This is a genomic window from Rhodanobacter thiooxydans (assembly GCF_021545845.1).
Lineage (GTDB): Bacteria > Pseudomonadota > Gammaproteobacteria > Xanthomonadales > Rhodanobacteraceae > Rhodanobacter.
The window spans coordinates 1,080,944-1,138,378 of the sequence record NZ_CP088923.1 but is presented as its reverse complement, the minus strand read 5'-3'; the positions used below and the strand labels follow the sequence as shown (position 1 = coordinate 1,138,378).

The 57,435-nt window shown below is 65.2% G+C and carries 49 protein-coding genes, 4 pseudogenes and 1 riboswitch (2 of these 54 only partly in view); of the genes and pseudogenes, 35 read left to right on the top strand and 18 right to left on the bottom strand.

Annotated elements, in window-relative coordinates; all coding sequences use genetic code 11:
• From LRK53_RS04900 to LRK53_RS04855, 10 genes are all read left to right on the top strand, one after another.
• A protein-coding gene (locus tag LRK53_RS04900) for a beta-galactosidase (RefSeq protein ID WP_027493303.1) crosses the window boundary here: on the top strand, nt 1-58 show its 3' portion. Its footprint begins 2,051 nt before the window's first position; the window shows 58 of its 2,109 coding nt (coding positions 2,052-2,109); the start codon falls outside the window, past its left edge; its stop codon occupies nt 56-58.
• Nucleotides 59-95: 37 nt separating this feature from the next.
• Nucleotides 96-1,040 carry a 2-dehydro-3-deoxygalactonokinase gene (locus LRK53_RS04895; protein WP_027493302.1) on the top strand — a complete coding sequence of 315 codons (945 nt, stop codon included), beginning with the start codon at nt 96-98 and terminating at the stop codon, nt 1,038-1,040.
• Entirely contained in the window at nt 1,034-1,678 is a 645-nt protein-coding gene (locus tag LRK53_RS04890) for a 2-dehydro-3-deoxy-6-phosphogalactonate aldolase (protein WP_027493301.1), read from the top strand. The genes LRK53_RS04895 and LRK53_RS04890 overlap by 7 nt, the downstream gene beginning before the upstream one ends.
• Entirely contained in the window at nt 1,675-2,823 is a 1,149-nt protein-coding gene (dgoD, locus tag LRK53_RS04885) for a galactonate dehydratase (RefSeq protein ID WP_027493300.1), read from the top strand. The genes LRK53_RS04890 and dgoD overlap by 4 nt, the downstream gene beginning before the upstream one ends.
• A 40-nt stretch (nt 2,824-2,863) precedes the next feature.
• A complete protein-coding gene (locus LRK53_RS04880) occupies nt 2,864-3,628 on the top strand; it encodes an SDR family NAD(P)-dependent oxidoreductase (protein ID WP_051257606.1) in 765 nt (254 codons plus the stop codon).
• 23 nt (nt 3,629-3,651) lie between these two features.
• Nucleotides 3,652-4,608 (top strand): SMP-30/gluconolactonase/LRE family protein, encoded by a 957-nt coding sequence (locus LRK53_RS04875; RefSeq protein ID WP_235642537.1) that lies wholly within the window; start codon nt 3,652-3,654, stop codon nt 4,606-4,608.
• On the top strand, nt 4,605-6,071 hold the full coding sequence (locus LRK53_RS04870) for a sugar porter family MFS transporter (RefSeq protein WP_081666643.1): 1,467 nt from the start codon (nt 4,605-4,607) through the stop codon (nt 6,069-6,071). The genes LRK53_RS04875 and LRK53_RS04870 overlap by 4 nt, the downstream gene beginning before the upstream one ends.
• Before the next feature lie 169 nt (nt 6,072-6,240).
• Entirely contained in the window at nt 6,241-7,746 is a 1,506-nt protein-coding gene (locus LRK53_RS04865; protein WP_027493298.1) for an APC family permease, read from the top strand.
• 16 nt (nt 7,747-7,762) lie between these two features.
• Entirely contained in the window at nt 7,763-8,230 is a 468-nt protein-coding gene (locus LRK53_RS04860; RefSeq protein ID WP_081666641.1) for a transposase, read from the top strand.
• Between the two features lie 310 nt (nt 8,231-8,540).
• Nucleotides 8,541-8,942 (top strand): hypothetical protein, encoded by a 402-nt coding sequence (locus LRK53_RS04855; RefSeq protein WP_235642536.1) that lies wholly within the window; start codon nt 8,541-8,543, stop codon nt 8,940-8,942.
• 87 nt (nt 8,943-9,029) lie between these two features.
• Here the strand turns inward: LRK53_RS04855 and LRK53_RS04850 are convergent.
• From LRK53_RS04850 to LRK53_RS04840, 3 genes and pseudogenes are all read right to left on the bottom strand, one after another.
• A pseudogene (locus LRK53_RS04850) lies at nt 9,030-9,137 on the bottom strand (integrase core domain-containing protein); the annotation flags it as partial.
• Between the two features lie 122 nt (nt 9,138-9,259).
• Nucleotides 9,260-9,778 carry a single-stranded DNA-binding protein gene (ssb, locus tag LRK53_RS04845; RefSeq protein WP_008434513.1) on the bottom strand — a complete coding sequence of 173 codons (519 nt, stop codon included), beginning with the start codon at nt 9,776-9,778 and terminating at the stop codon, nt 9,260-9,262.
• 149 nt (nt 9,779-9,927) lie between these two features.
• Nucleotides 9,928-10,908, bottom strand: coding sequence for a DedA family protein/thiosulfate sulfurtransferase GlpE (locus LRK53_RS04840; RefSeq protein WP_027493296.1), 981 nt, complete (start codon nt 10,906-10,908; stop codon nt 9,928-9,930).
• Between the two features lie 141 nt (nt 10,909-11,049).
• Here LRK53_RS04840 and LRK53_RS04835 point away from each other — a divergent pair.
• A pseudogene (locus tag LRK53_RS04835) lies at nt 11,050-12,375 on the top strand (IS1182 family transposase).
• A 361-nt stretch (nt 12,376-12,736) separates the two neighbouring features.
• Here LRK53_RS04835 and LRK53_RS04830 read toward each other — a convergent pair.
• From LRK53_RS04830 to LRK53_RS04800, 7 genes and pseudogenes are all read right to left on the bottom strand, one after another.
• On the bottom strand, nt 12,737-13,183 hold the full coding sequence (locus LRK53_RS04830) for a CopD family protein (RefSeq protein WP_037090060.1): 447 nt from the start codon (nt 13,181-13,183) through the stop codon (nt 12,737-12,739).
• Between the two features lie 29 nt (nt 13,184-13,212).
• Nucleotides 13,213-14,157, bottom strand: coding sequence for an IS1595 family transposase (locus LRK53_RS04825; protein WP_027493294.1), 945 nt, complete (start codon nt 14,155-14,157; stop codon nt 13,213-13,215).
• 295 nt (nt 14,158-14,452) lie between these two features.
• Nucleotides 14,453-14,785: a c-type cytochrome gene (locus tag LRK53_RS04820; protein ID WP_185754669.1), complete on the bottom strand. Its 333-nt coding sequence runs from the start codon at nt 14,783-14,785 to the stop codon at nt 14,453-14,455.
• Nucleotides 14,786-15,124: 339 nt separating this feature from the next.
• Nucleotides 15,125-16,193, bottom strand: a pseudogene (locus tag LRK53_RS04815) (IS5 family transposase).
• 68 nt (nt 16,194-16,261) lie between these two features.
• Nucleotides 16,262-16,684, bottom strand: a complete 423-nt coding sequence (locus LRK53_RS04810; protein WP_081666533.1) for a c-type cytochrome domain-containing protein — start codon at nt 16,682-16,684, stop codon at nt 16,262-16,264.
• A 200-nt stretch (nt 16,685-16,884) separates the two neighbouring features.
• Nucleotides 16,885-17,979, bottom strand: a complete 1,095-nt coding sequence (locus LRK53_RS04805) for a hypothetical protein (RefSeq protein WP_185754560.1) — start codon at nt 17,977-17,979, stop codon at nt 16,885-16,887.
• A 489-nt stretch (nt 17,980-18,468) separates the two neighbouring features.
• A complete protein-coding gene (locus LRK53_RS04800; protein ID WP_235642535.1) occupies nt 18,469-19,818 on the bottom strand; it encodes a cytochrome C in 1,350 nt (449 codons plus the stop codon).
• A 487-nt stretch (nt 19,819-20,305) separates the two neighbouring features.
• On the opposite strand from LRK53_RS04800, the pseudogene LRK53_RS04795 reads away from it, so the two are divergent.
• Nucleotides 20,306-21,383: pseudogene (locus LRK53_RS04795) on the top strand (IS5 family transposase).
• A 115-nt stretch (nt 21,384-21,498) separates the two neighbouring features.
• On the opposite strand, the gene LRK53_RS04790 reads toward LRK53_RS04795, so the two are convergent.
• The gene (locus LRK53_RS04790) at nt 21,499-22,704 is read right to left on the bottom strand and encodes an MFS transporter (RefSeq protein WP_027492859.1); all 1,206 of its coding nucleotides are present in this window, start codon (nt 22,702-22,704) and stop codon (nt 21,499-21,501) included.
• A 135-nt stretch (nt 22,705-22,839) separates the two neighbouring features.
• Here LRK53_RS04790 and LRK53_RS04785 point away from each other — a divergent pair, with 135 nt between their 5' ends.
• The 6 genes from LRK53_RS04785 (at nt 22,840) to LRK53_RS04760 (ending at nt 27,978) form a co-directional block, all read left to right on the top strand.
• Nucleotides 22,840-23,841 carry a polyprenyl synthetase family protein gene (locus LRK53_RS04785; RefSeq protein ID WP_027492858.1) on the top strand — a complete coding sequence of 334 codons (1,002 nt, stop codon included), beginning with the start codon at nt 22,840-22,842 and terminating at the stop codon, nt 23,839-23,841.
• A 349-nt stretch (nt 23,842-24,190) separates the two neighbouring features.
• A complete protein-coding gene (locus tag LRK53_RS04780) occupies nt 24,191-24,811 on the top strand; it encodes a YceI family protein (protein WP_027492857.1) in 621 nt (206 codons plus the stop codon).
• Nucleotides 24,808-25,389, top strand: coding sequence for a cytochrome b (locus LRK53_RS04775; RefSeq protein WP_027492856.1), 582 nt, complete (start codon nt 24,808-24,810; stop codon nt 25,387-25,389). Before LRK53_RS04780 ends, LRK53_RS04775 begins: the two co-directional genes overlap by 4 nt.
• Complete coding sequence (locus tag LRK53_RS04770; protein WP_027492855.1) at nt 25,386-25,934, top strand: YceI family protein; 549 nt, start codon at nt 25,386-25,388, stop codon at nt 25,932-25,934. Before LRK53_RS04775 ends, LRK53_RS04770 begins: the two co-directional genes overlap by 4 nt.
• Before the next feature lie 9 nt (nt 25,935-25,943).
• Entirely contained in the window at nt 25,944-27,308 is a 1,365-nt protein-coding gene (locus LRK53_RS04765) for a GTP-binding protein (RefSeq protein WP_027492854.1), read from the top strand.
• A 97-nt stretch (nt 27,309-27,405) separates the two neighbouring features.
• On the top strand, nt 27,406-27,978 hold the full coding sequence (locus tag LRK53_RS04760) for a DUF4337 domain-containing protein (protein WP_027492853.1): 573 nt from the start codon (nt 27,406-27,408) through the stop codon (nt 27,976-27,978).
• An 81-nt stretch (nt 27,979-28,059) separates the two neighbouring features.
• On the opposite strand, the gene LRK53_RS04755 is transcribed toward LRK53_RS04760, so the two are convergent.
• Nucleotides 28,060-28,296, bottom strand: coding sequence for a glutaredoxin family protein (locus tag LRK53_RS04755; RefSeq protein ID WP_027492852.1), 237 nt, complete (start codon nt 28,294-28,296; stop codon nt 28,060-28,062).
• Nucleotides 28,297-28,373: 77 nt separating this feature from the next.
• Between LRK53_RS04755 and LRK53_RS04750 the strand changes: the two genes are divergently transcribed.
• Nucleotides 28,374-29,756: an L-serine ammonia-lyase gene (locus tag LRK53_RS04750; protein WP_235642534.1), complete on the top strand. Its 1,383-nt coding sequence runs from the start codon at nt 28,374-28,376 to the stop codon at nt 29,754-29,756.
• Between the two features lie 105 nt (nt 29,757-29,861).
• Here LRK53_RS04750 and LRK53_RS04745 read toward each other — a convergent pair whose 3' ends face one another.
• Nucleotides 29,862-30,311 (bottom strand): hypothetical protein, encoded by a 450-nt coding sequence (locus tag LRK53_RS04745; RefSeq protein WP_027492850.1) that lies wholly within the window; start codon nt 30,309-30,311, stop codon nt 29,862-29,864.
• Nucleotides 30,312-30,402: 91 nt separating this feature from the next.
• Here LRK53_RS04745 and LRK53_RS04740 point away from each other — a divergent pair, with 91 nt between their 5' ends.
• The 3 genes from LRK53_RS04740 to LRK53_RS04730 all read left to right on the top strand — a co-directional run bounded on the left by LRK53_RS04740 (nt 30,403) and on the right by LRK53_RS04730 (nt 37,503).
• On the top strand, nt 30,403-32,550 hold the full coding sequence (locus LRK53_RS04740) for a site-specific DNA-methyltransferase (RefSeq protein ID WP_235642533.1): 2,148 nt from the start codon (nt 30,403-30,405) through the stop codon (nt 32,548-32,550).
• The gene (locus tag LRK53_RS04735) at nt 32,547-35,489 is read left to right on the top strand and encodes a DEAD/DEAH box helicase family protein (protein WP_027492849.1); all 2,943 of its coding nucleotides are present in this window, start codon (nt 32,547-32,549) and stop codon (nt 35,487-35,489) included. The genes LRK53_RS04740 and LRK53_RS04735 overlap by 4 nt, the downstream gene beginning before the upstream one ends.
• A 349-nt stretch (nt 35,490-35,838) precedes the next feature.
• Entirely contained in the window at nt 35,839-37,503 is a 1,665-nt protein-coding gene (locus LRK53_RS04730) for an APC family permease (RefSeq protein WP_235642532.1), read from the top strand.
• 54 nt (nt 37,504-37,557) lie between these two features.
• On the opposite strand, the gene LRK53_RS04725 is transcribed toward LRK53_RS04730, so the two are convergent.
• Nucleotides 37,558-39,147, bottom strand: a complete 1,590-nt coding sequence (locus tag LRK53_RS04725; RefSeq protein ID WP_027492848.1) for a hypothetical protein — start codon at nt 39,145-39,147, stop codon at nt 37,558-37,560.
• Between the two features lie 251 nt (nt 39,148-39,398).
• On the opposite strand from LRK53_RS04725, the gene LRK53_RS04720 reads away from it, so the two are divergent.
• The 3 genes from LRK53_RS04720 (at nt 39,399) to LRK53_RS04710 (ending at nt 41,732) form a co-directional block, all read left to right on the top strand.
• A complete protein-coding gene (locus LRK53_RS04720) occupies nt 39,399-39,998 on the top strand; it encodes a YceI family protein (RefSeq protein WP_037089734.1) in 600 nt (199 codons plus the stop codon).
• A 127-nt stretch (nt 39,999-40,125) separates the two neighbouring features.
• The gene (locus tag LRK53_RS04715; RefSeq protein WP_027492846.1) at nt 40,126-41,454 is read left to right on the top strand and encodes a type II toxin-antitoxin system HipA family toxin; all 1,329 of its coding nucleotides are present in this window, start codon (nt 40,126-40,128) and stop codon (nt 41,452-41,454) included.
• Entirely contained in the window at nt 41,451-41,732 is a 282-nt protein-coding gene (locus LRK53_RS04710; RefSeq protein WP_027492845.1) for a helix-turn-helix domain-containing protein, read from the top strand. Before LRK53_RS04715 ends, LRK53_RS04710 begins: the two co-directional genes overlap by 4 nt.
• 1 nt (nt 41,733) lies before the next feature.
• Here LRK53_RS04710 and LRK53_RS04705 read toward each other — a convergent pair whose 3' ends face one another.
• From LRK53_RS04705 to metX, 3 genes are all read right to left on the bottom strand, one after another.
• Nucleotides 41,734-42,816, bottom strand: a complete 1,083-nt coding sequence (locus LRK53_RS04705; protein WP_027492844.1) for a homoserine dehydrogenase family protein — start codon at nt 42,814-42,816, stop codon at nt 41,734-41,736.
• Nucleotides 42,813-44,000 (bottom strand): cystathionine gamma-synthase, encoded by a 1,188-nt coding sequence (gene metB / locus LRK53_RS04700; protein WP_027492843.1) that lies wholly within the window; start codon nt 43,998-44,000, stop codon nt 42,813-42,815. Before metB ends, LRK53_RS04705 begins: the two co-directional genes overlap by 4 nt.
• Before the next feature lie 89 nt (nt 44,001-44,089).
• Nucleotides 44,090-45,112, bottom strand: a complete 1,023-nt coding sequence (gene metX, locus LRK53_RS04695) for a homoserine O-succinyltransferase MetX (RefSeq protein ID WP_027492842.1) — start codon at nt 45,110-45,112, stop codon at nt 44,090-44,092.
• Nucleotides 45,113-45,199: 87 nt separating this feature from the next.
• Nucleotides 45,200-45,315: riboswitch (SAM riboswitch) on the bottom strand.
• 173 nt (nt 45,316-45,488) lie between these two features.
• Between metX and LRK53_RS04690 the strand changes: the two genes are divergently transcribed.
• From LRK53_RS04690 to LRK53_RS04660, 7 genes are all read left to right on the top strand, one after another.
• Nucleotides 45,489-46,502, top strand: a complete 1,014-nt coding sequence (locus LRK53_RS04690; protein ID WP_027492841.1) for a cysteine synthase A — start codon at nt 45,489-45,491, stop codon at nt 46,500-46,502.
• Nucleotides 46,503-46,641: 139 nt separating this feature from the next.
• Entirely contained in the window at nt 46,642-47,364 is a 723-nt protein-coding gene (locus LRK53_RS04685) for a 2OG-Fe dioxygenase family protein (RefSeq protein ID WP_027492840.1), read from the top strand.
• Nucleotides 47,365-47,458: 94 nt separating this feature from the next.
• Nucleotides 47,459-47,821 carry a DUF1304 domain-containing protein gene (locus tag LRK53_RS04680; protein ID WP_027492839.1) on the top strand — a complete coding sequence of 121 codons (363 nt, stop codon included), beginning with the start codon at nt 47,459-47,461 and terminating at the stop codon, nt 47,819-47,821.
• A gap of 13 nt (nt 47,822-47,834) precedes the next feature.
• Nucleotides 47,835-48,497 carry a M24 family metallopeptidase gene (locus tag LRK53_RS04675; RefSeq protein WP_027492838.1) on the top strand — a complete coding sequence of 221 codons (663 nt, stop codon included), beginning with the start codon at nt 47,835-47,837 and terminating at the stop codon, nt 48,495-48,497.
• Nucleotides 48,494-49,000 carry a P-loop NTPase family protein gene (locus LRK53_RS04670; RefSeq protein WP_027492837.1) on the top strand — a complete coding sequence of 169 codons (507 nt, stop codon included), beginning with the start codon at nt 48,494-48,496 and terminating at the stop codon, nt 48,998-49,000. The genes LRK53_RS04675 and LRK53_RS04670 overlap by 4 nt, the downstream gene beginning before the upstream one ends.
• 96 nt (nt 49,001-49,096) lie before the next feature.
• Nucleotides 49,097-51,226 (top strand): elongation factor G, encoded by a 2,130-nt coding sequence (fusA, locus tag LRK53_RS04665; RefSeq protein WP_027492836.1) that lies wholly within the window; start codon nt 49,097-49,099, stop codon nt 51,224-51,226.
• 185 nt (nt 51,227-51,411) lie between these two features.
• Nucleotides 51,412-54,342 carry a TonB-dependent receptor gene (locus tag LRK53_RS04660; protein WP_235642531.1) on the top strand — a complete coding sequence of 977 codons (2,931 nt, stop codon included), beginning with the start codon at nt 51,412-51,414 and terminating at the stop codon, nt 54,340-54,342.
• A gap of 67 nt (nt 54,343-54,409) precedes the next feature.
• Here LRK53_RS04660 and LRK53_RS04655 read toward each other — a convergent pair whose 3' ends face one another.
• On the bottom strand, nt 54,410-54,976 hold the full coding sequence (locus tag LRK53_RS04655; RefSeq protein WP_008434563.1) for a manganese efflux pump MntP: 567 nt from the start codon (nt 54,974-54,976) through the stop codon (nt 54,410-54,412).
• A gap of 344 nt (nt 54,977-55,320) precedes the next feature.
• Here LRK53_RS04655 and LRK53_RS04650 point away from each other — a divergent pair, with 344 nt between their 5' ends.
• From LRK53_RS04650 to LRK53_RS04640, 3 genes are all read left to right on the top strand, one after another.
• Nucleotides 55,321-56,679 (top strand): M20/M25/M40 family metallo-hydrolase, encoded by a 1,359-nt coding sequence (locus LRK53_RS04650; RefSeq protein WP_008434565.1) that lies wholly within the window; start codon nt 55,321-55,323, stop codon nt 56,677-56,679.
• A 151-nt stretch (nt 56,680-56,830) separates the two neighbouring features.
• Nucleotides 56,831-57,196, top strand: coding sequence for a toxin-antitoxin system TumE family protein (locus tag LRK53_RS04645; RefSeq protein WP_008434567.1), 366 nt, complete (start codon nt 56,831-56,833; stop codon nt 57,194-57,196).
• A protein-coding gene (locus LRK53_RS04640; RefSeq protein ID WP_008434569.1) for an HVO_A0114 family putative DNA-binding protein crosses the window boundary here: on the top strand, nt 57,193-57,435 show its 5' portion. 108 nt of this gene lie beyond the right edge of the window; the window shows 243 of its 351 coding nt (coding positions 1-243); the start codon lies at nt 57,193-57,195; the stop codon falls past the right edge of the window. The genes LRK53_RS04645 and LRK53_RS04640 overlap by 4 nt, the downstream gene beginning before the upstream one ends.

Below are 57,435 nucleotides of genomic sequence, written 5' to 3'. Positions count from 1 at the left end.
TGGCCGGATGCCGCTGGCACCGGCGCAGGTGCTGGTGTGGAAGGAGCCGTCGCCATGACGCGCAGCGTGCCCGGCCAGTGGCGGGATGCCTGCCCATGAGCGGCCTGATCGGACTGGACTGGGGCACTACCCGGCTGCGCGCCTACCGGATCGACGACGCCGGGCGGGTTCTCGCCGTGCGCACGCAGCCATGGGGCATCCGCAATCTTCCCGACGGGGGCTTCGGCGCCGCCCTGGCCGGCATCACCGCAGGATGGCCCATGCTGCCACGCGTCGCGTGCGGCATGGTCGGCAGCCGCCACGGCTGGCTTGAGGTGCCCTACATCGACCTTCCGGCAAGCGTCGACGGACTCGGCGCCGCGGCCGGGCGCCTTCGTGGCCCCGATGGCCTGGACATCCATATCGTGCCCGGACTGCGCAACGCGCGCGGCCCCGACCTGATGCGTGGCGAGGAAACGCAAATCCTCGGAGCCATCGCGCTGCAGCCGATGCTGGCTACCCGCTCCCACTGGATCCTGCCGGGCACGCACAGCAAGTGGGCCACCGTGGACGGTGGCGCGGTAACCGACTTCCGCACCCACATGACCGGCGAACTGTTTTCGCTGCTGTGGAACCATTCGATCCTCGGCACCGGCGCAAGCGACGCCCCGGCGACGCCACACGCGTTCGAACGCGGCGTGACGGCAGCGCGCGACAGCGGCGCGCAGGGCATGCTGGGCCGCCTGTTCTCCGCGCGATCGCTGATGCTCGATGGCGAGCTGGCGCCAGGCGCCGTATCCGAATACCTGTCCGGCCTGCTGATCGGCGAGGAATTCCGCTCGGCCCTCGCCGGACACCGCTTCCGCGCCGACGAGCGATTCCAGCTGATCGGTGATGCGGCACTGTGCGACCGCTACCGGCGGACGGCGACCCACTTCGGCATCACGCTGCAGGAGCCGATCATCGACGCCGCCGCATACGGACTCTGGCAAGTCGCCGGCCAGATCGGCCTCATCCATCGTCATGGGCGGCTGGCGCCCGGGGAATTCGCATCGTGCTGAACACATGGCTTGAACGGCTGCCCCTGGTCGCGATCCTTCGCGGCATCCGTCCCGACGAGGCCGTTGCCGTCTGCCAGACACTCGCCCAGGCCGGCTTCCGCATCATGGAAGTGCCGCTGAACTCGCCGCAGCCGTTCGACAGCATCCGCAACATCGCCCAGGCGCTGGGCAAGGACTGCCTCATCGGCGCGGGCACCGTCATGACCGCGGCACAGGTCGACGAGCTCGCCGCGGCGGGCGGCCGGCTGGTGGTAATGCCGCATGCGGACACCGCCGTCATTCGCGCCGCCAGGCAGGCAGGCATGCTCTGCATGCCCGGCGTCGCCACGCCCACCGAAGCGTTCAGCGCGCTGGACGCCGGCGCCGACGGGTTGAAGCTCTTCCCCGCCGACCAGGTAACGCCGCAGGGGCTCAAGGCCTGGCGCGCGGTGCTGCCCCGCGATGTGCCGGTGCTGCCCGTCGGCGGCATCACTGCCGACAACATGGCGCCATGGGTTGCCGCTGGCGCCCGCGGGTTCGGCCTTGGCTCGTCGCTCTTTGCGCCTGGCATCGAACTCGGCGAACTCAGCCGCCGCACGCTTTCCTTCGCACAGGCCTGGGCCGCCATCACGACAAGCTCAAAGGAACATCACGCATGAAGATCACCCGACTCACTACGTTCCTGGTGCCGCCGCGCTGGCTGTTCCTGCGCATCGACACCGATGCCGGCATCTGCGGCTGGGGCGAGCCGGTGGTGGAAGGCCGCGCACACACCGTGGCCACCGCGGTCGACGAACTTTCCGATTACCTGGTCGGCAAGGACCCACGCCATATCGAGGATCTGTGGAATGTGATGTACCGCGGCAGCTTCTATCGCGGCGGCCCCGTCCTGATGAGTGCCATCGCCGGCGTCGACCAGGCGCTGTGGGACATCAAGGGCAAGCATCTCGGCGTACCGGTGCACGAGTTGCTAGGCGGTCCGGTGCGCGAGCGTATCCGCGTGTATTCGTGGATTGGCGGCGACCGCCCGGCGGACACGGCCAGGGCAGCCAGGGCCGCGGTCGACCGCGGCTTCACCGCGGTCAAGATGAATGGCACCGAAGAGATGCACTTCATCGACAGTCACGCCAAGGTCGAGCGCGTGCTGGCGAACGTGCAGGCCGTGCGCGAGGCTGTCGGCCCGCACATCGGCCTGGCTGTCGATTTCCACGGTCGCGTGCACAAGCCGATGGCCAAGGTACTGGTGCGGGAACTGGCGCCGTACAAGCTGATGTTTATCGAGGAACCCGTACTTTCCGAGCATCTGGATGCGATTCCGGAGCTCGCCAATATCACCTCGGCACCGATCGCGCTGGGGGAACGGCTGTATACGCGCTATGACTTCAAGCGCGTGCTGCAGATGGGTGGCGTCGACGTCATCCAGCCCGACCCCTCGCATGCCGGCGGCATCACCGAAACACGCAAGATCGCGGCCATGGCCGAGGCCTACGACGTGGCGCTTGCATTGCACTGCCCGCTCGGTCCAATCGCGTTGGCGGCAAATCTCCAGCTCGACGCGGTGTGCCACAACGCCTTCATCCAGGAGCAGGGCCTGGGCATCCATTACAACGCTGCCAACGATCTGCTCGACTACGTGGCCGACCGCAATGTATTTGCCTATAAGGACGGCTACGTCGCGATTCCCGGCGGCCCGGGCCTCGGCATCGAGATCAACGAAGCCTACGTCATCGAGCGCGCCAAGGTCGGCCACCGCTGGCGCAATCCGCTGTGGCGCCACGACGACGGCAGCGTCGCCGAATGGTGAGCACGACAACGGTACCATCCACCGATCGCGGAGCCTGCTGATGCCTTCGTTCGCCACCTATCCCAGCCTGGTCGAGCGCAGCGTACTGATCACCGGCGGCGCCAGCGGCATCGGCGCGGCCTTTGTCGAAGGTTTCGCTCGCCAGGGTGCGCGGGTAGCCTTTCTCGACATGGACGATGCCGGTGCCGCGTCGCTATGCGCATCGCTGGCCGACGTGCCGCATGCACCGCACTATCTGCACTGCGATCTCACCGACCTGGGCGCGCTGCAGGCGGCGGTCGCCGCCGCCCGCGCGCGGATCGGACCCATCGCCGTCCTGGTCAACAACGCAGCCAACGACACACGCCATGCACTGGCCGACATCGACCCGGCCGATTTCGAGCACAACGTGGCGGTGAACCTGCGCCACCAGATCTTCACCACGCGGGCGGTGATCCCCGACATGCGCCAGCTCGGCGGCGGCTCGATTATCTGCCTGGGCTCTACCGGCTGGATGAAAAAGAACGCGGGCTACCCGCTCTACGCAATGGCCAAGGCGGCCGTGCACGGTTTCGTCAACGGCATGGCGCGCGAACTCGGCCAGCAGCGCATCCGCATCAACAGCCTGGTGCCGGGCTGGGTAATTACCGCCAAGCAGGCGCGCTTGTGGCTGGATGATGCTGGCCGTGAGGAAATTGCGCGCACCCAGTGCATGCCAGGCTTTCTGATGGCGGACGACCTGGCACGCGCCGCCCTGTTCCTCGCCGCCGACGACAGCCGCATGTGTACCGGGCAGGATTTCATCGTGGACGGCGGCTGGGTATGACCGCCCCGACCGTACCGGCAGCGGTGGATGTCGCGCTGGATGCCGGCAATGCTTTGGGCGAAGGCATCGTTTGGTGCGAGCGCGCCCAGGCGCTTTACTGGACCGACATCCAGCGCGCCATGCTGTACCGTCTTCACCCTGCCAGTGGCGCGCTGGAACAGTGGCCGATGCCCGAACGCCTGGCCTCGTTCGCACTGTGCGAAACCGACGGCTGGCTGCTGCTGGCGCTGGCCTCGCAGCTGGCGTTTTTCCGTCTCGCCGACAACCAACTGCAGACGCTGCACCAGGTCGAACCCGGGCTACCCACGCGCTGCAATGATGGCGCCTGCGATCGCCAGGGTCGCTTCGTGTTCGGCACAATGCACGAACCCGCTGAAGGCAGCAGGCAGGCGCTCGGCAGTTTCTGGCGGCTCGACGTCGACCTCAGCCTGGAACGGCTCGCACTGCCGAATGTCGCCATCAGCAACAGCATCGCCTTCAGTCCCGAGGGCACGACGATGTACTACTGCGATTCGTTGTCGCGCAACATCCAGTGCTGCGCGTATGGCGACACGCTTGGCACGCCGCATCTGTTCGCGGATCTAGGGGACGTTGCAGGCGAGCCGGACGGCTCGTGCGTCGATGCCGATGGTTCACTCTGGAACGCGCAATGGGGCATGAGCCGCGTGGTGCGCTACCGGCCCGACGGCCGCGAAGACCGTATCGTGCCTGTGCCTACGCGCCAACCGACCCGGCCCGCCTTCGGCGGCGCCGCGCTCGACACGCTCTACGTCACCAGCGCCCACGACGGCCTCGACTCCGTCACGCTGGCACGCGACCCGCTGGCCGGTGCGCTGTTTGCCGCGCGTGTCGGCGCGCACGGCCTGCCCGAGCCACGCTTCGCCGGGGTGCCATCCGTTGCCATGCACCGGGATCCGCCGAACCAGCAGCAAGCCAGGTCGCACAGACGCCACCGCATCCATCCGGGGAGAAACCCATGAACGCCATCATCGCACCACCGGCCGCCGCCCATCCCAGGGCCACCGCCGTATTCACCTGCATCCTGGGTGCCCTGGCCGGCTTGATGTTCGGCCTCGACATCGGCGTCATCTCCGGCGCCACCCAGTTCATCCAGAAGGACTTCGGCATTTCCGACAGCACCCTGGAGCACATCGTCAGCTGGATGATGCTGGGCGCGGCGGTCGGCGCCGTAGCCGCGGGCTGGCTGTCTTCCCACCTGGGCCGCAAGCGCTCGCTGATCGCCGGCTCGCTGCTGTTCGTGCTGGCCTCGGTCGCCTGCGGCGCGTCCGACACGGTGTCCATGCTGCTGATCTCGCGCCTGGCACTGGGTGTGTCCATCGGCGTGCTCACCTTCACCGCGCCGATGTACCTGGCGGAGATCGCTCCGGAGCGCATCCGCGGTGCGATGGTCTCGCTGTACCAGCTGATGATCACCATCGGCATCCTGCTGGCGTTCCTGTCCGACACTGTCTTCAGCTACAGCGGCAACTGGCACTGGATGCTGGGCATCATCGCCATCCCCGGCGCGCTGTTCCTGCTCGGCGTGTTCGCGCTGCCCGACAGCCCGCGCTGGCTGATGATGAAAGGGCGCCGCGACGAGGCGCTGGCTGTGCTGTCCCGGCTGCGCGGCAACCCGGCGCTGGTCGAGCGCGAGGCGGCCGACATCCAGGAGCAGCTGCGCGCGCCCCAGCGCGGCTGGCACATGTTCCTGGAGAACCGCAACTTCCGCCGTTCGGTAGGCCTGGGCGTGCTGCTGCAGATCATGCAGCAGCTCACCGGCATGAACGTGATGATGTACTACGCGCCGCGCGTATTCGAAAACGTCGGCTTCGGCACCAGCACGCAGATGTGGAGTACGGTGATCGTGGGCCTGACCAACGTGCTGGCCACCTTCATCGCCATCGGCCTGGTCGACCGCCTGGGTCGCAAGCCGATCCTCTACGTCGGCTTCCTGATCATGGCTGTCAGCCTGGGCATCGTCGGCACGATGATGCACCTGGGCATCGCCACCCGCAGCGAGCAGATCTTCACCGTCGTCATGCTGCTCTTCTTCATCGTCGGCTTCGCGATGTCCGCCGGTCCGCTGATCTGGATCCTGTGCTCGGAGATACAGCCGCTGAAGGGCCGCGATTTCGGCATCGGCGCCTCGACCTTCGCCAACTGGATCGGCAACTTCATCGTCGGCGCCACCTTCCTCAGCCTGCTCAACGGCATCGGCCACGCCGCCACCTTCTGGCTCTACGGCGCGCTCAACCTGGTGTTCATCGCGCTGACCTTCTGGCTGGTCCCGGAAACCAAGGGCGTCACGCTGGAGCAGATCGAGCGCAACCTGATGGCCGGCCAGCCATTGCGCTTGATCGGCAGCAAACCATGGACGGAACAGACCACCGCATCATCCGGCGTCGGCAAGCTGGAAACCCGCCTGGAAGGCACCGCTCCCTGACTGGAACGAACGCGCGGCGGTGACGTGGATGCGCGGCGGGGAAATGCCCTGCCGACAGGACCTGCCGCAACCCCTGTCGCCAACGGATACGCCGGGCCTGGCCTGTTCGTTCCCTGCCGGCGCCGCGCTCCGCCGTCGAATCCACTGCCCATGCTTCGGGAGGCGCACGATGGCCACAACACAAGCAGCAAAGAACGAACCGGGCCTGCGTCGCGTGCTGGGAACGTGGGATCTGGTGCTGTTCAACATCGCGGCGATCGTCGCGTTGCGCTGGCTGTCGATGGCGGCACAGGTCGGGCCTTCAAGCCTGGTTCTCTGGCTGCTGGGACTCATTGGCTTTTTCATCCCGCTGGCCCTCGCGGTGCTGGAGCTGAGCTCGCGCGTACCCGGACAAGGCGGCCTGTACCTGTGGTCGAAGACGGCATTCGGCGACATGCATGGCTTTATCGCCGGCTGGACTTACTGGGTCTCCAACCTGGTCTATTTCCCGTTCGCGCTGCTGTTCAGCGCCGGCATCTTTCTCCATGTCGGCGGCGACCGCTGGCTGGCGCATGCCGGCGACAGCGGCTACCACCTCGTGTACTGCCTGACGGTGCTGTGGGCCGCGACCGGGCTGGGCATCTTCGGCCTCGAACGCGTCAAGTGGCTGCAGAACATCGGCGGCATCGCGACCTGGTCGGCAGCGGCACTCATCCTCGCCGCGGGCGCCGTGGCCACGTACCGGCTCGGCCAGGCCACGACGATCACCGCAGCGAACGTGATGCCCGACTTCGGCAAGCTCGCGACCTTTTCCACCTTCGCGACGATCGCCCTCGCCTTCCAGGGCCTTGAACTCGGGTTGATACTCGGCGGAGAAATCAGGGATCCCCGCCGGCAGATTCCGCGCGCCACGCTGATTTCCTGCGTGGTGATTGCCGCCATCTATATCGCCGGCACCGCATCCTTGCTGATCGCGCTGCCCGCGTCGACGATCGACATCATCGCCGGCATTCCCCAGGCACTGTCTGCAATCGGAGAACGGATCGGCCTGCCGATGTTCGGGCCGCTGACCGCAGGGCTCGTCACGATCGGCACGATCGGCTCCATCTCCGCGTGGATCACGGGTACGGCGCGCCTGCCCTTCGTGGTCGGCGTCGACCGCTATCTGCCCGCCGCGCTGGGGCGTCTGCACCCCAGGTACGGCACGCCCCATGTGGCCTTGATTACCCAGGGCATCCTGACGTCACTGGTGCTGACGGCTGCGCTGTCCGGCTCTAGCATCCACGAGGCCTACATCATCCTGGTCGACATGACCGCCATCATGTCGCTGTTGCCTCTGCTGTACATCCTGCTGGCATTCCCGCTGTTGCGCCACCGCGCCGCCGGTCGCAACGAAGGCGTCAACTTGTCCCCCGGTGGCACCCTCGGCTGCTGGCTGGTCGGGCTGACCGGTTTCACAGTTACCTTGCTGGCGATCGTCACCTCGATGATTCCACCTGCCGACAACAGCAGCCCCGGCCTGTTCCTGCTCAAGGTGGTGGGCGGCTCGGTGCTGCTGATCGGCGTCGGGCTGATGTTTTACCGCCGCGGCCAACAGCAAGCCGGACAGGTCTCGCCCAACTCCTGGCCCGATATCCCGGGCGAAACAGCTGACCGGCAAAACCCGGCCTGTCCGGAACAGGCCGACGCGGAGTGATGCCGTCGTCGATGGTATGGCCGTTCTCCGCTGCGAAATTCGCACGGCTCCGGGCGTAATTATTGCGCCTCCGAACTTCATTTCGGCGGTCAGCACGCGCGGCGAGTTGCGGTTCGCCTGCTGTCCGGGAACCCTGACGACGGCCAAGTTCATCGACTTCCTCAAGCGGCTCATGGTCCATCGTGACAGCCCTGTCTTCCTCATCGTCGATGGTCATCCGGTGCACCGTTCGCGCGCCGTGAAACAGTTTGTCGCCAGCACGCAAGGACAACTGCGTTTGTTCCAGTTGCCGCCGTACAGCCCGGACCTGAATCCGGACGAGCTGGTGTGGAATCACCTCAAACGGCACAAGCTCGGCCGGTTGGCCTTGAGCGGGCCCGATCATCTCAAGCGTCACGCCATGGCTTTCCTGCGCTCTCTACAGAAAAGTCCCGCCCTGGTACGTGGCTTCTTTCAACATCCTGCCGTCCGCTATGCCGCCTGACACGTTCGGACACTTTCTTTCAGCTTAGTATATCTAGGTTCAATGGTAGATACCTACAAATCCGAAGTCAGGGCTCATAGCAAGGAACTGGATTGTCTGCGGAAAAAACTGGCTGCGCTGAAGTCGTGCGATCAGTGCCGTAAGGCCATTGAGGACCGAATTGTTCGTGAAGAAGATATGAAGGGACGATATGAAAACTGGCTCAGGAAGAATTTCTATGAATAGATCCATATGCGCTCTGATTCTATTCATACTCTCGGTGACCTACGCTTACGGCCAAACCTCCTTAGTTCGGCCCGTGGGAGTCACCGTGGAGAACGGTCGACACTACTTCGACTTGCAGGTATGGAACTGCACAGATCGCGATATCGTGGTTCCTCTTGCAAATCTCCCCTGGGGGCAGAACACGTTAGGACTAGTCCTATACCCTGCCGGCCGGTTAGCTGGGGAGCCTTTGAAGGAGAGCATTCCTGTTGCTGACTTCCCAGACAGCAAGATCAAGATCCAAGCTAAGGGTCATGTTGAGGGTAGAGTCGATCTGGATTCCCGATTTGTCGGCATCGCTCGCTACGCGGGACGCGGTAATCTGCTTATATTTTGGGAGTACGACTTGAGCCTGATCATTGGTGGCAATTCGCAATTTGTTGGAGGCATGGTTCCCTTTGGCGGAGCTAGCCAAACCAAGAACGTGACGGGCATTGCATGTAAATGACTAAGCGTCTTGAGCGACGGCGTCGCTACGCCAGCTAGTGGCGCGACGTCCCCCGCTTTGAGTAGCGGGACAGTTTAGAGTCCGGGTTCACTGTAACTGCTTCGCGTAGGCGGCGGGTGTCAGCCCGCCCAACGCCTTCTTTGGTCGTTCTTCGTTGTACTCGCGGCGCCAACGTTCGATCTCGGTGCGGGCGTGCTGCTTAGGCGAGGATCCAGGGCGGGAATCGCCTCAAGAACGTCCAATCCTAGAAACGAAAAACCCCCGAAAGATCGGGGGTTTATGGACGGAATCAGTACAAGGACGGCCTAAGGTATGTCCTAGAACGGAATATCGTCGTCCGCGAAGCCGTTGTCGGCCGGAGCCGGCGCCGGGGACTGGCTCGGCGCGTTGCCATAGTCGCCGCCGCGCGACTGGCCACCACCGTAGCTGCCGCCGCCCTGGCGCTGGCCACCCTGCGGGCGCTCGCGCTGGTAGCCGCCGCCGGCGCCGCCTTCACCGCCGGGGCCACCGAGCATCTGCATGTCGCTGGCGATGATGTCGGTGGAGTAGCGCTCGATGCCTTGCTTGTCGGTGTACTTGTCGGTGCGCAGCGAACCTTCGATATAGACCTGGCGGCCCTTCTTCAGGTATTCGCCGGCGATCTCGGCCAGCCGGCCGAAGATCTTCACCCGATGCCATTCGGTACGCTCCTGCTTCTCGCCGCTCTGCTTGTCGGTCCACGACTCGGTGGTGGCCAGGTTGAAGCTGCAGATGGCGGTACCGCCGCCGGTGTGGCGCATTTCGGGGTCCGCGCCAAGGTTGCCGACCAGGATGACTTTGTTGACGCCACGTGCCATGGGAGTGTCCTCGTTGAGCCGGCCGCAAGTCTGCGTTGGGTTGCGCCCGGAGTGATGGATCGGGCTGGCTATGATAACCGCGGCGGTCGACGAATCCAGCGGCCACCGACCCGCGCCCTTGCCAGCCGCGGGCGGCCCCGGCGGTCGGCTCAGGCCCGCGCGCCGTCGGGGGGCGAGGTCGCCGCAGCCGTCTCCGGCAGACGCTCCACGCCGTAGCCGGCGGCGTCCCACGCCTCCAGGCCGCCCTGCAGCGGGCGCACCCGCCGGTAACCCTGGGCCATCAGCAGCTTCGCCGCCCGCGCCGCGGAGACCTCATTCGGGCAGTTGCAATAGACCACCAGCTCGCGGTCCAGCGGTATGCCGTGCAGCAGCTGGTCAAGGCCGCCATCGTCGACCAGCAGCGCGCCGGGCACCACCCGCGTATCGAGCTGGCGCGTCTGCGCCGGTCGCACGTCGACCACCACCGGGGCATGTCCGTCGGCGATCTCGCGGTACAGCTCGTCCACCGAGATGCGCGCCATCCGCAGCGTGCGCAGCAGGCGCTGGCGCCGCCACCAGCGCAGCAGCACGTAGAGCGTCAGCAGCCCCGCCATCAGCTCGATCGCCAAGGTGCCGGCGCTGGCGATGGTGGCCAGCAGGCTATCGACCTGCGCGGCGAACAGGTAGCCGAGCCCGACCGCCAGAGTGGCCCACCACAGCGAGCCCAGCCCGTCGAACAGCGCGAACACCGGCAGCCGCAGGCCCATCGCGCCGACCAGCGAAGACGATACCGTCGACAGCCCCGGCACGAACTTGGCGATCAGCAGCACCCCACCGCGCCAGCGCTGGAAGTGCAGCTCGGAACGCGCCACGCACGAATCCGGCGACAGCGAAATGCGGCACAGCAGGCGCATCACCCCGGCGCCGTAGCGCCGGCCGGCGGTGAACCACGCCAGGTCGCCCAGCACCGCGCCCGCCACCGCCGCGCCGATCGCCCCCGCCGGCGCCACCTGCCCGCCCGCCGCCAGCGCCCCGGCCACCACCAGGGTCGGCACCGCCGGCAGCGGTGCGCCGAGCTGGGTCAGCAGCACATTGAGGAACACCAGCAGCACGCCGTATTCGGCGATCAGCGCAATGATTTCATGGGCCATCGGGCGGTTCTCGGCTCGCGGGCCAGCGGGTCGTGGCAACCCATGATTGGGCCGCCTCGCCGCTATTGCAAACCCCCGCCGCGGCAGCGGCGGCCGCCATCGCACCTAGGGCGGTAGAAACGCCAGCCTGTAAAATACGGCATGGCCACGACCTACCGCCCGTACGCTCCCGAGCAATCCCTGCTGCTGCCGCCGTTGCTGACGGACTGGCTACCGGAGGGGCATTTGGCGTATTTCGTCTCCGACGCGGTGGATGCGCTGGACTTGAGCGTGTTCCACGCTCGCTACGAGGGCGACGGCCGGCGTCGGCCGTCGTTCGATCCGGCGCTGATGGTGAAGGTGCTGGTGTACGCCTATGCCAGCGGTGTGTTCTCCTCGCGCAAGATCGCCAAGCGGCTGGAAGAAGACGTGGCGTTTCGGGTACTGGCGGCGGGCAACTTCCCGGCGCACCGCACGATCCGCGAGTTCCGGCAGGTGCATCTGAAGGCGTTCTCGATGTTGTTCGTGGCGGTGGTGCAACTGGCGCGCGAGGCGGGGTTGGTGAAGCTGGGGCGCGTGGGCATCGACGGCACCAAAGTCAAGGCCAACGCGAGCAAGCGCAAGGCGATGAGCTATGGCCGGATGCGCGAGGAAGAGGCGCGCCTGAAGACGGAGATCGCGGCGCTGCTCAAGCGGGCCGAAGTGGAAGATCGCCAGGAAGACCAGCACTACGGCAAGGACCACCGCGGCGATGCATTGCCCGAAGAACGTAAGCGACGCGACGAGCGCTTGCAAGCCATACAGGCGGCGAAGGCGCGGCTGGAAGCGCGCCAGCGCGAGGCCGATCACGAGGCGGGCCGAAGTGACGACGATCCCACGCGCGGCCCCAAAGGCGGCCGTTGCAAGCGTGCCTTCGGCGTGCCCGAAGACAAAGCGCAAGACAACTTCACCGACGCCGAATCGCGCATCATGAAGACCGCCGACGGCTTCCAGCAGGGCTACAACGCCCAGGCTGCCGTGGACGAAGACAGTCGCCTCATCGTCGCCACCGCGCTCAACGCCAACGGCTCGGACAACCCTCAGCTGCTGCCGATGATCGAAGCCGTCCGATGCAACACCGGCGCCGCGCCCGCCATGACCTTGGCCGATGCCGGCTACGCCAGTGAAGCCAACCTCGCCGAACTGGAAGCCCGTGGGATGGCCGCCTGCATCGCACTGGGGCGGGAAAACAAGCCGGCACGCAAGGCCGATCCCGACAAATTTCCGGCCACGTAACGCATGGCCGAGCGCCTGGCCACGGCCGAAGGCAAGGATCACTACCGCCGACGCAAATTCATCAGCGAACCGACCTTCGGCTGGATCAAGCAAGCCCTCAGCTTCCGCCAATTCAGCCTGCGCGGCCTCGCCGCCGTCACTGGCAAGTGGAACCTCGTGTGCCTGGCGCTCAACTTGCGCCGCCTGCACCGCATGGGATGGACGCCGGCATGAAAGAAGGCCGATGGAGCCCCGTTCACCCCATTCGACGCCCGCCTGACGGGCGTAGGTAGCCCCTCAACCGCCAACCACGGCTTCTCGCTTCGCGCCGAATGCTCTTCAGCTGTCACCCGCCGCGGCGCCGTGGGTGCCTGACAACCCGGTATTTGCGGTCCTACCGCCCACGCTCCTAGATTCGCAGCTATGACAATCCGCACGGCCGGGAGTTTCTCAACAGTCTGCTAACCCTATGACCTTATTGCTCACCATCCCAGGCGTGTGAATACAGGGCAGCGTCGCAACGGCCGTGGACGTCATGCCCAAGGTATCTCCACCGAGCATTTACGATGTCGACGTGTTTCGTCGTCCCTTTGCCTCAAAAAGGCTTGTCTACCACCAGATAAATCGTTAGCACCACCAAAATCACCGGCAGTTCGTTGAGCCAGCGAAGGGATTTCGACGATGGCAGCGCGCCACCTTCTGTATTCAGCTTCAACAAGTGACCAACCCACATAAAATAAACCAGCAGCACCGCTACTAACCCAAGTTTGGTATCAATCCAGTAAGTCGAAGAGGTCACATCAGGGAGCTGACGCGGCCAGATGCGCCAGCCTTCCCACAGCGCCAGTCCGAACAACAACATCAGGCAGAACATGAAATTGCCAAACGCGTACAGCCGCCGCCCCATTAGCTGAAGTCGGTTTTGCACCGTAAGCTCATCACCTGCCTCAGCAATGTTAACCAAGATCCGAGGCAAGTAAAATACTGAAGCCACCCACGCCATTACAAACAGTAGATGCAGCGTCTTTATTAGCAAATACATAACAAACCTCGACCTGATTACCTTGACCCTCAGCCATGAAAATTGCTGGCCATCCGCAAGACCGGCTCCGCATGAGGCCTGCACGGCATCATGGCCCGGGCCAGACGCGGCAGCATCTCGCGCAGACGAAACCGCCGGTTGAAACGGTAGGCAGCCTCGGCCAGATAGCGCCGCGCGTATTTGCCCTGGCGGATGGCATGGTAGCTGCCACTGATCGCGCGCTTGACGTTACCCAGCAGTACGTTGACCCAGCGTGCCCCGCGCACCTGGCAGGCCGCTCGTCCGCCGGTCGTTTCCAGCACCGTGTGGGCATGGCCGGCGTCGGCCACGCGGCGGAAGCAGTACAGACCGTCCCTGAAGACCTCGGCATCCGGCGCCAGATACCGCGCCTGCCAGTCCTTGATGCTTTCATCGTCGAAGCCACGCACCTGCTCGATGACTGCATGGGCCGGGTGCTCCAGTCCGACATCGGTCTCCACCGCGATCAGGAATGTCTGCTTGTTCGGCGAGCCGCAGCCGGGCTTGCCGCCGTTGAATTTCCCGCCCAGATAGGCGTCGTCGATCTGTACGAACCCAGACAAATGGCGCGGCGCCTCGCGCTCGGCCATGGCCCGCATGATCTTGTGCTTGACGCGCCAGGCGGCCTTGTACATCAGCTCCAGCGCCGCCATGTCGGTCTTGGTCGAGGTCAGCAAGTGGATGGCCAGCATCCAGGTGCGCAGCGGCAGCTTGGTCGCCTGCAAGATCGTGCCGCTGAGGAGGGTCGTCCGGTGCCCACACGCGCGGCACTGGTAATAGACCTGTGCGCCTCGGCGGAACCGGCAGCGCCGACGCTCGTCACAGGCCGGGCAGCGGAAACCCTGCGGCCAACGCGACCGGTACAGCGCGCGGTAGCACTTCGCTTCGGTGCCGTACTGCTGCATGAACTCCACCATCGACAGACCCGGCTGGAACTGGACAAGATTCATGGCCATCGTGTATTACCTCGGTGTCAACGATGGCGCTATCGTCCGCCGGCGGCGTCGCAGATCGCGCGACGGGCGACTGAGGGTCGAGGCTAATCAGGAATCCAGAAATACCAGACAACGCCATTCCTGATTAGCGTCGAACTTCAGCCGAAAATTTGTATGGGAACCATGCCGCCACCGGCATTCCGTGACACCGCGGACCTCGGTCGGTATTTACGGGCCAAGAGACCGCATAGTGACGCCATTTCTATTTAGTTCAGTAGCTGAAGTTCGGCGCTAAATCAGGACACCATTTCATCATTTAACGAGACGTACCGGGTATGCTCCGCAAAAACACTAGGATGGCTTTTGCATCATCCGAAGTCAAATTTGCGTCTCCGCCCTTGGGAGGCATTCCCATCGCTGCACCCGCCGTCTGGAAACCATTCATGATGTGATCAATCAGCGCGGGGTCAGCTTGCTTCAACCGACCGCTATTTATCAAGTCCGGCACACCTGGAAATGCGCCTTGTGCGTTGGCGCCATGGCAGGATGCGCAATTTGCTTCATATAAACCCTTTCCATCAGCGGCAGATGCCACCGGAACAACCGCAAGCGCAAGCATGGAAAACATAAATACATAACGGTATTTCATTGTGAAACCTCCTTTCATGGTCAAAATCGACGGCAACCGATAAAACTGATGCCACGCCTGATACAAAACAGCTGTCGTCGCGCCAAACGTTCAATCACAAATAATGCAGTGGATAATTCAAAAAATCGCTTGCATCTAAAATCCATATATAAAGCGCAATGAAGACAAGAATTATCGCACCATGTTATTTGACGATATAAACGTCTTAATTGTATACCGCCTAGCAGGCTGTTGAGAATGCTCCTTTCGGAGCCGTCGTGATAGACCTTCTCTACCGACGCAGGGGCATGTGCGGCCTCGACAGGAGCCGTTTTTCGGATGTCGGACGCACGTCTCCTGTCATGGCCCATGTCGGGATGGGTTCCACCACTCCCCGATGCCGCCAAGCCGGATCAGGTTGTACGCCGCAAACGTCCACGTCACCCAGCCGCGCACCTTGGGCAGCGAAACCATCGGCAGCTTGTCCAATCCGCCGACGGTCTTGATCCAGCCGAAGCCCTGCTTGATGCGCTTGCGTACCTGCAGACTCATCGCATAGCCCTTGCCGCGCGCCTGGCGCGCATCGATGGCGCTGCGTCGGCCCTTGGTGTTGCGCGCAATGTGGGGCTTGATGCCTCGAAGCGTAAGCGCCTCCACGAAGTCGTGCGTGCGTAGCCTTTGTCCGCGCCCAGGGTGGCGTCACGGCACACGCCCGTCGCGTCCAGCAGGTCGAGCGCGCCATCGCGTGCGCCCGTGCGACTGGCGTGGCGCACGTCCACGCCAACGACCAGGGTATGGCGGTTCTCCATAACGCATTGGCCAGGTAGCTCAGCTTGGCTTCCTTGCCTTCGCCCTTGCGTATCAGGCGCGCGTCGGGATCGGTGGTGAAGGCGTGCGTGTCGTTGCTGCGCGCCTGCCCGTGGAAATCCCCGCCATCGCCGCCGCTGCTGTCCTTCGGCCGGAAGCTCTTGTGCGAGGCCCAGGCTTCCAGCAGCGTGCCGTCCACCGAGAAGTGTTCGTCGCTGACCAGATCCTGCACGCGCGCCATCAGCACGGTGTGCTCAAAGAACTGCCGTACGATCGGCGCGTCGAACAGGCGATCCCGGTTGAACGAGAAGGTGGAGTGATCCCACACGGCATCGTCGATGTTCAGGCCCACGAACCAGCGGAACAGCAGGTTGTAGTTCATCTGCTCCATCAGCCGGCGCTCGCTGTAGACCACCTGCAGCAGCGAAGCACGAAGCAGGCGCTCGGGCGCAATCGATGGCCGGCCGCCATCGGCATAGCGCTCGGCGGGCAGGCCATCCAACTCGCCAAGTATCGTATCTACCAACACGCGCAGCTTGCGGATCGGGTGGTCGACCGGAACACGCTCTTCCACCGGAACGTACGAGAACATGCCAAGTTGTTGGACGTCGGGACGGCGCATCGCGGGGTAGCCTTACTATTGATCGCGTCTATGACAGCCGGCTCGGCCGATGGTTTCTCAACAGCCTGCTAGTTGTTCTTCGCACCTTGATCAACCCATTTACTGATCAAATCAATCTCTGAATCTGACAGCCTCCGCGCGCCACCTCCCGGTGTGATCACATTAATATGGCTCTGCAAACTAATTGAATATTCTTTCGGCATATTTATTGAAGGATCGGCTTGATGCTTAATGAGCCGAACAAGAGTGCTCCCCACACTAGAGCCAGGGTTGATTACCGAACCATACTTGGTTCCCTTCATTATGTCCTGATAGCTAGCCACACTGAATCCGCTCTTCTCGAAGCCTGGACCTCCAGGGCTGTGGCAGACTGCACAGCTTTCCTGAAAAATTGGATTTATATCACGCTTAAAACTCACGCTACTATGAGAGCAAGCCATTGTGGCTATAGGTAAGGCGATTGCCAACGCAACCAATTTTAGTGCGGCCATAACACCCTCCTCATATAGTGAGTTCAATTACAGAGAGTCCGAGGGAAAACTGGAGTCAAACAGGACCCGCCTTTACTATCTACATTAAAAAAAGGCCTTAGTCAAACAAAATATCTATCACCACTGCCACCACCGAAAGTAATTGAATGCTTCTGGAAAATGCAACGCTGCGAGAATTCAAATATAGAACGCTGCAACGCTCATGCTTCGCAATTATCGTCGCGCTTCACGAAAATCAATTGGTAAAATGATGTGAAAATCTGGATTCCCCAAGAAGCGCCCATAATTGAACCCGCCACCAGAACGGTATACGCGAATGTCGGATCCCATTTTGTAAGGAACCAGGTGGCGATATCAAGCACAACAGCTGCGAACGGTGCGACTATAACCAAATTCTTGAGCCAAGAAGGAAGCGTGGTAAAGGTAAATACAAATCCTAGAACGAATGTTACCAAACCAATGCCGAATAAATGAATATGTGAGAGCTTTACGAGAGTCTGGATGGACATCCCAGTATCAACCTTTGCTACGCTTTTAATTCCTGCGTAACTCGTAAGGTCTGGCAACCCCATCCCCGACTTTGCGCCGTGGCAACGAGCACATTTTTGCTCAATGATTGGGTGCACGGTTTTGTCATACCCTTTCTCGTCTGCGCCGCCCTTGAGCCAAGCAATAACCTGATTAAGGTCCTCCTCGCTCCGCATACCAGACATAGGTCCCCGCAACATCTGTTCTAACCGCGTGCCGCTACGATTTCCATAGTACGTAATCGCCAGATCTTGTACGGATATCCCTGACTTTCCATCTAGGCCCGTATGCGTCATGTACAGATAGCCAACTGCCATACTATAGCCGAGCCCAAGGACCGCCAACACAAGACCAAACAATATGCGCTCACTGCTCGAACACTCTCGGAACGTTCTACCTTTAACGACAGCCCTGCCTTGAGGAATTCTTCCGAGTACCCGCCGTATCCATACGACTGACACAAACAGACCGACGACACCTATCAGCAAATTAATTACTGATATCTCTTTCTCCGTAAAGCTCAGCGTCGTTGGGCCTAGGGCTGTCCACAGGACAAGCACCAGGAACGCCCAGGCAGGCCAGTACGCGCGGCGCCACACTAATGAAACCATGGCGACAAACACCATCAGGAATCCTGTTATGAGACAATTCCAGAATCCTACGGATGAAGATGCCGCATGCGGGCCATTTATATACCACGGCATCAATATCATTATGAAACCAATTATCAATGCTAAAATGCGCGCGGATGACTTTTGTTGTTTCATTGTATCGCCCTGTGAATTTTGCTTAACCATCAGAGAATGGCCATTCCACTTTATGGAGGGCCGGTTCAAACTCCACGTGCAACACCTCGATAGATCGCACCCATCATAGCTTGGTGACTAAGGAGGTGGGGAATGGGGCTGTCAACGGCGCGACAGCGCTTGCGTAGCCGTTGACAGGCCCATTCCCAGCGAATCATAGGCTTGGCCATGATGGGGGTGTTGCACGTGGACCTTGAAACCGCCCTTCCATTCTGATCAATCATGCAATCCATGCATGCATCACACTTTATGGATCACATAAAACCCTCAGGAAGGTCAGATGCGTTGGTTGCAACGCCACATTTATAGCAGGGACCTCACCATCAGCTTAAAATGCCCACCAATGATGAAATCCCGATTAAACTCATCTCACTGCCAAAAGCAACCACTGTCAGACAGAATTGATGCTCATCTATGCAGCAAGTAGACTATACCAAAGCATTGGGAAGATCAAAATAGATAGGTCTGGAAGTAAAGATACAAAGTATTATTATCCGAAGCGTGACTACTTGTGCCATTGAACTTTGTATAAAAAGTATATTGGAGGCCGACCCGAAGATTCGCGTACGGCTGAGCCCAACTATTTCCTTTTCCGAATGGCACCCAATTCAATTCCATTGAGCCGCCGCTCGTATTTGGAGAGTCATTTGAAGATGCGGCTGAATATAACATTGCGTCGCGGCTACCGTTAGTTGTAAACGCACCAAGCGTGGCGCCATAGGTGCTTTCGTACCAGTAGTTTGCGTTGATATTAAATGAATTTAGGCGATTGTGAAGATTCGAGGATGCGCCCACCGCAAAGCTGTTATTGAGGGTCTGTTTTTCATGTACGTATTGCCCCTGTACGGTAATCGCGTGCTTCGTTCCGCCAAACCATTCATAGCTCGCATCCACCCCATAGTCTTTATAATTGTCAGACTGAGTTGACATTCCCATGCTGGACATAGGAATTAACCTGGGTTCAAAAAACAGCGCACCAACTTCAAGGTTACTGGCGGACCCAAGAGACGCCTGATAGGCTGCGCGTAGGTAGGGGGCAGGGATGTCCAGGCGTCCAGGATACATGCCATTTACATGATCAATGAATGATTTTGAAGGAACCTTGTACAAGCCACCCTCAAAGTACCACTTGCCATCTATCTGGGTATACGCCGTCAACCCCAGTACGCCATTCATCAAACCGCCATTTACAATGGGCGTTGCCACAGATCCCGGGGCGAGATCGGGGCCAAAATAGGGGTATTGCCACGCCGCTCCGGTGTTATAGAGGTCCGATATGGTTGGATTATTGTTTAGAGTAATGCCCCAAACTGCCGAGTGCGATCCAAATTTAGCTTGGCGTGCATAGCGAATGTCCGTCATATCCCATTCGACCCGATGACCGTTCTCAGAGTACGAGACCTGCATTAGCATGCCCAGGTGGTCGGATATTGCGCCCGCCAAGTAGACCCCGGCGGTCTGAAACTCCCAATTGTTGTTGCTACCGAAACCCGGGGCAGCGCCTCCCGCCTGATCCTTTTGAGTGTGGGTGAACGACTCGACGAGCTCCAAAGAGACTTTGGGAGTGACGCCCGATGAACCGGACTTCATGGTATAGCCGGTTAGTTTGAATTGGCGCCCAAACGGCGTCAGTTGCGGACCATATCCGCCCACGTGGCAGGAGGTACAAGGCATATTGACTTGTCGTGAGAACGCGGGGATGGCATTCGCCTTGGGAATGATCCCCACCATGAGTATCATTAGCAGGGCAAGAAGCGGCCATTGCCCTCCTATATTCAGTTTGTTCCGACGTTTTTGCATGGTGCATCTTCCTTCTCTACGGTGATAGAACCTGAACTTAACTCGCATAATGCTCTGGATCTTCACAGTCACGCCGCGTATTCATATATGGTCTTCATCGGCACTATTGTGGAATTAGGTGTGTAGCGCATCGTCGCAAAATTCTTTCCCGGTCTGATTGACGCACGTCAATTTCGCAATAGTCGCAGCTCGTAGTGCGACCATTTGTCACGGAACTTTGCGTATTCCCCTCCCCGCAGATGCATTTTTCCAAAATGCATCCTGATTCGCGCCAGATTTCCAACGGCGGCTGCACTTCGGAGTTGAATCTGCCCGCTGATGTACCAGCACGGCAATCGCGCCAAGGGCAAGAAGCGCTTTAAGGTTACTACCAGCAGATCGCACCGTACCTGGCCGAAACCCCTGCCTTGTTGCTCTAGCAGGCTGTTGAGAAACCATCGGCCGAGCCGGCTGTCATAGACGCGATCAATAGTAAGGCTACCCCGCGATGCGCCATCCCGACGTCCAACAACTTGGCATGTTCTCGTACGTTCCGGTGGAAGAGCGTGTTCCGGTCGACCACCCGATCCGCAAGCTGCGCGTGTTGGTAGATACGATACTTGGCGAGTTGGATGGCCTGCCCGCCGAGCGCTATGCCGATGGCGGCCGGCCATCGATTGCGCCCGAGCGCCTGCTTCGTGCTTCGCTGCTGCAGGTGGTCTACAGCGTGCGCAGCGAGCGCCGGCTGATGGAGCAGATGAACTACAACCTGCTGTTCCGCTGGTTCGTGGGCCTGAACATCGACGATGCCGTGTGGGATCACTCCACCTTCTCGTTCAACCGGGATCGCCTGTTCGACGCGCCGATCGTACGGCAGTTCTTTGAGCACACCGTGCTGATGGCGCGCGTGCAGGATCTGGTCAGCGACGAACACTTCTCGGTGGACGGCACGCTGCTGGAAGCCTGGGCCTCGCACAAGAGCTTCCGGCCGAAGGACAGCAGCGGCGGCGATGGCGGGGATTTCCACGGGCAGGCGCGCAGCAACGACACGCACGCCTTCACCACCGATCCCGACGCGCGCCTGATACGCAAGGGCGAAGGCAAGGAAGCCAAGCTGAGCTACCTGGCCAATGCGTTATGGAGAACCGCCATACCCTGGTCGTTGGCGTGGACGTGCGCCACGCCAGTCGCACGGGCGCACGCGATGGCGCGCTCGACCTGCTGGACGCGACGGGCGTGTGCCGTGACGCCACCCTGGGCGCGGACAAAGGCTACGCACGCACGACTTCGTGGAGGCGCTTACGCTTCGAGGCATCAAGCCCCACATTGCGCGCAACACCAAGGGCCGACGCAGCGCCATCGATGCGCGCCAGGCGCGCGGCAAGGGCTATGCGATGAGTCTGCAGGTACGCAAGCGCATCAAGCAGAGCTTCGGCTGGATCAAGACCGTCGGCGGATTGGACAAGCTGCCGATGGTTTCGCTGCCCAAGGTGCGCGGCTGGGTGACGTGGACGTTTGCGGCGTACAACCTGATCCGGCTTGGCGGCATCGGGGAGTGGTGGAACCCATCCCGACATGGGCCATGACAGGAGACGTGCGTCCGACATCCGAAAAACGGCTCCTGTCGAGGCCGCACATGCCCCTGCGTCGGTAGAGAAGGTCTATCACGACGGCTCCGAAAGGAGCATTCTCAACAGCCTGCTAGGCGAGGCGCGCCTGCGTCGTCGCGGCGCGACGAGTGATCCGGCGCGCACCGGAGACCACCAGCGGCAGCCACAGCAGGGTCAGCGCCGCGGCGCAGACGAACACGCCGTTCGGGCCGAGCCGGCCCAGCGCGAGGCCGCCGAGCGCGCCGCCCACGAACGCGCCGATGAACTGGCTGGTCGAATACGCACCCATCGCCGCGCCGCGCAGCTGTTCAGGCGCCAGCCGCGAGACCAGGCTGGGCAGCGCCGCCTCCAGCAGGTTGAAGGCGGAGAAAAATACCGCCGCGGCCACGCCGAACGCCGCCAGGTGGCGGCCGGACAGCGCGAAGCCGAGCAGCGCCAGCCCGATCGCCACCACGCACACCGTGACGATGCGCAGGCTTTGCGCCACCTCGCGCATGTGGTGCATGGTGGCGCCCATCACGAACGCGGCCACCGTCATCACCGGCAGGTACAGCTCCCAGTGCCGGTTCACCGGCAGGTGCAGCGTCTCGGCCAGCAGCAGCGGCAGGCCGACGAAGCTGGCGGTGAGCAGCGCGTGCAGGAAGAACACCGAGCCGTTCAGCACCAGCATGCGGCCGTCGCGCAGCATTGCCAGCACCTGGCCGAGACCGGCCGCGGCCGGCGCACGCGCCCGCACCGGCGTGGGCACGATCAGCCACAACAGGACCAGCGAGACCAGCGCCAGGATCGAGGTGGCGCCGAACAGCCCTGGCAGCCCGGCGACCGCCTCCAGCGGCGGCCCCAGGATCAGCGCCAGCAGGAACGCCAGCCCGATCGACACGCCGATGATGCCCATCGCCTTGCTGCGGTTTTCCTCCGCGGTGAGATCCGCCGCCAGCGCGATGCCGGCGCCAGCCACCGCGCCCATGCCCTGCACCGCGCGGCCGAGCGCGATGCCGGCCAGCGTGTGCGACATCGCCGCGATCAGGCCGCCGATGGCGAACAGCACCAGCCCGATGGTGATCGCCGGCTTGCGCCCGATCCGATCCGACAGCAGCCCCAGCGGAATCTGCAGCAGCACCTGGCCGATGCCGTACACGCCAAGCGCCAGCCCGATCATGAAACCGGTGGCGTCGGGCATCGCCTTCGCGTACAGCGAGAACACCGGCATGATCAGGAACAGCCCGAACAGGCGCAGGCTGATCACGCAGGCCAGGGTCAGTGCACTGCGCAGTTCGAGGCTAGAGAGTTTGCTCACCGGGAGAGGCACGTTGCCAAAGACATTCCCGGCATTATAGATGGTGTCACGCGCGGCGACTGTGGCGACATGTCGCGGCGCAAAATGCTGCAGGCCCTATAATCCGCGAAGCGACACACACCCCCCGAAGCCCCCATGACCACGATGACCGCCGACGCCACCCGCCCCGCCGACTTCGCCCAGGTGCGCGACCTCGCCGCCGCCGACATGCAGCGTGTCGATGCGCTGATCCGCCAGCGGCTGTCTTCCGACGTGGTGCTGATCAACCAGATCGCCGATCACATCATCGCCGGCGGCGGCAAGCGGCTGCGCCCGATGCTGCACGTGCTGGCCGCCGGTACCGCCGGCTACCACGGCGATCGCCACGTCAAGCTCGCCGCGATCATCGAGTTCATCCACACCTCCACCCTGTTGCACGACGACGTGGTCGACGAGTCCGACCTGCGCCGCGGCCGCAAAACCGCGAATGCGCTGTGGGGCAATGCCGCCAGCGTGCTGGTCGGCGATTTCCTGTACTCGCGCTCGTTCCAGTTGATGGTGGAACTGGACGACATGCGCATCATGCGCATCCTCGCCGACACCACCAACACCATCGCCGAGGGCGAAGTGCTGCAGCTGCTCAACATCGGCAACGCCGACGTCAGCGAGGCCGCCTACCTGGCGGTGATCGAACGCAAGACCGCAGTGCTGTTCGCCGCCGCCACCGAACTGGGCGGCCTGCTCGGCGGCCTGTCCGATGGCGAAGTGGCCGCACTGCGCCGCTACGGCATGGAACTGGGCTACGCGTTCCAGATCGCCGACGACCTGCTCGACTACACCAGCGACGCCGGCACCCTGGGCAAGAACATTGGCGACGACCTCGCTGAAGGCAAGCCGACCCTGCCGTTGATCTACGCACTGGAGAAGGCGAGCCCGGAACAGGCGCAGTCGTTGCGCCATGCGATCGAGCACGGCGGGCTCGACTCGCTCGACCGCATCATCGCCTCGATCCGCGATTCCGGCGCGTTGGAACGCACCCGCGAGCGCGCCCTGCTGCATGCCCGCGCCGCACGCAAAGCCCTCGCCGCCCTGCCACCCTCGGCCCACCGCGACGCGCTGGCCACGCTGGCCGACTACTCAGTGCAGCGCACGTTCTGAAACCCGGCATTTCCTGGCCGTCCCCTGGCGCGAAACACTTTCGTCCGCGTGTATCTGTAGGAGCGCACCCTGTGCGCGATGCTTTCCGTCACGTGACGAAGAGCATCGCGCACAGGGTGCGCTCCTACACGTGCGGGAAGGAGAAGGCTCCTCGCTTTGAATGTAGCAAGAGCGTCGCGCACAAGTGCACCCTGCAGAGGTACCCGGCGAGCAGAAGCCCCGTGCTCAAAAAGAGGGCAGAGGCCGAGGAGTGCATCCATCGACCGTTCCCCATTGGGTCACCCGCGGAAACCCATTGTTCAGCCGCCAGCGCTGGCAGCCGCGCCGCCGATCGGCCAGACTTCACGATATGTTCCGACTGCGCCCAACCCGCTGGCTGTGGTGTCTCGCGGCAACCCTGCTGCCGCTGGCGTCGGCACATGCCGCCGCGGACGGCTGGCGCTACGACACGGTGCACAGCCAGGTCGTCTTCAGCATCAGCCACAACGGCTATTCGCGCCCGTTCGGGCGGTTGCACATCGCGCGCGGCTGGCTGCGTTTCGATCCGGACGACTGGAGCACCGCCGCCACCGAGCTGGACATCGACCTGGCCAGCCTGGACATGGGCGACACCGACTGGAACCAGGCCGTGTGCAAGCCGGCACTGCTCGACTGCGCGAACCACCGCTACGCGCACTTCCGCAGCACCGGGGTGGAGCGCAAGGATGAGCACCACGGCGTGCTGCACGGGGAGCTGAGCCTGCACGGCGTCACCCGTCCGCTGGAGTTGGCGTTCACCTTCAACCGCGCCGCCCGGACCCTCTATGAATCGAACGAGGTGGCCGGCTTCTCCGCCACCGCCAGTCTGGACCGCAACGACTTCGGCATCACCGCCAACCACAACTCGATCGGCGCCAATGTCAGTGTGTGGCTGGAGCTGGAGACGATTCGCGACGACCACGCCGTTCCACCACGCAAGGAAACACCATGAGCCTGCGCAGCAACGACCGCCAGTGGGGTTCGGTCGCCAAGTTCTTCCACTGGATCATCGCGCTGGGCATCCTCGGCAACGGACTGTTCGGCCTGCTGATGGACCTGGCCAGCTCGCCGATGCAGAAGATCAACTGGCTGGCCCTGCACAAGTCGATCGGCCTCACCGTGCTGGCGCTGGTGCTGTTGCGCATCGCCTGGCGCTGGACCGACCGGCGCCCGCCGGAAGAACCGGCGCCGCGCTGGCAGCAGCTCGCGGCACATGCCGCGCATGGCGCGCTGTACGTGCTGATCGTGCTGCTGCCGCTCAGCGGCTGGTGGTTCAACTCGGTCACCGGCAAGCCGCTGCAGTGGTTCAAGCTGTTCAACCTGCCGGCGCTGGCGCAGAAGAACGACGCGCTGCGCGATTTCGCGCACGGCGTGCATGAGTATCTGTTCTGGTTCCTCATCCTGGTGCTGGTGGCGCATGTCGGCGGCGCGCTGAAACACCACCTGCTCGACCATGACAATACGCTGCGCCGGATGTCGCCGTTCGGCCGTCTGCGCGCCCCCCCTGCTTCCAAAGGAGACTCCCGATGAAACGCCTTGCCACCCTGCTGCTGGCGCTCGCCCTGCCCGGGCTCGTTGCAGCCACCGACTACACCGTACAGCCGGCGTCCAGCACGCTCGGCTTCAGCAACACCTTCCAGGGCGAGTCGTTCAACGGCCACTTCGGCCAGTGGACCGCCGCGATCAGCTATGACCCGGCCAATCTCGCCGCGTCGAAGTTCGACGTGGAAGTGACCCTGGCCAGCGTGAAGACCGGCGACAAGGACCGCGACGGGGCGCTGCCCGGTTCGGACTTCTTCGATGTGGCGAAATTTCCCAAGGCGCACTTCGTCACCACCGGCTTCCGCCAGAGCGGCGGCAAGGTGATCGCCGACGGCACGCTCACCCTGCACGGCATAACCAAGCCGGTGAGCCTCGACGTGACGTTCAAGCCGCAGGGCAGCGGCGCCACGCTGGACGTGGCCGGCACCGTGAAGCGGCTGGATTTCAACGTGGGTACCGGCGATTACACCGACACCTCGGTGATCGGCGGCGAGGTGAAGGTCACCGCGCACCTGCAGCTGGCTGCGAAGTAAGCCGCCGCGGTGGCGCGCGGCACGCTGTGGCTACGCCTGCGCGGCTGGCTCGGCCCCGGCCGCCACGTGACCGCGCCGCCGCCCCGCGGCAGCACCGGCCCGACCCAGGTAGCCGACAGCCTGCACGCGCTGCTGGACGACCCGACCATTCCGGCCGCAGTGCGCGGCGAGCTGGCCGGCGACTTCGCCCGCATCGAGGCCATGCTGGACCGGCTCGAACGCGGCGAGCTGCACGTTGCCGTGTTCGGTCGCGTCTCCACCGGCAAGTCGGCGCTGGGCAATGCGCTGCTCGGCCGCGAGGCGTTCGCGGTAGGTGTGCTCCATGGCACCACCACCGACGCCGAGCATGTGCCGCTCGACGAGGCGCAGCACGACGGCCTGGTGCTGATCGACACGCCCGGCATCAACGAGCTGGACGGCGAAGCGCGCGAGCGACTGGCGTTCGAGGTGGCCGAGGTCAGCGACCTGGTGGTGTTCGTCTGCGACGGCGACCTTACCCGCGAGGAACTGGACGCGCTGAAAACGCTCGCCGCCACCCAGCGACCGCTGCTGCTCGCCCTGAACAAAGCCGACCGCTACGGCCGCGATGAACTGGACAGCCTGCTGCAACACCTGCGCCTGCGCGTGGCTGGACTGGTGCGCGCGGAAGACGTGCTGGCTGTGGCCGCGCATCCGGCTGCGCAGCGCGTGGTCGAGGTCGACGCACGTGGGCACGAACAGGTTCGCGAGCAACCGCGCACACCTGACGTCGCCGCCCTGCGCGAACGCCTGCTGGCGATCGCCGCGCGCGAGGGCAAGACGCTCTCGGCGATCAACGCCGGCCTTTACGCCGGCCGGCTCACCGACCAGGTCAGCGCGCGCATCGCGCAGACCCGGCAGGCGGTGGCAGCGAAACTGATCCGCCACTACTGCCTGGCCAAGGGCGTGGCGGTGGCGCTGAACCCCATCCCGGTAGCCGACCTGCTCGCTGCCGCCGGGCTCGATGCGGCAATGGTGGTGCAGCTGTCGCGCGTGTACGGCCTGCCGCTGACCCGCGCCGAATCCGGCCGGCTGGTGGCGGTGATCTCGGCGCAGCTGGCCGCGTTGATGGGTGCGATCTGGGGCATGCAGCTGGTCGCTTCCGCACTGAAAGGCATGAGCGCCGGCCTCTCCGTCGTGGTCACCGCCGCGGCGCAGGGCGCGCTGGGCTGGTACGCCACCGTGCTGATCGGTCGCGCCGCCGAACGCTACCTGATCGCCGGCAAATCCTGGGGCGAAGCCGGCGCCAAACGCGCCGTCGCCGACATCGTGGCCAGCCTCGATCGCGACTCGATCCTGCGCGAGGCGCGCGAGGAAATCCTGCGCCGGCTCAGGAACCCCGGCGCCACCCGCTGAACCGGTCATCCCGCGATAGTTCTTGCAGATACGCTGCGTGCACGGCAATCGCGTCTAGAATCCGCATCCCCATCTTGGCCGGCTGTTCGGAGAGCGCATGTCAGAAGAATTCGAAGTCCGCGGCGTGCACGAGAACCACCTGGACGAAGCCGCCGAACGCGAGCCCCACGGCATGGCCGGCCGGATGGCAGTGATCACCGCCATCCTGGCCACCATGGGCGCGATGTTCTCGTACATGGCGGGCAGCACCCAGGCCGACGCCGCCCTGCTCAAGAACGATGCCGCCATCAGGAAAACCGAGGCGGCCAACCAGTGGAACTACTACCAGGCGAAGGGCAACAAGCAGAACCTGAGCGAACTAGGCATGGAACTGTCCAGCGATGCGCGCAAGCCGTTCTTCGCGGCCGAAATGAAGCGCTACGAAGCGCAGAAGGCCGAGATCAAGCTCGCCGCCGACAAGCTCGAACAGGCTTCGGCCGCGCTCGACGAAAAGAGCGAGGCGCAGATGCACCGCCATCACCGGTGGGCACAGGCCACCATGCTGCTGCAGATCGGCATCGCCATGGCCGCGATCGCGCTGCTCACCCGCAAGCAGTGGCTGGGCCGGCTGGTGCTCGTGATGGGTGGTCTCGGCCTCGTCGTCGGGACGCTGGCATATTTCGGCATCTGAGTCGTCCCCGGCATGGCGGCACTGCGGCAGCGCGATGCAGCTGCCGCCTCGCGGCGCGGCGAAGTGGAAAGAACCGGACGCCTATCTGGCCACCCGCAGGAACGCGGCCACCGCCGCCGTATCGAACGGCCAGTCCAGTTCGCGGCCGTCGCGCACGTCGCGCAGCACCGGCACGCGGGTGCCGTAGCGCTGCTCCAGTTCCCGCGCATCGTCCACCCATACGCTGTCGAAATCCGGTGCCTGCGCCTCGGCCATCACGGCCAGCGCGAGGTCGCACAAGTGGCAGTAGTCACGCTGGTACAGGATCAGGTCGGACATGCGCTTGCGAATGGACTGCCAAAACCAGGGGTGCCGCGTAGAATAACCGGTTCATCCACTTAGCCAGCAGCACATCCATGGCCGTCAGCGTATTCGACCTGTTCAAGATCGGCATCGGACCGTCCTCCTCGCATACGGTGGGGCCGATGCGCGCCGCCGCGCGCTTCACCGAGCACTGGCTGGAGGAGAAGGGCGTGCTTGACCGCGTCGCCCGCATGCGCGCCGAGCTGTACGGTTCGCTGGCGATGACCGGCCGCGGCCATGGCACCGACAAAGCGGTGTTGTTGGGCTTCGAGGGCCAGCATCCCGACACCGTCGACCCGGACCAGATCCCCGCCACGCTGGAGCGCATTCGCGGCACGAGCCGCGTCCGTCTGCTCGGCAAGCACGAGATCGCGTTCGACGAGAAGGCCGACCTGGTCTTCAACAAGCGCCAGAAGCTGCCGTTCCACACCAATGGCATGCGTTTTTCCGCCTACGACGCCAACGGCAACGAGCTGGCCAGCCGCGACTACTACTCGGTCGGTGGCGGCTTCGTGGTCAATACCGACGAGGCGGCCGAAGACCGCATCGTCGCCGACACCACCGCGCAGCCCTACCCGTTTTCCAGCGGCGGCGAGATGCTGGCGCTGTGCAAGCAGCACGGCCTGACCATCGCCCAGCTGATGATGGCGAACGAAAGCGTGTGGCGCACGGAGGCGGAAACCCGTGCCGGCCTGCTGACCGTCTGGAAGGCCATGGCCGATTGCGTCACCCGCGGCCTGCGCTCGCCCGGTACCCTGCCCGGCGGCCTGCATGTGGCGCGTCGCGCGCCGGCGATGGCCGAGGAACTGCGCAACCAGCCTGAGGCCGCGCTGAAGGACCCGCTGACCATCCTCGACTGGGTGAACCTCTACGCGCTGGCGGTGAACGAGGAAAACGCCGCCGGCGGCCGCGTGGTCACCGCGCCCACCAACGGCGCCGCCGGTATCGTACCGGCGGTCGGCCACTACTACCTGCGCTTCTGCCCGAAGGCAGACGACGAAGGCATCATCAATTACCTGCTCACCGCCGCCGCCATCGGCATCCTGTACAAGGAAAACGCCTCGATCTCCGGTGCCGAAGTGGGTTGCCAGGGCGAAGTCGGCGTGGCCTGCTCGATGGCCGCCGGCGGCCTCACCGCCGCGCTCGGCGGCAACGTGATGCAGGTCGAGAACGCCGCGGAGATCGGCATGGAACACAACCTCGGTCTCACCTGCGACCCGATCGGCGGCCTGGTGCAGATCCCCTGCATCGAACGCAACGCGATGGGCTCGGTCAAGGCGATCAACGCCAGCCGCATGGCGCTCAAGAGCGACGGCAAGCACCGCGTCAGCCTCGACAAGGTGATCAAGACCATGCGCGACACCGGCCGCGACATGAAGGACAAGTACAAGGAAACGAGCCGCGGCGGCCTCGCGGTCAACGTGATCGAGTGCTGAGGCCTATTCTGCAGGAGCCCGCTCGCGGGCGATGCTCTTCGGCCATACGGCTCAAAAGCATCGCGCACAAAATACGCTCCTGCAAAAATACCGGGACGCTTCGGGCTAGGATTTGCGGCGCGGCGACTTGGCGCCTGCCACCGACCTGGTCGGGCGCGACCGTCTCGAAGGTGCTGTCGCAAAGGCCATGATCACCTCGCATACGGCCTTCTGCTGCGTCGCTGGCAGCGTACGATAGATGTCGAAAACCTTCTGGTTGTCGTAAAGCGGCGCGTCTTCCCTGACCTGCCGGATTGCGCGACCGCCACGCAGCGCGCGATCGCCGAACAGCAGGAAGCAGGGATCGGCCTTCAGCCAGTCCGCCAGCGCGACCAGCTTTTCGTACTCGGGAATCGCCTTGCCATTCAGCCAGCGCGAAGCGGTCGTAAAGGTCACCGAGGCGCCGTCGAACCGCACGTTGAACTGCGTCGACAGCACGACGGGGCGCGGGTCGTAGCCCTGCGCAACCATCGCGGCAGCCAGGCGTTTCGAGAATTCGGCGCGTTCGTTGCTCATTCCTTGGCAACTTACCGATCACCCCGCCTACCAGTTCACGTATTGAGTTCACTATGATTGACGTTTGACGTTAACCATAGGGAACGATCGCGTGCCCAAGTCGCTGCTGGAACAGCTCCCCGAGATCGTCGCCCGCGGGCGGCAGCAGGCCGAGAAGATCCTGGAGAGCCTGGAAGGGCGGCACCGGATCAGCCTGCAGACGCGCGAATGGGTGCTGCCGTCGAAGGACACGCGCGACAGCGACTGGATCGCCGCGGCGAACCGGCAAGCGCACCTGGGCGAGGAAGGCGCGACCGACTGGACCAACCGGCTGATCTACGGCGACAACCTGCTGGCGATGGCCGCATTGCTGGCCGGTGACGAACACACGCCCAGCCTGCGCGGCAAAGTGGACCTGATCTACATCGATCCGCCGTTCGATTCGAAGGCCGACTACCGCACCAAGGTTTCGCTGCCTGGCGGCCCCTCTCGGCCATCCATGGCCTCCGGGGCACTCGGGCTCCTGCCCATCGTGGAGCTGGAGCAGCGGCCCACGGCCATGGAGCAATTTGCCTATTCCGACACTTGGTCCGGAGGCACTGCGTCATACTTGGAGATGATTACGCCGCGGTTGATCCTGATGCGGGAACTGCTGAGCGATAGTGGGTCCATGTATGCGCATCTGGACTGGCATGTAGGACATTACGTCAAGGTGGTGATGGACGAAATTTTTGGCAAGGATTTTTTTGCCAATGAAATTGTATGGCAACGGACTGGGGCCCATAACGACTCCAATAGATTTGGCAACATCCACGACATCCTGTTCTTCTACGGGAAAACCAATTCCCGATCTTTTTTCCAAACGCATACTCCGTACGACGAGGAGTACATACAAGAGCGTTTCAGGAATGCCGAAGAAGAAACTGGTCGGCGCTATTGGCTCAATACTGCGACAGCTGCCGGCCCTGGGCCTGCTCGTTTCTTCAATGGGGAGCTCAGAAGTCCTCCGCCGGGAACCCATTGGCGGTACAGCCAGGAAACCATTGACGAGTTAATCAATAAGGGAAAGATCGTCTTTTCCAAAACCGGGATGCCTTACGTCAAGCAATATCTGGACGAAAGTCCCGGAAGACCTGTCCAGTCGGTATGGACAGACATAAAAATGACGAAGTCCGGCGCGGAAAGGCTGAACTACGCGACACAAAAGCCTGAAGCCTTGTTGGAACGAATTATCCGCAGCTCTTGCCCAGAAGGCGGCCTCATCGCCGACTTCAACGGCGGCTCCGGCACCACCGCCGCCGTGGCCGAAAAACTCGGCCGCCGCTGGATCACCACCGACCTCGGCAAGCCGGCCTGCATGATCATGCGTAAGCGGCTGATCGATCAGGGCGCCAAGCCATTCCTGTACCAGGCGATCGGCGACTACCAGGTCGAGGCGGCGAAGAGCGCGATGGGGCGCAGCTTCCGCGTCGGCGACCTGTCCGGCATCGTGCTGTCGCTGTACGGCGCGCTGCCGCTACCGCCGGAGGACAACCCGCTACGCAACCTCGGTGCGGTGGTGTTCGCGGGCAAGAAGACGCTGGTGCTGGTCGATTCGCCGAACAAGCTCACCGGCGACGCCACCCTGCGCAAGGCGATCGCCCAGCGCGACCACCTGCTCGGCGGCTGGGACCGGGTGGTGGTGCTGGGCTGGAACTTCGATCCGTCGATCGGCCGGAGCATCACTGCGCTGAACGATGCGCGACTGGAAGTGCTGGTGATCCCGCCCGACCTGCTCGACCGCCTGCGCAAGAAGGGCGGCATCGAGAAACTGCGTGGGCAGGTGCGCTTCTCCAGCCTGCAATACCTCACGATCAAGCCGGTGCGGCGCGTACCCTCACCCCCAACCCCTCTCCCGGAGGGAGAGGGGAGACAAGAACAGCTGCGGGTCACGCTGGACAACTATGTGCTGCTCTCGCCCGAGGCGATCAACCTCGACGACGACAACCGCAAGAAGCTGCTCAAGGTGGCCAACGCCGAACCGCTGGCGCTGATCGAATACTGGGCGGTGGACCCGGATTACGACGGCGCGGTGTTCCGTTCGGTCTGGCAGGACTACCGCGGCAATACCGCCAATGACGACGACCCGCTGCGCGTAGTGACCAACGCCGAGTTCAGCGTGCCGCGCAAGGCCGGCGAACGCCGGGTGTGCGTGCGCGTGGTCGACGTGTTCGGCTTCGAGGCTGAAGTGGTGCAGGTGGTGGCGGAGCCGAAGGCATGAGCGTCGCCGACAACCCGATGGCGCTCGCCGCCGCCCTTACCCGCCGCGCCGAGCAGCTGTGTATCGGCCTGGAGCAGGGCATCGCCGACATCTACGAGCTGGTGACCCCGGTAACCGCCGAACTGCTGCGCTGGTGGTTCGGCGAGGACGCGTGCCAGTCGCGCACGTTCAATTTCCATCCGGGTCAGCGCCAGGCGATCCTCAACGTGATCGTGGCGCACGAGGTGCTGGCCAGCCCGAACCTGAAGAACCTGTACGAGCAGGTGTGCGCCGATGCGCTGCTGGAAGGCACGCGGCTGACCGACGTGGCGCAGGGCAAGCACGGCCACCCGAAGTACTGCCTGAAGATGGCCACCGGCACCGGCAAGACCTGGGTGCTGCAGGCGCTGCTGGTGTGGCAGCTGCTGAACAAGACCGCGGCGCTGGACGAGGGCCGCGACGATCCGCGTTTCACCCGCCGCTTCCTGATCGTGGCGCCGGGACTGATCGTGTACGAGCGGTTGCTGGATGCGTTCCTCGGCAAGGAGAGCGAGGACAAGAACCGCGACTTCGCCAGCTCCGACATCGCCAGCTACGCCGAGCTGTTCGCCCCGCCGGCACGGCGCGAGCGCATCGCGCAGTTCGTGCGGGGTAACGTCTGCACCAAGACCGAGATCGGGCTGAAGGCCACCGGCAACGGCATGATCGCGATCACCAACTGGCACCTGCTCAGCGAGGCCGAAGAGGAGATCGAACAGGACGAGGGCGGACGGATCGACTCACCCGGCATGGTCGCCGATGCTTCGCGCGTCGCTTACGACGTATTGCCGCTGGTGCCCGGCCGTGCCACCGGCAACAGTCTCGACGTGCTGGACCGGCGCTGGGCGCGCGGCAACGTGCTCAGCTACCTCGCCGACCTGTCCGAGCTGATGGTGTTCAACGACGAAGCGCATCACATCCACGAACTGAAGAAGGAAGGCGAGACTACCGAGGTCGAGTGGCAGAAGAGCCTGTCGATCATCGCCGCGGGCAAGGGCCGCCGCTTCGTGCAGATGGATTTCTCAGCCACGCCGTACAACGACGTGGGCAGCGGCAAGAAGAAGAGCAAGAAGTACTTCCCGCACATCGTGGTCGATTTCGACCTGAAGGACGCCATGCGGCTGGGCCTGGTGAAGTCGCTGGTGCTGGACAAGCGCAAGGAACTCGGTGCCCTGCCGCTGGAGTTCAAGGCCGAGCGCGATGTCGACGGCAACGTGCAGTTGTCCGAGGGCCAGCGCGTGATGCTGCGCGCCGGCCTGCAGAAGCTGCGCAAGCTGGAGGCGGATTTCGCCCGGCTCGACCCCGACCGCCACCCGAAGATGCTGGTGGTGTGCGAGGACACCTCAGTGACGCCGCTGGTGGCGCGGTTCCTGCTCGACGAAGGACTGCACGACGAGGACGTGCTCACCGTCGATTCGGGCCGGAAGGCCGAACTGGGCGAGAAGGACTGGGCGCCCCTGCGCCAGCGCTTGTTCAGCGTGGACCGGCACGCGCAGCCGCGGGTGATCGTCAGCGTGCTGATGTTGCGCGAGGGTTTCGACGTCAACAACATCTGCGTGATCGTGCCGCTGCGTTCCAGCCAGGCGCAGATCCTGCTGGAGCAGACCATCGGCCGCGGCCTGCGGCTGATGTGGCGCGACCCGGAATATGCCGACATCAAGCGCGAGAACCGCGAGCGGATCAACCACGGCGAGGAGCCGGGGTCGCTGATCGACATTCTCTCGATCGTCGAACATCCGGCGTTCCAGAGTTTCTACGACGAGCTGATGGCCGCAGGCCTGGTCGGCACCACCGGTGACGATGAAGGCAGCAGCACCGGTGACCTGATCGCCGCCGAACTCCGCGAAGGCTACGAAACGTACGACTTCGCGATCCCGTTCATCCTGCGCGAGGCGGACGAGAGCGTCGAGCACCTGCCGATCGACGCCGCCGCGCTGCAGCCGTTCACCTTGATGAGCCGCGCGAAGCTGGCCGAACTGCTCGGCAAGGGCGACACCTTCACCTCGCAGGACCTGCAGAGCAGCACCTTGTTTGGCGACTACCGCGTCGATGGCGCAGCGATGAACGTCAGCGGCTACAACGAGCTGCTGTCGCGGCTGACCCGGCGGGTCAGCCAGGCGCTGAACCACCCGCTGCCGAAGGGCAACAAGGTTTCCCCCCACCTGGATCGCCCGTATCTGCAGATGAATACCGCGGCGCTGGCCACCGCGCTGGACGACTACATCCGCGAGCGGCTGTTCAGCGAATCCTTCGAGCCTTTCGAGGACGAGGGCTGGCGGCTGTTGCTGCTGCAGCCGGTGATCGAGCACATCGTGAGGATCTTCGGCCTTGCTCTTCATCGCTCCGAAGAACACACCACCACTGGAGCGACGGAAGTACGTCATCGTCACCTGTCCGAAGTGACGAAGCTGATGGTGCGCGAGAGCGCCTCGCTGGAAGTGTCCAAGTGCATCTACACGCGGCTGCCCTACCCCACCCGCAGCGGCGGACTGGAACGGGCGTTCATCGAATGGGCGCAGGCCGATGCCAGCGTGGAGGCGTTCTGCAAGATCAGCGAGAACCGGCACGACTTCGTGCGCCTGCGTTACATCAAGGGCGACGGCATGTCGGCGCTGTACATCCCCGACTTCCTGGTGCGCACGACCGACGCGATCTACCTGGTCGAGACCAAGGCGCAGCAGCAGGTCAGCCACCCGAACGTGCAGCGCAAGCTGAAGGCCGCGACCACCTGGTGCGAGCGAATCAATGCGCTGGAGCCGGAGCAACGCGGCGGGCGCAGCTGGTATTACGCACTGGTCGGCGAATCGCTGTTCCACGACTGGCGCGAGAAAGGCGCCCGACTGGGCGAGTTGCTGGCGTTCTCACGGGCCCGCGCGGCACCCACGGCGCAGTCGCAGGGCGGCCTGGCGCTGGGAGACTGACGGCAGGCGGCCTCGTTTGCGATGGGACGGCTTCGTAGGGCGGGCACGGCCCGCCGCGCGGCGTCCGGATTCAAACAGAAGCTGGCGGGCCGTGCCCGCCCTACGACCAAGTTCATCCCCACCACCCAGTGCGACGCGTCCCGTAGGAGCCCGCTCGCGGGCGATGCTCTTGAGCCGGGAATCGGGATTCGGGATTCGGGATTCGCAAAAGCAAGAGCACCGCTCGCGAGCGGGCTCCTGCCAGCGGGGTCGTACCAGCACGTGGCTGCTGCGGCGTGACACGGGACGGTCAATTCTGCAACCATCGACCACTTTCCGGCGCGCTGCGCGTCGACACGGGAACCCTCACATGACCCAAGAACGCGCGATCCGCCGCGATGTCGGCCCGTTCGCCCTGATGCTCACCGGCCTGGGCTCGATCATCGGCTCGGGCTGGTTGTTCGGCGCCTGGCGCGCGGCGCAGATCGCCGGCCCCGGCGCGATCTGGGCGTGGGTGATCGGCGCGGCGGTGATCCTCGCCATCGCGCTGACCTACGCCGAGCTGGGCGCGATGTTCCCCGAATCCGGCGGCATGGTGCGCTACGGCCACTACTCGCACGGCTCGCTGGTGGGCTTCATTGCGGCGTGGGCGAACTGGATCGCGATCGTCTCGGTGATTTCGGTGGAAGCCGAGGCTTCGGCGCAGTACATGTCGTCGTGGAAGTGGCAATGGGCGAAAGACCTCTACCACCAGGCCCCCGGTGGCCACGGCGAGCTGAGCACCAATGGCCTGCTGATCGCCGCGGCGCTGGTGATCGTCTACTTCCTGCTGAACTTCTGGAGCGTGAAGCTGTTCGCGCGCTCGAACACCGCGATCACGCTGTTCAAGCTGGTGATTCCCGCGCTCACCGCGGTGCTGCTGATGATGACCGGTTTCCATCCGGAGAACTTCAGCGTCGGCATCCACGGCGAGGTGCATTCGACCGACTTCGCCTCGGTGCTCACCGCGGTGGCGATCGCCGGCATCGTGTTCAGCTTCAACGGTTTCCAGAGCCCGGTGAACCTCGCCGGCGAGGCGCGCAACCCGGGCAAGAGCATCCCGTTCGCGATCGTCTGCTCGATCGCGCTGGCCACGGTGATCTACGTGCTGCTGCAGGTGTCGTTCATCGGCGCGGTGCCGCGCGAAATGCTGGCGAACGTGGGCTGGCACGGCATCGACTTCAGCTCGCCGTTCGCGGATCTTGCGATCATCCTCGGCCTGCAGTGGCTGGCCACGCTGCTGTTCATCGACGCGGTGATCAGCCCCAGCGGTACCGGCATGACCTACACCGCCACCACCGCGCGCATGCTCTACGGCATGGAGCGCAACGGTACGCTGCCGAAGATCCTCGGCACTGTGCACCCAAAGTGGGGCGTGCCGCGCGCGGCGATGTGGGTGAACCTGGTGGTGTCGTTCCTGTTCCTGTTCTTCTTCCGCGGCTGGGGCACGCTGGCGGCGGTGATCTCGGTGGCCACGATCATTTCCTACCTCACCGGCCCGGTCAGCGTAATGACCCTGCGCCGCACCGCGCCCGGCCTGCACCGCCCGCTGCGCCTGGCCGGCCTGCCGCTGCTGGCGGGCGTCGCCTTCGTGATGTCCACCGAGCTGCTGTACTGGGCGCGCTGGCCGCTGACCGGCGAGATCATCCTGCTGATGGTCGTGGCGCTGCCGATCTACTTCTACTACCAGGCGAAGAGCGGCTGGCACGACTTCGGTCGCCAGCTGAAGGGCGCCTGGTGGCTGATCGCTTACCTGCCGACGATCGCCTTCGTCTCCTGGGCCGGCAGCACCACCTTCGGCGGCAAGGGCTACCTGCCCTACGGCTGGGACCTGGTGGTAGTAGCGGCGATCGGTCTGGTGTTCTACCTGTGGGGTGTGCGCTCGGGCTGGCGCACGCCGTCGGTGGAGGCGGCCGAGCTGGAGGCGCACGCCCATCCGGACGCACCACTGGTACCGCCGGACGAACGGGCCGCCGAGCACATTACCGGGCATTGAACGACCCTTGCCGATGCCACGGAACGCGCGGCGACGAGCCGCGCGTTTTTGTTTTCAGCGAACGGCTGCTGTGCGCCGCGCATCGCCCAGCGACAACAGCACCAGCACGATTGCCAGCACCAGATAGGCCCCGGCAAACTGCCACACGATGCCGCGCGAGGCCGCATCGAGTAGCCACGGCAGGTAGGTGCCGCCGGACAGCTCGACCGAATGGATCACGCCGAACAGGCTGAGCGCCCCGCCCAGCAGCAAAATCAGCGCGGCGCGCCGCGGGCGATGGTCGATCAGCGCCACCACGAAGCTGGCCCAGACCATCGCGGTGATGATGAAGCCGTTGCCCAGCACGGTGATCACCGCCAGCTCGGAGATGCCGTGCGTGCCGTCGTTGAACAGCCGGGAGAAGTGCTCCGGCGAGACGTAGGTCGGGTCGCTCAGCTTGATCGTCAGCATCCGCGCGATCGCCGGAAAGAAACTGAATACCACCGCCGCCGCGTAGCGCATCGGCGTGGCCTCGAACGCCTGCACGGTGATGCCGATCGCCACGAACACCAGGATCGGCGCCAGCACCGGCAGCGGCAGCAGCTCGACCAGGTTCGACAGATAGCCGAACACGCCGCCCAGCCCGATCACGATGCCGGTGAGCAGGGTGTAGCCGCTGCGCGCGCCCATCGCCTTGTACGACGGCTGGCCAATGTACGGCGTGGTCTGCGCCACGCCGCCGCAGAAGCCGGCCGCCAGTGTGGCCAGCGCCTCGACCAGCAGGATGTCGCGGGTGGCATAGTCGTCGCCGGCGGCGCGCGCACTCTCGGTGACGTTGATGCCGCCGACCACCATCAGCAGGCCGAACGGCAGGATCAGCGGCAGGTACGGCACGACGTAGGCGAGCCCGTCGACCCACTGCAAGGTCGGCCACGGCAGCGCGAAACGCCAATGCCATGCCGTCGGCGCGTGGTAGCCCGCGCCCAGCCAGCCCGACGGACCGAGCCCGTAGTACAGCAGCGCGCCGACCACGAACGCTACCAGCACGCCGGGCAACCCAAACGGCATGCGCGCGTGCGCGACCAGCGCGTACAGCACCACGCCGAGCCCGGCGAAGCCCACCACCGGCAGCTTGAGGATTTCCACCAACGGCAGGAAGCCCATCAGCACCAGCGCGATGCCGGCGATCGAACCGAGCAGGCCGGCGCGCGGCACGTGCCGCTGCACCATCGCGCCGAAGAACGACAGCACGAACTTCAGCACGCCCATCACCACCAGCGCAGCCATGCCCAGCTGCCAGGTGGCGATCGCGGCGGCGTGTTCGTCCATGCCGGTTTGCTTGAAGCCGAGGAAGGCCGGGCCGAGCACCAGCAGCGCGATGCCGATGCTGGTTGGCGCATCCAGCCCCAGCGGCATCGCGGTGACGTCGTCGCGGCCACTGCGCCGGGCCAGCCGGCGCGCCATCACGGTATAGGCAAGGTTGCCCAGCAGCACGCCGAGCGCGGTGCCGGGAAACATGCGCAGGAACACGATGTCCGCGGGAAAGCCGAACAGACCGATCAGCGCCGCGGCGAGGAAGCCCATGATGGACAGGTTGTCCACCACCAGCCCGAGGAAGCCGTTGAGGTCGCCGGGGGCGAACCAGCGGTTGGCTGATATGTTCATGCGTGGGGCCCGACCGGGCAAACCGCACAGCCGCGGAGCGAGGATGCCGGCATGGCCGGCGAACGGGAATTCATCGGGTCATCTTCTTTTGCATCCGGACTTCCGGGCGTGCGGGAGTATTGGCGGCAACCGAGCAGCGGTGCAATACGGATCGCGGCGAGACTCCGGCATTCGTTCCGCCTTGTCGAAATCGCAGCGCCCGGTTCGTCGTTCGTGCAATCGCCTCCTCTCGCCATGAAAGGAAACCGCCCATGTCGCCCATGACCCGCACCCTTGGCCACGCCTTCGCCCTGTTGTCGCTGAGCACCGCCCACGCCGCCGAAGTGAAATACCAGTTGGACCCGGACCATACCTGCCCCAGCTTCGAGGCCGACCACCTCGGCGGGCTGTCGGTGTGGCGCGGCAAGTTCAACCACAGCCGCGGCGCGGCGACGCTGGACAAGGCCGCCGGCAACGGCACGGTCGAGATCGTGGTGGACATGAAGAGCGCCGACTTCGGCCAGGACGCGCTCAACCGGCATGCCCAGGGCGCGGATCTGTTCGACACGGCGAAGTATCCGCAGGCCGTCTACACGGGCAAGCTCACCAACTTCGTCAACGGCGCACCGACCTTGGTGGCGGGCCAGCTGACCCTGCACGGCGTGACCCGCCCGCTGGCGCTGAAGATCAACAGCTTCAAGTGCATGCCGCACCCGATGCTGAAACGCGAAGTCTGCGGCGCCGATGCGCTGGCGACGTTCCAGCGCGACGCCTTCGGCATGGACGCCGGCAAGGCCTACGGTTTCGACATGACGGTGACGCTGCGCATCCAGGTCGAGGCGATCGCCGAGGCAGGCGCTACGGAAGGCTGATACTCGCTGGTTAATACACTTTATATCAGGTTTGTACGGCTTATACTGGCTATGAAATCTAATATATTGGATTTATTGGCCGACAAGAGGTAGACTGAACCCATTATATTGGGCATCGGAAGTCCGCGTGGAACCCCTCACCGTGCAGCTTTACCTGGACGGCCAGTGGCACGACGCCATGGAGCTGGCGTTCCTGCGCCCGGCTGATGGCCACGCCAGCCCCTGCACGCTGGGCTATCTGGTTACCTACGTGGTGGCGCACATGGACCAGCTCGGCGCCACCACGGCGGCGGCGGCCAGCGCCACCCTGCCGCTGGACTGGACCATACGCGCCGAGCCGCAGTGGCCGGCGTTCCTGTTTGACATCGAGCCGAGCGGCGCGGCGCGGCGCTTCCTGCTGCAGCGCCTGGCCCTGCCGGCGGGGGCCGACGCCACCGCCACCGATCTGCAGTTGCTGGCGCAATGTACGCCAGCGCCGGTCGGGCACCTGCGCATCAAGTCCGCGTTCGAGGCGCTGGCCGGGCCGTCGGTCGGCTTCCCGAAGGCCGAGGTGGTGGCCCGCGACGCGCGCTTCCTGGAATACGCCTACGAGCAGGGCGCGGCGATCGGCGGCGCCACCGGCGCCGGCGGCGAGGCGCCCAAGCTGCTGCTCACCGAGGACGCCGGCGGCCTGCTGCACCCGGACGCCACGCTGGACGACGCACGGGCACGCCGGCACTGGTTCGTGAAGTTCCCTCGCGGCAACGGCGGGCCGAGCGACCAGGCGATCCTGCGCGCAGAGCACTGCTACCACCGCGCCCTGGCGAAGCTGGGCATCGCCACGGTCGGCGGCGACGCCATGCGGCTGGAGGAAGCCGCCCGCCCCAGCCTGTGGCTGCCGCGCTTCGACCGCACCATCGCCGACGGTGTCGTGCGGCGCACCGCGGTGGAATCCGTCTATTCACTGGCCGGCGTGACCCGTCCCGGCAGCTACATGACCCACCCGCAGGCGGTCGCCGCGCTGGCCTCGGCCTGGGCGGCCGCCGGCCAGGCCGGCGACGTACCGGCGCTGCTGCGCGAGTACCTGCGTCGCGACCTGCTCAACCTGGTGCTGGGCAACAGCGACAACCACGGCCGCAACACCGCGGTGCTGCGCCATGCCGACCGGCTGGAGCTGGCGCCGATCTACGACCTGGCGCCGATGGTGATGGACGAGGAAGGCATCTCGCGCACCACCAAGTGGCCCACGCCAGTGGAAGTTGCCGGCGAGGTCGACTGGAGAGCCGCCTGTGCGGCGCTGCAACCATGGGGCGACCCGCAGCGCCTGTACGACGAGCTGCGCGAAGACGCCGAAACGCTGCGCGCACTGCCCGACCTGCTGCGCGACCTCGGCCTGCCGCAGGCGGTGTTCGAGCACCCACGCATCGCGCTGGGCGCCCTGGACGCGCGCCTGCGCCGCTGGGAGCTGCTGGCATGAGCGCCTCCCTCGCCGACCGCCAGGCCCTGCTGGCCCAGCTGCAAGCGGAGCTGATGGACGGCCGCACCAGCATCGGTGCGGCCGTGCGCCGGCTGCGCACCGACCTGACCGGCTTGCACCAGGAGCAGTTCGCCCGCATGTGCCGGATCTCGCTCAACACCCTGCAGCAACTCGAGCACGACCAGGGCAACCCGACCGTGCGCACGCTCAACGCGGTGTTCGCGCCATTCGGCATGCGCGTGGGTATCCTGCCGCGCACGCCGCCAGCCGGCGGCTGAATCAAGCCAGCGCCAGCACATCGCCCAGCAGCGCCTGCGCGGTCACCTCCGGCCCCGCGCCCGGCCCCTGGATCACCAGTGGCTGGGCGTGGTAACGGGTGGTGGTGAGCGCGAACTGGTTGTCGGTGCCGTACAGCCGCGCGGCCGGGTGGGTGAGTGGCACTTCGGCCAGGCCGACGCGGGCATGTCCGCGCTGGTTGAGCCGGGCCAGGAAGCGCAGCACGCAGCCGCGCGATTTCGCCTCGGCATGGCGCGCCGCCAGCGGTACGTCGAGTTCAGCAAGCCTTGCCAGGAACGCTTCGGTGTCCAGCGCGCGCAGCGACTCGGGCACCAAGCCTTCCACCTGCACTTCGTCGGTGCCCAGGGCGAAGCCGGCATTGCGGGCGATGATCAGCAGCTTGCGCGCCACGTCCTCGCCGGACAGGTCCGAGCGTGGATCGGGTTCGGTATAGCCGAGCTGGCGCGCCTCGCGCAGCAACTCGGAGAACGGACGGCTGCCGTCGTACTGGTTGAACAGCCACGACAGCGAACCGGAGAACACGCCTTCCAGGGTGAGCAGGCCGTCGCCGCAGATACGCAGGCGGCGCAGGGTGGACAGCACCGGCAGGCCGGCGCCCACCGTGGCCGAATCGCCGTAGCGCCCGCCATTCGCCAGCGCCGCCTGCAGCGCGCGCCAGCCGGACAGTTCGCCGCCGGCCAGCGCCTTGTTCGCGGTGACCACGTGGTAGCCGTGTGCCAGCCACTCGGCGTGGCGCGCAGCCAGCGCCGTGCTGGCGGTGGCGTCGATGATCACCTTCACCGCCGCGTCGCTGGCGTCCAGCGCGGCGAGCAGGCTGACGTTGTCGCGCGGGACACCGTGCTGGTTCAGCTGCTCGCGCAGGTTGCGCCGGGCCAGGCTGGTCGGGTCGGTCTGCTGGCGCCGAGAGTTCGCCGCGCCGACCAGCCGCAGCGAACCCGCGGCGGTGGTGTTGAGCAGCTTCAGCAAGGCGCCGCCGACCACGCCGGTGCCGAACAGCACGATCGCGATGGTGGAGGACGCCTCGTTCGTGGCGCCCGTCGCGCGCTCGGCCAGCACCGCGCTCATGCAAGCACCCGGCGTTTGGACGTCCCTGCCGCCGCGGCGCGGAGCAGCGCCGCGTCGAGGTCGCGCAGCAGGTCGTCGCCGTCCTCGATGCCCACCGACAGCCGCAGCAGGCTGTCGGCGATGCCGGCGGTGCGGCGCGCTTCCGGCGCCATCGCGGCATGAGTCATGGTGGCCGGGTGCGCGATCAGGCTTTCCACGCCACCCAACGACTCGGCCAGCGAGAAATACTGCAAGCCGTTGACGAACGCCTCGATCTGCGCCAAGTCGCCGTCCAGCTCGAAGCTCAGCATCGCGCCGAAGCCCTGCTGCTGGCGTGCCACCAGCGCATGGCCGGGGTGGCTGGCCAGGCCGGGGTAATACACCTTGCGTACGGCAGCGTGCGCGTCCAGCCGTTCGGCGATGCGCGCGGCGTTTTCCTGGTGCTGGCGCAGCCGCACGCCGAGCGTGCGCAGGCCGCGCAGGGTCAGGTAGCTGTCGAACGGCGCGCCGGTGAGGCCGTTGCAGTTGGCCCACCACTTCAGCTGCTCGGCCAGCGCCGCGTCGCGCGCCACCGCCGCGCCGCCGACCACGTCGCTGTGGCCGTTGATGTACTTGGTGGTGGAGTGCACCACCACATCGGCGCCGAGCAGCAGCGGCTGCTGCAGCGCCGGCGACAGGAAGGTGTTGTCCACCACCAGCAGCGCGCCGACGGCATGCGCGGCCTGCGCCACGTGGCGGATGTCGGTGATGCGTAGCAGCGGGTTCGACGGCGTCTCCACCCACACCAGCGCCGGCTTGCGCGACAGGCCGGCAGCCAGCGCCGCGCTGTCGGTGAGGTCGGCGAACTCGACCTGGAAGCGGCCCTTCTTCGCCCATGCATCGAGCAGCCGCCAGGTGCCGCCGTAGCAGTCGTGCGCCGCCAGCACGGTGGCGCCGGCCGGCACCAGTTCCAGCACGAGCGCCACCGCCGACATGCCGCTGGAGGTCACCACTGCGCCGGCGCCCTGCTCCAGGTCCGCCAGCGCCTCGCCGAGCAGGTCGCGGGTCGGGTTGCCGCTGCGCGAGTAGTCGTACGCGCGCTTGCGGCCGAAGCCGGCGAAGCTGTAGTTGGTCGACAGGTGCAGCGCGGGCACCACGGCGCCGTGCTGGGTGTCGCTCTCGATGCCGGCGCGCACGGCGCGGGTACAGGGGGTGGGCTCGGTCATCTCGATCTCCAGGTCTTTCGTCAGTCGGTGAATGCGGGTTCTTGGGTAGGGCGGGCACTGCCCGCCCTACGAAGGCAGTGCGCGCGCGGCTACGCGAGCGCTTCGCGCAGCAGCGGCGCGAGCTGTTCGGGTTCCTTCAGGAAGGCGTCGTGGCCGTACGGCGATTCGACCACCTCCAGCGTGGCCGGCCCATGCAGGCGACGCTGCAGCTCGCACAGGTCGGCCAGCGGCACCAGCCGGTCGGAGGGGAAGCCGATCAGCGTGGCCGGGACGGGAATCCGCTCGGGCTGCACGTCGTGCAGGTCGATCGACTCGGATAGCGCGAGGAAGCGGTCCGCATCGAAGCGCTCGACGAAGCGGCGACCCTGGTGTGCCAGGTAATCCTCGACCGGGAAGTGGAAGCGCTCCTCGCGCCACTCCGGCCCGCCGGCGAAGCGCCGGCCGAACTCGGCGCTGCCGCGGTAGGTGGTGATCGCCAGCTGGCGCGCCAGCGCCAGCGCCTCGTCGGCCTGGCCGCTGGCCTGGCCCAGCCGCACGATGCCGCGCTGCACGCTGCGCTGCGCGGTGCTGAGCGGATGCGGCCGGTGCGCGCCAGCCAGCAGCAGCAGGCGGTCCACGCTGCGCGGGTGCCGCGCGGCGAACGCCAGCGCCACCATCGCGCCGTAGGAGGAGCCGACGAAGGCATGCGCCTGCGCGATGCCCAATTCGCCCAGCAGCGCGGCCAGCGCATCGGCCTGGTCCTCGCTGGAGACCGAAGCGGCGCCGAGCCGGTCCGGGCTGAGCCAGTCGATGGACAGGACGCGCCAGCGCTCCAGGTCGATCGCCGCGCCGCGGCCAACCAGCGCCTGCCACCAGCCCGGCGCCGTGGCGGCATCCAGCGCGGTGACGTCACGGTCGGCCGAGATACCGCCCTGCACGATCACGGTGGGCGCGCCCGCCGCCCCGCACCACAGGTAGTCCACGTCCACCTCGCGCGGGCCGCTGCCGTACTTCGGGCTGAGCCGCAGCCGGCGCGTGCCGCGCTGGGTGGCCAGCCGCGCGCGCGGTTCGGGGGCGGGGGGAAAGGCGGTGGCGGCGACTTCGCTGCTGCGGGCTTCGGGCTGGAACGTCATGGAACTTCTCCGGTCGGCATCGCCCTGCGAAGTACCGGAAAGGTCGCCAGCCCCGGTTTCGGCGGCAGACCGCCGCGAGCCGGATGACGCCCATCTTCCGGTGGGTGCCGCAGCACCTCCGCAGGAGTTGGCACCGTGGCGGAAGCGCTCCGCAGGTTGCCCCGGCTTCAAAGGGCCTGTCCCTCAGCCGGTCTCGATGAGTGGGACTGATATTGAATGTTGTGAGGCAGCCTGTCAATAGACGTCTAAACGTCTAGGCGTATATATGCCTATCTAACTTTGTCATCTGCCGTGCCGACCCCGAGACTGAAGGAAATTCCTTTGGGATACGGCAGGAAAGGAGCAAAATCGACATTTCTCCACGAAACCTTCATCCATGAGCATCCAGCCCGATCTCTCCGCCGCCATCGGCCGCACCCCGCTGCTGCGCCTGCGCCACGCCTCCGCCCTGACCGGCTGCGAGATCCTGGCCAAGGCCGAGTTCCTCAACCCCGGCGGCTCGATCAAGGACCGCACCGCGCTCGGCCTGCTGCTGGATGCCGAGCGACGCGGGCAGATCCGCTCCGGCGGCCGCATCGTCGAGGGCACCGCCGGCAATACCGGGATCGGGCTGGCCCTGCTCGGCGCCAGTCGCGGCTACCGCAGCACGATCTTCATGCCCGACTCGCAGAGCCGCGAGAAGATCGACGCGCTGCGCATCGCCGGCGCCGAGGTGCGGCTGGTGCCCGCGGTGCCGTACAAGGACCCGAACCACTACGCGCACCAGGCGCGCGCCCACGCCGAGGCGGCGAACGCGGCCGACCCGGGCAGCGCGTGGTTCGCCGACCAGTTCGACAACACCGCCAACCGCGACTGGCACGAGACCAGCACCGGACCGGAGATCTGGGACGACGTCGGTGGCCACGTCGACGGCTTCGTCTGCGCCGCCGGCACCGGCGGCACCCTGGCCGGCGTGGGCCGCGCGCTGAAGGCGCGCAACCCGCGCGTGCGCATCGCGCTGGCCGACCCGGCCGGCTCGGCGCTGGCCAGCTACATCAACACCGGCGAACTGGTCGCCAGCGGCAACTCGATCAGCGAGGGCATCGGCTCCAGCCGCGTCACCGCGAACTTCGACGGCGCGCCGATCGACCTGGCCTGGTCGATCCCGGACGACGAATCGGTGCCGCTGCTGCACCGCCTGCTGGCCGAGGAAGGCTGGTGCATCGGCGGCTCCAGCGGCGTCAACCTGGCCGGCGCGATCCGCCTGGCCCGCGAACTCGGCCCCGGCCACACCATCGTCACCGTGCTCGCCGACGCCGGTACGCGCTACCAGGCCAAGCTGTTCAACCCGGCGTTCCTGCGCGAAAAGAACATCCCGGTGCCGGACTGGCTCGCCACGGCCTTCCCGTAGGAGCCCGCTCGCGGGCGATGCTCTCCCGAATCCCGAATCCCGAATCCCGAATCCCGAATCCCGGCTTTCAAAGCATCGCCCGCAAGCGGGCTCCTACAAAACCAGCGCTGCCTTGCCGGCGTCCTGCTAACGTATCCGGATGACTCCCCTCCCCGACACGTCCGCGCTGCACAACCGGCTGCAGCGCGACGGCTTTGCCTTTGCCACCGCCGACATCATGCGCCACCTGCTGGACGCACCGACGCTGGGCGACTGGCCCGCCTTCGTCGCCAGTTGGAACGAGCTGGCGCCGGACACCTACCTCGCCGCCAGCGGCCGCCACCGGGGCCGCCGGCACGCCACGTTCTCCGTTGATGCCAATGGCGGCATCCGCCGCGAGGCGCACCAGCCGCACTACCAGAGCCTCAAGTACAACCCGTTGCAGGGCGACATCCAGCGCTGGTTCGAGCCGGTGCTGCCGGCGATCGCTGACGGCGCCAGCCTGCATCGCATGCTCGCCTTCTGTCATGACTGCTTCGGCGCGCTGGCCCCGGCTGTCAGCCACTGGCACGTCGAGGTGCACCAGTTCCGCATCGAGGCCCGTGCGGACGAGGCCGGCGAACCCACGCCCGAGGGCGTGCACCGCGATGGCGTCGACTACGTGCTGGTGCTGCTGATCGACCGCGAGAACATCGAGCGCGGCACCACCACCATCCATGCGCCGGACGGCCGCGAGCTGGGCAGCTTCACCCTCGCCCACGCCTTCGACGCGGCGCTGGTCGACGACCACCGCGTGTTCCACGGCGTCACTCCAGTCACCCCGCTCAACCCGCAACAGCCGGCGCACCGCGACGTGCTGGTGGTGACGTTCAAGGCGAACTAAGTGCAACCGGCTTCTGGCGCGGGCCGGGCGCAGGTATTGAACAGCCTCTGGGCTGCGCTACGCTGGCATACGCCTCGACCACACTGGAAATCGCATGTCCCTCGCCGCCAACCTCGTGATCGGCCTGCTCGCGCTGCTGCACGTCTGGTTCCTGATCCTGGAGATGTTCCTGTGGACACGGCCCTCCGGCCGCCGCGCGTTCGGCACCACGGCGGAATTCGCCGAGCAGTCGAAGGCGCTGGCCGCCAACCAGGGCCTCTACAACGGCTTCCTCGCCGCCGGCCTGGCGTGGGGACTGCTGCTCGGCAACGGTGGCGCCGGCTTCAGCGTCAAGCTGTTCTTCCTCGGCTGCGTGCTGATCGCCGGCATTTACGGCGGGCTGACCGCAGCCCGGAAGATCCTGCTGTTCCAGGCCCTGCCGGCGGCGGTTGCCCTGGTGCTGCTCCACCTCGCCTGACGGCTCACCAGCCATGACCTCCCTTCTGCGCGAAGCCGTCGGCCAGCGCTACGACCCAACCCTGATGCAGCGTGCTCGCGAGAAGAGCTGGGCCGCGCTGCACGGCATCCGCGCGCGCATGCACCCAGGCATCAGCGAGAACGAGGCGAAAGTCGAAGCCGCCGACGTATTTCGCGAGCTGGGTGTCGAGCGGCTGTGGCACCCGGCGATCATCCGCATCGGCGCGAACACCTTGAAGACCTACCGGCATCGCTCCGAGCCCGGCGTGCGGCTGGGCGAGAACGACAGCTACTTCATCGACCTCGGCCTGGTCTTCGACGGCCACGAGGGCGATGTGGGCGACACTTTCGTGGTCGGCCACGCGCCGCAACGGCGGGCCTGCGCGGAAGCGGCGCGCGCGCTGTTCGGCGAAGTGGCTGACGCGTGGCGAATACAAGGGCTGAGCGGCCAGGTGCTGTACGCGTTGGCCGGCGAACGCGCCGCGGCGATGGGCTGGCGGTTCAATCACGCGATCAAGGGGCACCGGATCAGCGATTTCCCGCACGCGATCCACAAAGGCGGCGACCTCGGCGAACTGGAAGCATCGCCATCGAGCGGATTGTGGATGCTGGAAATCCAGCTCGCGCATCCGACCGAACCGTTCGGCGCGTTCCACGAGGACCTGCTCGTCGCATGAAGATCCTCGTCTACGGCAACTCCGGCTCCGGCAAGAGCACACTTGCCATGCTGCTGGCCAAACGACACGCGCTGGCCCACCTGGATCTCGACACCATCGTGTGGGAGCCGGGGCAGATTGCCGTGCTCCGTGCAGCCGAGGCCATCGCTGCGTCGCTGCATGAATTCCTTGACAGTCACGTTGCCTGGGTGATCGAAGGTTGCTACGGAGAGCTGGTGGAAGCCGCCGCGCCGCATTGCAGCGAGCTGGTATTCCTCAATCCCGGACGCGATGCCTGTCTCGCCAACAACACGCGTCGCCCGTGGGAGCCGCACAAGTACGCGTCGCCGGAAGCACAAGACGCCATGCTGATAAATCTGCAGCCATGGGTCAGTGGCTATTACGAACGCGACGACGACTGGTCGTATGGCCGTCATCGGCAGATCTTCGATGCCTTCGGCGGCAACAAGACGGAACACATCCAGGCGGTTCCGCTGCATACTGATTCAGTCGATCGCAGCTGATCGCCTGCACTTGTCGCCCATTGAAAATGCCGTCGACAGGAAGCACCTGAGCAGTCTCACCCTGCGCTTGCCGCAGCACTTTCCGGAAACCTGATCGTGGCCCGCAAGAAACCCCTCCCGCTCTACCGCAACATCGGCATCATCGCGCACATCGACGCGGGCAAGACCACGACCACCGAGCGCATCCTCTACTACACCGGGCGCAAGCACCAGATCGTCGACGTGCACGACACCAAGGACGGCAAGGGCTCCACCACCACCGACTACATGGAACAGGAGCGCAAGCGCGGCATCACGATCCAGTCGGCGGCGGTGACCGCGGAGTGGAAGGGCCATCAGATCAACGTGATCGACACCCCCGGACACGTCGACTTCACCATCGAGGTGAACCGCTCGCTGCGCGTGCTGGACGGCGCGGTGGTGGTGTTCGACGGCGTCGCCGGGGTGGAGCCACAGACCGAAACCAACTGGCGCCTGGCCGACCAGTACAAGGTGCCACGCCTCTGCTACGTCAACAAGATGGACCGTATCGGCGCGAATTTCGCGTATTGCGTGCAGGGTATCCGCGAGCGCCTTGGTGCCAACGCGCTGCTGTGCCAGGTGCCGCTGGGCAGCAGCGACGAGTTCGTCGGCATGGCCGACCTGGTCGCCGGCGTGGGCTACCTGTGGGCCTCCGACGACAAGGACAGCGTGTGGGAAACCGTGCCGCTGGAACAGCTGAAGGATCGCCTGACGTTCGGCGCCAGCGCCGACAACGCATGGATCGCCGACCTGCCGAAGCTGCGCCAGGACCTGCTGGAAACCGCGCTGGCGCTGGACGACGACGCGTTCGAGCGCCTGCTGAACACCGGCGGGTTCGACCCGGCCGTGCTCAAGCAGTGCATCCGCAAGGGCACCGTCACCGGCGCACTGGTGCCGGTGCTGTGCGGCTCGTCGTACAAGAACAAGGGCGTGCAGCAGCTGCTGGACGCGGTGGTCGATTATCTTCCCTACCCAGGCGAGAACGGCGGCATCGCGCTGGTCGACGAGGACGGCCACGTCGTCGGCGAACAGGCCGTCACCGACGACGCGCCGGCGCGCGCGCTGGCGTTCAAGGTGATCAACGACCAGTTCGGCACGCTCACCTTCTGCCGCATCTATTCGGGCGTGATCAAAAAGGGCGACACCCTGCTCAACGTCACCCGCGGCAGGAAGGAGCGCGTGGGCCGCATCGTCGAGGTGCAGGCCGACCACACCCGGGAAATCGACGAGGTGCGCGCCGGCGACATCTGCGCGTTCGTCTCGATGAAGGACACCGAGACCGGCGATTCGCTGTCCGACCCGGCGCATCCGGCACTGCTCGAACGCATGCGCTTTCCCGACCCGGTGATCAGCGTGTCGGTCGAGCCGAAGAACCGCGACGACGTCGACAAACTGTCCAGCGCGCTCTACAAGATGGTCAAGGCCGACCCGTCGCTGAAGCTCGAGGTGGACCAGGAAACCGGGCAGACCGTGCTCAAGGGCATGGGCGAGCTTCACCTGGAGGTGACCCTCGACCGCATGCGCACCGAGCTGGGCGTGGAGGCGAACATGGGCAAGCCGCGGGTCAGCTTCCGCGAGGCGTTCGGCAAGACCGTCGAGCACACCTACACGCACAAGAAGCAGACCGGCGGCTCCGGCCAGTTCGCCGAGGTGACGATGATCTTCGAGCCGGGCGAAGCGGGCTCGGGCGTGGTGTTCTCCGATGAGGTGGTCGGCGGCCGCGTGCCGCGCGAGTACATTCCCGCGGTGGAGCACGCGATCAAGGTCGAGGCGCAGGAGGGCCAGGTCGCCGGCTACGAAGTGGTCGACTTCGCCGCGCGCCTGATCGACGGCAAGTACCACGACGTCGACTCCTCCGCGCTGGCGTTCGAGATCGCCGCGCGGCAGTGCTTCCGCGAGGCGCAGAAGCTCAGCAGCCCGAAACTGCTGGAGCCGATCATGCGGCTCGAAGTGGTGATGGAGGCGGACTACCTGGGCGACGTCATCGGCGACATCAACCGCCGCCGCGGCACGGTCAGCGACCAGGGCCACAAAGGCAGTTCCGCCTTCGTGCAGGGCTTCGTGCCGCTGGCCGAAATGTTCGGCTACATCAACTTCCTGCGCTCGGCCACCCGCGGCCGCGGCACCTTCAGCATGGAGTTCGACCACTACCAGGAGGTGCCCGCCGGCATGGTGGAGAAACTGATGGAGAAGGAAGTGAAATAGCGCCGCGCTCGGCGCTGCGATGCTGCATTGCAGCGATTGGTGCCCTGCTCACTCGAACATGTATGCAGGAAAAATGGGGCTGGACACGCCGGCATGGTCTGGCAGTAGCATAGGCCGGTCGCGGAGCCGCCTCCGTCGGCGCCTGAGTGCCGGGGGGGCACTCGCCATTCCGACCGAGGGACGCCATGAGCTCTTTCCGCATGTCGCAGGCGCCGCGTGCGCCGTTCGCCCGTTTTCGTCTGCGGCCGCTGGCCGCCTCCTGCGCGGCCGTGCTGCTTGGCTTGACGCTGAGCGCTTCGGCCTCGGCACAGCAGGCACAGCCGCAGCCCCAACCGACCGACAACCAGACCGCGCCGGCCAAGCCGGACAGCAAGACCGCCGAAAAGAAGAACAAGAAATCCGAGAACACGGTCAGCAACCTCGACGCGATCGTCGTTACCGGCATCCGCGCCAGCATCGAGAACTCGCTGAAGGCGAAACAGAACTCCGACAACATCATCGAGGCGATCTCGGCTGAGGACATCGGCAAGCTGCCCGATGCGAGCATCGCCGAAAGCCTGTCGCGCGTGCCGGGCGTAGCTACCCAGCGCCTGAACGGCCGCGCCAACATGATCTCGATCCGCGGCCTGGACCCCGGTTTTGCCGGCACCACGCTGAACGGGCGCGAGCAGGCCACGATCGGCGAGAACCGCGGCGTCGAATACGACCAGTACCCGTCCGAGCTGATCAGCGGCGTGGCGATCTACAAGACGCCCGACGCCAGCCTGATCGGCCAGGGCCTGTCCGGCACCGTCGATCTGCACACGATCAAGCCGCTGGACCTGCCCGGCCCCGCCTTCGCGGTCAATGTGCGCGGCGAGCACACCACCAACGGCGACCTCAACCCGGGCGGCGGCGTGGGCGACATGGGCCATCGCGCCAGCATTTCCTACATCAACCAGTTCTTCGACCACACCCTGGGCCTGGCCGTGGGCTTCGCCCACCTCGACTCGCCGATCCAGGAAAAGCAGTACCAGGCCTGGTGGTGGAGCATGAACAACGGCCCGGGCAGCGCCGAGACCAATTGGTGGGCGCCGCACACGCCCGGCATGCCTGACGGCGTGATCTCGGAGGAGGGCATGCAACTGCGTGCGCAGTCACTGACCCAGAAACGCAGCGGCCTGATGGCCGTGCTGGAATGGGCGCCGGGCGACCACTACCACTCCACCCTGGACCTGTACCACTCCATCTTCGGCGAGAAGAAGTTCACCAACGGCGCGCAGTGGTCGAGCAACCCGTGGGACAACGTCAGCTATTCCAACGTCGGCGTCACGCCGGCGCAGCCTTACCCGATCGTCACCTCCGGCACCATCAGCGGCATCGCGCCGATCCTGCAGAACCAGTACACCAAGGAGCACGACAAGCTGTTCTCCGCCGGCTGGAACAACCAGTACGACTTCGACAACGGCTGGACCGCCACCGCGGACCTTTCGTACTCCAGCGCGAAGAAGAAGCTGCACGACGCCTACCTGTTCACCGGCCTGGCCGGCGGCGCCTTCACCAGCGTCGACTTCCGCACCCCGGCCGGCAACGGTTACCCGTACTTCTCGCCGGCGGTGAACCTGGCCGACCCGTCCCTGGTGGTGTTCACCGACCCGGGCGGCTACGGCTACAACGGCCGCCAGGAGTTCGACACCCAGAAGGACACCATCAAGGCCGTGCGGCTGGAGGTGAGCCACCCGCTGGGCTGGATCTTCAGCAGCATGAACCTGGGCGTGAACTACTCCGACCGCACCAAGACCAAGCGGGCCGATGTGCAGTTCGCCTGGCTCAACGGCAACGGCTCCACCCAGAGCACCTACGACAACCACTTCAGCGCGCCGGTGAACCCGGCCTTCCTGTGGTCGCCGACCACGCTCGGCTACGGCGGCATCCCCGGTGCGCTCAGCTACAACGTGCTGGGCGCGCTGGCGAACCAGTTCTACCTGACCCAGCGCAACAGCGAGGGCGACTGGAGCCGCAACTACACCGTGGAAGAGAAGGTCCCGGTGGCCTACGCCAAGTTCAACATCGACACCACGCTGGGCAGCGTGCCGCTGACCGGCAACGTGGGCGTGCAGTTCGTGCGCACCGACCAGTCCTCCACCGCGCTGCAGACCAACGGTGACACCCTGGTCGGCCGCATCAACGACGGCACGAAGTACAACAACGTGTTGCCCAGCCTGAACCTGGTGGCACATCTCACCGACCGCCAGTACTTGCGCTTCGGCTTCGCCAAGACCATGGCGCGCGGGCGCATCGATGACGAGAAGGTGTCTACCTCGGCCGGCCTGTCGAAGGTGCAGAACGGCCCGGCCGCCGGCCAGGTGCTGTGGTCCGGCAGCGGCGGCAACCCGAAGCTGAAGCCGTACGTGGCGGTGGGCACCGACCTCTCCTACGAGTTCTACTTCGGCAAGTCCAGCTACTTCGCCGCAGCGGCGTTCCACAAGAATCTGCTGAACTACATCTACAACCAGACCACGCTGAACTACGACTTCTCGCACTACACCAACAACGATCCCACGCTCACCCCGACCAGCAACATCGGCTCGTTCACCCGGCCAGCGAACGGCACCGGCGGCAAGATGGACGGTCTGGAGCTGTCCGGTGCGCTGGAAGGCGGGCTGCTGGCCGATGCGCTGGCCGGCTTCGGCGTGCAGGCCAGCTTCTCGCTGACTAACAGCAGCATCCCGCAAAAGGTCATTGGTTCCATTCCTGGTCCGAATCCGCCTACAACTTTGCCCGGTCTGTCGCGCAAGGTCGCCAACCTGGCGCTGTACTACGAGAAGTACGGCTGGTCGGTGCGCGTGGCCGAACGCTACCGCTCGTCGTTCAGTGGCGAAATCACACCCCGGTTCAACCAGATTGCCTACACCAAGATCCTGGCCAACCGGCAAACGGACCTGCAGGTGGGCTACGCGTTCTCCGAGGGCAGCCTGAACGGCCTGTCGCTGCTGCTGCAGGTCAGCAACCTCAGCAACACGGCGGACAAGAGCGTGCAGATCTCCGGCCTGCCCAACAACGTGCAGGTGGTGCGCCCGCTGGAGTACGACACCTGGGGCCGCACGGTGCTGTTCGGCGTGAACTACAAGCTGTAGGCCATCCCGCAACACGGCGGGAGCATAGAACCCGGGGAGCGATCCCCGGGTTTTTCATGGGCACCCGTCAGACGGAAAGATGCTCGTACAGGATCACCGCGCCCACCCCGATCAGGATAACGCCGCCGATGATCTCTGCGCGGCGGCCGACCATCGCGCTCAGCACATGGCCGAGCATGATGCCCAGCGTGACCATGCTGAACGTGCACAGGCCGATCACCACGGCCACCATGGCGATCGAGACGTCGACGAAGGCCAGCCCCACGCCCACCGCCAGCGCGTCGATGCTGGTGGACAGGCCGGTGATGGCGAGGCCGACGATGCCGTGCTTCTTCGCCTCGTCGACCGGCTCGCCCGAATCCGGCTGCACGCCGGCCCAGATCATGTGCAGGCCCAGCACCAGCAGCAGGCCGAAGGCGATCCAGTGGTCCCAGGCCTCGATATAGCGCGCGGCGCCCTTGCCCAGCAGCCAGCCGATCACTGGCGTGATCGCCTCGATCACGCCGAAGATCAGGCCGGCGCGCATGGCCTGGGACAGCCGCGGACGCGTCATGGCGGCGCCCTTGCCGATCGCCGCGGCGAACGCGTCGGTGGACATGGCGAAACCGAGCAGCAGGATGGAAACGGGATTCATGGGTTGCCATTCGGTCGGGCCAGGCGCAACGGCACGACGGCGCGCCCGACCGTCGTGGCGCCGTCAGCCGTTGGTCTCGCCAACCAGGATCGGTGTCTTCGCCACGGCAGCTTGCTGCCGAGCATGTTGACGAAGACGCCCCGCGCGAACGAGGCAGGCTACTCCCCAAGGGGTATCGCGCCGGCGGCAGCACCGCCAGCGCGGCGGCAAGGTTAACACGACCACGCGGCGAATCCGGCATGTGCAGGCAGCGGAGCCGCCGCGCATACTCGGGCTCCGTTCACGACCTGCACAGGCAAACTCACATGGGATCAGCACGCACACTCGGACTCACCGCCACGGCCATGCTGGTCTTCTGCACCGGCATCGGCACGGCGCATGCCGGCAGCGCTGCCGAAGCATTGCCCGAGACCATGGCCATGCTGAAACACGCCATCAGCATCCCTACCGTCGAGGACCAGCATCAGGTGCCGGTGCTAGCCGCGTACCTCGCCGACAAGCTCAAGGCCGCAGGCTTCGCCGCCGGCGACATCGAGATCATCCCGGTGGGCGAAACCGCCGCACTGGTCGCGCGCTATCGCGGCACCGGTGAAGGCAAGCCGATCCTGCTGTCCGGGCACATGGACGTGGTGGCGGCCAAGCGCCAGGACTGGACCCGCGACCCGTTCACCCTGATCGAGCAGAACGGCTACCTCTACGGCCGCGGCACCGCCGACATGAAGACTGCGGTGGTGGTGCTGGTGGAAACGCTGATCCGGCTCAAACGCGAGGGTTTCAAGCCGCGCCACGACCTGATCCTGCTGCTGTCCGGCGACGAGGAGACCGCGATGGCCTCGACCCGCGAGCTGGCGAAGCGCTACCACGACGCCGAATTCCTGCTCAACGCCGATGCCGGCGGCGGCACCCTGGACCCGGCCAGCGGCAAGCCCGTGGTCTACCAGATCCAGGCGGCCGAGAAGACCTATGCGGACTTCCGCATCACCCTCACCTCGCCCGGCGGCCACTCCAGCGAACCGACCGCGGACAACGCGATCTACCGCCTCGCCAAGGTGATCGACCGCGTAGGCGGTTATGCCTTTCCGCCGATGATCAACGACATCACCCGAGCCTCGCTGCGTGCCACCGGCGCCCACACGCCCGGCGCACTCGGCGCGGCGATGACGCGCTTTGCCGCCCATCCGGACGACGCCGCCGCAGCCGCCACCATCTCCGCCGATCCGGCCTACGTCGGGCAGATCCGCACCACCTGCGTGGCGACCATGCTCAACGGCGGCCACGCACTCAACGCATTGCCGCAAAGCGCCAGCGTCAACGTCAACTGCCGCATCTTCCCCGGCACGCCGGTCGACAGCGTGCGCGACACGCTGGTCAAGGTGATCGACGACAAATCCGCCAGCGTCACCGTGCTGTCGCCCCCGCCGGTGGCCAGCCCCGCCTCGCCGCTGCGCCCGGACGTGATCGCCGCCGTCACCGACGCCGTGCACGCCCGCTTCCCCGGCGTGGAAGTGGTGCCCGGCATGTCCGCCGGCGCCTCCGACAGCATGTACTTCCGCAACGCCGGCGTCCCCAGCTACGGCATCGACGCCTCCTTCACCAAACCCGACGACAGCTTCGCCCACGGCCTCAACGAAAAACTGCCCGCGTCGGAAGTCGAAGCCGGGCTGGAGTTCTGGCATCGGGTGCTGGTGCAGTTGGCGAAGTGAGTTGACCGGAAGAACTGGCGTCACGCCGCCCATGATCTCGGACAAACGTTGGAACAGCTAAGCCCGACTCCGTTTTCGTGGTGCGGCGTGCGACCAGCCGCCACAGGCATTGGCCGGATTCGTTCAATTTATCATCGGATGATATATAGTCATGTCAAAGGAAGACGCAGGACTGGAAACGCTGCTGTTGCTCAACGGCGAGATCTACGATCAGGGCAATGGTTGCTGGATCAAGATCGAGGCATGGCGTGTCGAGGTGAACGAGCATGTGCCGCACGGCATACGCTACGCGCTGACATTGCATGACCGCTACGGCACGCGGTTACTCGGTTTCGACAATGCGCATGCCGTCAGGCCGCCGAAGCGCAAGCGTCATGCAGGCCGGCGTCTGGCCTACGACCACCGCCATCGTCACGTCAGCGACAAGGGCGTACCGTACGAATTCGCCAGCCCACAGCAACTGCTGGAGGATTTCTTCAACGAAGTCGACCGCGTACTTGAGGAAACGAAGTCATGAAAAAGCTGGTCATCGGCATCGCCTCCCAGCAAGCCATCCGCGCCCGCGCACTGGCCGTTGCACGCGGCGATCATCAGCCACGCCCCGGCGAGCCGAAGGTCTGGTTCACCTCCATGCGCTCGCTGGCCGAAGTGTTGTCCGATGACAACCGCGCGTTGCTGCGTGTCATCCGGGAACAGAAGCCCGCGTCACTGACCCAGCTCGCGGAACTCACCGGCCGCGCACCCAGCAATCTTTCG

Excerpts from the sequence above, each read along its gene's own strand:
- LRK53_RS04830 (WP_037090060.1), bottom strand. The coding sequence starts at position 13,183 with ATGTATTTGCTAATAAAGACGCTGCATCTACTGTTTGTAATGGCGTGG.
- LRK53_RS04750 (WP_235642534.1), top strand. The coding sequence starts at position 28,374 with ATGGCCGTCAGCGTATTCGACCTGTTCAAGATCGGCATCGGACCGTCC.
- LRK53_RS04895 (WP_027493302.1), top strand. The coding sequence starts at position 96 with ATGAGCGGCCTGATCGGACTGGACTGGGGCACTACCCGGCTGCGCGCC.
- LRK53_RS04685 (WP_027492840.1), top strand. The coding sequence starts at position 46,642 with ATGACTCCCCTCCCCGACACGTCCGCGCTGCACAACCGGCTGCAGCGC.
- LRK53_RS04780 (WP_027492857.1), top strand. The coding sequence starts at position 24,191 with ATGTTCCGACTGCGCCCAACCCGCTGGCTGTGGTGTCTCGCGGCAACC.
- ssb (WP_008434513.1), bottom strand. The coding sequence starts at position 9,778 with ATGGCACGTGGCGTCAACAAAGTCATCCTGGTCGGCAACCTTGGCGCG.
- LRK53_RS04770 (WP_027492855.1), top strand. The coding sequence starts at position 25,386 with ATGAAACGCCTTGCCACCCTGCTGCTGGCGCTCGCCCTGCCCGGGCTC.
- LRK53_RS04775 (WP_027492856.1), top strand. The coding sequence starts at position 24,808 with ATGAGCCTGCGCAGCAACGACCGCCAGTGGGGTTCGGTCGCCAAGTTC.
- LRK53_RS04675 (WP_027492838.1), top strand. The coding sequence starts at position 47,835 with ATGACCTCCCTTCTGCGCGAAGCCGTCGGCCAGCGCTACGACCCAACC.
- LRK53_RS04825 (WP_027493294.1), bottom strand. The coding sequence starts at position 14,157 with ATGGCCATGAATCTTGTCCAGTTCCAGCCGGGTCTGTCGATGGTGGAG.
- LRK53_RS04690 (WP_027492841.1), top strand. The coding sequence starts at position 45,489 with ATGAGCATCCAGCCCGATCTCTCCGCCGCCATCGGCCGCACCCCGCTG.
- LRK53_RS04645 (WP_008434567.1), top strand. The coding sequence starts at position 56,831 with ATGTCAAAGGAAGACGCAGGACTGGAAACGCTGCTGTTGCTCAACGGC.
- LRK53_RS04760 (WP_027492853.1), top strand. The coding sequence starts at position 27,406 with ATGTCAGAAGAATTCGAAGTCCGCGGCGTGCACGAGAACCACCTGGAC.
- LRK53_RS04745 (WP_027492850.1), bottom strand. The coding sequence starts at position 30,311 with ATGAGCAACGAACGCGCCGAATTCTCGAAACGCCTGGCTGCCGCGATG.
- LRK53_RS04810 (WP_081666533.1), bottom strand. The coding sequence starts at position 16,684 with ATGGCCGCACTAAAATTGGTTGCGTTGGCAATCGCCTTACCTATAGCC.
- LRK53_RS04755 (WP_027492852.1), bottom strand. The coding sequence starts at position 28,296 with ATGTCCGACCTGATCCTGTACCAGCGTGACTACTGCCACTTGTGCGAC.
- LRK53_RS04680 (WP_027492839.1), top strand. The coding sequence starts at position 47,459 with ATGTCCCTCGCCGCCAACCTCGTGATCGGCCTGCTCGCGCTGCTGCAC.
- LRK53_RS04860 (WP_081666641.1), top strand. The coding sequence starts at position 7,763 with ATGGCCGTTCTCCGCTGCGAAATTCGCACGGCTCCGGGCGTAATTATT.
- LRK53_RS04735 (WP_027492849.1), top strand. The coding sequence starts at position 32,547 with ATGAGCGTCGCCGACAACCCGATGGCGCTCGCCGCCGCCCTTACCCGC.
- LRK53_RS04880 (WP_051257606.1), top strand. The coding sequence starts at position 2,864 with ATGCCTTCGTTCGCCACCTATCCCAGCCTGGTCGAGCGCAGCGTACTG.
- LRK53_RS04805 (WP_185754560.1), bottom strand. The coding sequence starts at position 17,979 with ATGAAACAACAAAAGTCATCCGCGCGCATTTTAGCATTGATAATTGGT.
- LRK53_RS04655 (WP_008434563.1), bottom strand. The coding sequence starts at position 54,976 with ATGAATCCCGTTTCCATCCTGCTGCTCGGTTTCGCCATGTCCACCGAC.
- LRK53_RS04650 (WP_008434565.1), top strand. The coding sequence starts at position 55,321 with ATGCTGGTCTTCTGCACCGGCATCGGCACGGCGCATGCCGGCAGCGCT.
- LRK53_RS04710 (WP_027492845.1), top strand. The coding sequence starts at position 41,451 with ATGAGCGCCTCCCTCGCCGACCGCCAGGCCCTGCTGGCCCAGCTGCAA.
- LRK53_RS04705 (WP_027492844.1), bottom strand. The coding sequence starts at position 42,816 with ATGAGCGCGGTGCTGGCCGAGCGCGCGACGGGCGCCACGAACGAGGCG.
- metB (WP_027492843.1), bottom strand. The coding sequence starts at position 44,000 with ATGACCGAGCCCACCCCCTGTACCCGCGCCGTGCGCGCCGGCATCGAG.
- metX (WP_027492842.1), bottom strand. The coding sequence starts at position 45,112 with ATGACGTTCCAGCCCGAAGCCCGCAGCAGCGAAGTCGCCGCCACCGCC.
- LRK53_RS04840 (WP_027493296.1), bottom strand. The coding sequence starts at position 10,908 with ATGGCCCATGAAATCATTGCGCTGATCGCCGAATACGGCGTGCTGCTG.
- LRK53_RS04660 (WP_235642531.1), top strand. The coding sequence starts at position 51,412 with ATGAGCTCTTTCCGCATGTCGCAGGCGCCGCGTGCGCCGTTCGCCCGT.
- LRK53_RS04730 (WP_235642532.1), top strand. The coding sequence starts at position 35,839 with ATGACCCAAGAACGCGCGATCCGCCGCGATGTCGGCCCGTTCGCCCTG.
- LRK53_RS04670 (WP_027492837.1), top strand. The coding sequence starts at position 48,494 with ATGAAGATCCTCGTCTACGGCAACTCCGGCTCCGGCAAGAGCACACTT.
- LRK53_RS04725 (WP_027492848.1), bottom strand. The coding sequence starts at position 39,147 with ATGAACATATCAGCCAACCGCTGGTTCGCCCCCGGCGACCTCAACGGC.
- LRK53_RS04870 (WP_081666643.1), top strand. The coding sequence starts at position 4,605 with ATGAACGCCATCATCGCACCACCGGCCGCCGCCCATCCCAGGGCCACC.
- LRK53_RS04800 (WP_235642535.1), bottom strand. The coding sequence starts at position 19,818 with ATGCAAAAACGTCGGAACAAACTGAATATAGGAGGGCAATGGCCGCTT.
- dgoD (WP_027493300.1), top strand. The coding sequence starts at position 1,675 with ATGAAGATCACCCGACTCACTACGTTCCTGGTGCCGCCGCGCTGGCTG.
- LRK53_RS04865 (WP_027493298.1), top strand. The coding sequence starts at position 6,241 with ATGGCCACAACACAAGCAGCAAAGAACGAACCGGGCCTGCGTCGCGTG.
- LRK53_RS04820 (WP_185754669.1), bottom strand. The coding sequence starts at position 14,785 with ATGAAATACCGTTATGTATTTATGTTTTCCATGCTTGCGCTTGCGGTT.
- LRK53_RS04720 (WP_037089734.1), top strand. The coding sequence starts at position 39,399 with ATGTCGCCCATGACCCGCACCCTTGGCCACGCCTTCGCCCTGTTGTCG.
- LRK53_RS04785 (WP_027492858.1), top strand. The coding sequence starts at position 22,840 with ATGACCACGATGACCGCCGACGCCACCCGCCCCGCCGACTTCGCCCAG.